Annotated in this window: 53 protein-coding genes (1 of these 53 cut by a window edge); 30 read left to right on the top strand and 23 right to left on the bottom strand. The window is 45.5% G+C overall.

The features are described from left to right. The 11 genes from flgE to PQQ36_RS15540 form a co-directional block, all read left to right on the top strand. On the top strand, nucleotides 1-89 hold the 3' portion of the coding sequence (flgE, locus tag PQQ36_RS15590) for a flagellar hook protein FlgE (RefSeq protein WP_011078338.1). It extends 1,216 nt beyond the left edge of the window; 89 of the gene's 1,305 nt are visible here — the last part of the coding sequence; its start codon lies off the left edge, out of view; its stop codon occupies nucleotides 87-89. A 241-nt stretch (nucleotides 90-330) separates the two neighbouring features. Next, complete coding sequence (flgF, locus tag PQQ36_RS15585) at nucleotides 331-1,080, top strand: flagellar basal-body rod protein FlgF (protein WP_011149747.1); 750 nt, start codon at nucleotides 331-333, stop codon at nucleotides 1,078-1,080. A gap of 21 nt (nucleotides 1,081-1,101) precedes the next feature. After that, nucleotides 1,102-1,890 carry a flagellar basal-body rod protein FlgG gene (flgG, locus tag PQQ36_RS15580; RefSeq protein WP_011078336.1) on the top strand — a complete coding sequence of 263 codons (789 nt, stop codon included), beginning with the start codon at nucleotides 1,102-1,104 and terminating at the stop codon, nucleotides 1,888-1,890. 37 nt (nucleotides 1,891-1,927) lie between these two features. Then, nucleotides 1,928-2,707 carry a flagellar basal body L-ring protein FlgH gene (gene flgH / locus PQQ36_RS15575; protein WP_011149748.1) on the top strand — a complete coding sequence of 260 codons (780 nt, stop codon included), beginning with the start codon at nucleotides 1,928-1,930 and terminating at the stop codon, nucleotides 2,705-2,707. 59 nt (nucleotides 2,708-2,766) lie between these two features. Continuing rightward, complete coding sequence (locus PQQ36_RS15570) at nucleotides 2,767-3,858, top strand: flagellar basal body P-ring protein FlgI (RefSeq protein ID WP_011078334.1); 1,092 nt, start codon at nucleotides 2,767-2,769, stop codon at nucleotides 3,856-3,858. A gap of 16 nt (nucleotides 3,859-3,874) precedes the next feature. Beyond that, nucleotides 3,875-4,795 carry a flagellar assembly peptidoglycan hydrolase FlgJ gene (gene flgJ / locus PQQ36_RS15565; RefSeq protein WP_011149749.1) on the top strand — a complete coding sequence of 307 codons (921 nt, stop codon included), beginning with the start codon at nucleotides 3,875-3,877 and terminating at the stop codon, nucleotides 4,793-4,795. A 156-nt stretch (nucleotides 4,796-4,951) separates the two neighbouring features. Beyond that, nucleotides 4,952-6,868 carry a flagellar hook-associated protein FlgK gene (gene flgK, locus PQQ36_RS15560; RefSeq protein ID WP_011149750.1) on the top strand — a complete coding sequence of 639 codons (1,917 nt, stop codon included), beginning with the start codon at nucleotides 4,952-4,954 and terminating at the stop codon, nucleotides 6,866-6,868. Between the two features lie 12 nt (nucleotides 6,869-6,880). Next, on the top strand, nucleotides 6,881-8,074 hold the full coding sequence (gene flgL, locus PQQ36_RS15555) for a flagellar hook-associated protein FlgL (RefSeq protein ID WP_011078331.1): 1,194 nt from the start codon (nucleotides 6,881-6,883) through the stop codon (nucleotides 8,072-8,074). A gap of 456 nt (nucleotides 8,075-8,530) precedes the next feature. Then, the gene (locus tag PQQ36_RS15550) at nucleotides 8,531-9,688 is read left to right on the top strand and encodes a flagellin (RefSeq protein ID WP_011078330.1); all 1,158 of its coding nucleotides are present in this window, start codon (nucleotides 8,531-8,533) and stop codon (nucleotides 9,686-9,688) included. A 588-nt stretch (nucleotides 9,689-10,276) separates the two neighbouring features. After that, nucleotides 10,277-11,410: a flagellin gene (locus PQQ36_RS15545; protein ID WP_011078329.1), complete on the top strand. Its 1,134-nt coding sequence runs from the start codon at nucleotides 10,277-10,279 to the stop codon at nucleotides 11,408-11,410. A gap of 160 nt (nucleotides 11,411-11,570) precedes the next feature. Beyond that, a complete protein-coding gene (locus tag PQQ36_RS15540) occupies nucleotides 11,571-12,698 on the top strand; it encodes a flagellin (RefSeq protein WP_013572256.1) in 1,128 nt (375 codons plus the stop codon). 76 nt (nucleotides 12,699-12,774) lie between these two features. Here PQQ36_RS15540 and crr read toward each other — a convergent pair whose 3' ends face one another. The 5 genes from crr to cysZ all read right to left on the bottom strand — a co-directional run bounded on the left by crr (nucleotide 12,775) and on the right by cysZ (nucleotide 17,681). Then, nucleotides 12,775-13,284 carry a PTS glucose transporter subunit IIA gene (gene crr, locus PQQ36_RS15535; RefSeq protein WP_011078327.1) on the bottom strand — a complete coding sequence of 170 codons (510 nt, stop codon included), beginning with the start codon at nucleotides 13,282-13,284 and terminating at the stop codon, nucleotides 12,775-12,777. A 120-nt stretch (nucleotides 13,285-13,404) separates the two neighbouring features. Further along, nucleotides 13,405-15,129, bottom strand: coding sequence for a phosphoenolpyruvate-protein phosphotransferase PtsI (ptsI, locus tag PQQ36_RS15530; protein ID WP_013572255.1), 1,725 nt, complete (start codon nucleotides 15,127-15,129; stop codon nucleotides 13,405-13,407). A gap of 136 nt (nucleotides 15,130-15,265) precedes the next feature. Beyond that, nucleotides 15,266-15,523 carry an HPr family phosphocarrier protein gene (locus tag PQQ36_RS15525; protein ID WP_011078325.1) on the bottom strand — a complete coding sequence of 86 codons (258 nt, stop codon included), beginning with the start codon at nucleotides 15,521-15,523 and terminating at the stop codon, nucleotides 15,266-15,268. 294 nt (nucleotides 15,524-15,817) lie between these two features. After that, complete coding sequence (gene cysK, locus PQQ36_RS15520; RefSeq protein ID WP_011149755.1) at nucleotides 15,818-16,786, bottom strand: cysteine synthase A; 969 nt, start codon at nucleotides 16,784-16,786, stop codon at nucleotides 15,818-15,820. 154 nt (nucleotides 16,787-16,940) lie between these two features. Continuing rightward, nucleotides 16,941-17,681, bottom strand: a complete 741-nt coding sequence (gene cysZ, locus PQQ36_RS15515) for a sulfate transporter CysZ (protein ID WP_011078323.1) — start codon at nucleotides 17,679-17,681, stop codon at nucleotides 16,941-16,943. Nucleotides 17,682-17,883: 202 nt separating this feature from the next. Between cysZ and zipA the strand changes: the two genes are divergently transcribed. The 4 genes from zipA to PQQ36_RS15495 all read left to right on the top strand — a co-directional run bounded on the left by zipA (nucleotide 17,884) and on the right by PQQ36_RS15495 (nucleotide 23,178). Further along, nucleotides 17,884-18,819: a cell division protein ZipA gene (gene zipA / locus PQQ36_RS15510; protein WP_013572253.1), complete on the top strand. Its 936-nt coding sequence runs from the start codon at nucleotides 17,884-17,886 to the stop codon at nucleotides 18,817-18,819. Between the two features lie 64 nt (nucleotides 18,820-18,883). Next, a complete protein-coding gene (ligA, locus tag PQQ36_RS15505; RefSeq protein ID WP_013572252.1) occupies nucleotides 18,884-20,893 on the top strand; it encodes an NAD-dependent DNA ligase LigA in 2,010 nt (669 codons plus the stop codon). A gap of 495 nt (nucleotides 20,894-21,388) precedes the next feature. Continuing rightward, nucleotides 21,389-22,738 carry a hypothetical protein gene (locus tag PQQ36_RS15500; RefSeq protein WP_011078320.1) on the top strand — a complete coding sequence of 450 codons (1,350 nt, stop codon included), beginning with the start codon at nucleotides 21,389-21,391 and terminating at the stop codon, nucleotides 22,736-22,738. A 71-nt stretch (nucleotides 22,739-22,809) separates the two neighbouring features. Further along, a complete protein-coding gene (locus PQQ36_RS15495) occupies nucleotides 22,810-23,178 on the top strand; it encodes a DUF2799 domain-containing protein (RefSeq protein WP_039553052.1) in 369 nt (122 codons plus the stop codon). 133 nt (nucleotides 23,179-23,311) lie between these two features. Here PQQ36_RS15495 and PQQ36_RS15490 read toward each other — a convergent pair whose 3' ends face one another. From PQQ36_RS15490 to PQQ36_RS15470, 5 genes are all read right to left on the bottom strand, one after another. Further along, nucleotides 23,312-23,764 carry an NfeD family protein gene (locus PQQ36_RS15490; protein ID WP_013572249.1) on the bottom strand — a complete coding sequence of 151 codons (453 nt, stop codon included), beginning with the start codon at nucleotides 23,762-23,764 and terminating at the stop codon, nucleotides 23,312-23,314. A gap of 9 nt (nucleotides 23,765-23,773) precedes the next feature. Next, on the bottom strand, nucleotides 23,774-24,697 hold the full coding sequence (locus PQQ36_RS15485) for an SPFH domain-containing protein (protein WP_013572248.1): 924 nt from the start codon (nucleotides 24,695-24,697) through the stop codon (nucleotides 23,774-23,776). A 163-nt stretch (nucleotides 24,698-24,860) separates the two neighbouring features. After that, the gene (locus PQQ36_RS15480; RefSeq protein ID WP_011078316.1) at nucleotides 24,861-25,715 is read right to left on the bottom strand and encodes a co-chaperone YbbN; all 855 of its coding nucleotides are present in this window, start codon (nucleotides 25,713-25,715) and stop codon (nucleotides 24,861-24,863) included. A 288-nt stretch (nucleotides 25,716-26,003) separates the two neighbouring features. Then, nucleotides 26,004-26,831 carry an SDR family oxidoreductase gene (locus PQQ36_RS15475; protein ID WP_039553055.1) on the bottom strand — a complete coding sequence of 276 codons (828 nt, stop codon included), beginning with the start codon at nucleotides 26,829-26,831 and terminating at the stop codon, nucleotides 26,004-26,006. A gap of 40 nt (nucleotides 26,832-26,871) precedes the next feature. Further along, the gene (locus PQQ36_RS15470; protein ID WP_172666058.1) at nucleotides 26,872-27,786 is read right to left on the bottom strand and encodes a TIGR01777 family oxidoreductase; all 915 of its coding nucleotides are present in this window, start codon (nucleotides 27,784-27,786) and stop codon (nucleotides 26,872-26,874) included. 213 nt (nucleotides 27,787-27,999) lie between these two features. Here PQQ36_RS15470 and PQQ36_RS15465 point away from each other — a divergent pair, with 213 nt between their 5' ends. From PQQ36_RS15465 to yfcE, 5 genes are read left to right on the top strand one after another with little or no spacing between them, the layout of a single operon-like run. Beyond that, nucleotides 28,000-28,734 (top strand): DUF1538 domain-containing protein, encoded by a 735-nt coding sequence (locus tag PQQ36_RS15465; protein WP_013572244.1) that lies wholly within the window; start codon nucleotides 28,000-28,002, stop codon nucleotides 28,732-28,734. Further along, nucleotides 28,731-29,525 (top strand): DUF1538 domain-containing protein, encoded by a 795-nt coding sequence (locus tag PQQ36_RS15460; RefSeq protein ID WP_011078312.1) that lies wholly within the window; start codon nucleotides 28,731-28,733, stop codon nucleotides 29,523-29,525. Before PQQ36_RS15465 ends, PQQ36_RS15460 begins: the two co-directional genes overlap by 4 nt. Continuing rightward, entirely contained in the window at nucleotides 29,515-29,865 is a 351-nt protein-coding gene (locus tag PQQ36_RS15455; RefSeq protein ID WP_013572243.1) for a P-II family nitrogen regulator, read from the top strand. The genes PQQ36_RS15460 and PQQ36_RS15455 overlap by 11 nt, the downstream gene beginning before the upstream one ends. After that, a complete protein-coding gene (locus PQQ36_RS15450) occupies nucleotides 29,862-30,269 on the top strand; it encodes a CBS domain-containing protein (RefSeq protein ID WP_011078310.1) in 408 nt (135 codons plus the stop codon). The genes PQQ36_RS15455 and PQQ36_RS15450 overlap by 4 nt, the downstream gene beginning before the upstream one ends. A gap of 46 nt (nucleotides 30,270-30,315) precedes the next feature. Then, the gene (gene yfcE, locus PQQ36_RS15445; RefSeq protein ID WP_013572242.1) at nucleotides 30,316-30,867 is read left to right on the top strand and encodes a phosphodiesterase; all 552 of its coding nucleotides are present in this window, start codon (nucleotides 30,316-30,318) and stop codon (nucleotides 30,865-30,867) included. 35 nt (nucleotides 30,868-30,902) lie between these two features. Here yfcE and PQQ36_RS15440 read toward each other — a convergent pair whose 3' ends face one another. From PQQ36_RS15440 to PQQ36_RS15425, 4 genes are read right to left on the bottom strand one after another with little or no spacing between them, the layout of a single operon-like run. Next, entirely contained in the window at nucleotides 30,903-31,181 is a 279-nt protein-coding gene (locus tag PQQ36_RS15440) for a SelT/SelW/SelH family protein (protein WP_011078308.1), read from the bottom strand. A gap of 9 nt (nucleotides 31,182-31,190) precedes the next feature. After that, nucleotides 31,191-31,946, bottom strand: a complete 756-nt coding sequence (locus PQQ36_RS15435) for a sulfite exporter TauE/SafE family protein (protein WP_013572241.1) — start codon at nucleotides 31,944-31,946, stop codon at nucleotides 31,191-31,193. Between the two features lie 51 nt (nucleotides 31,947-31,997). After that, nucleotides 31,998-32,528 carry a regulatory protein ToxS gene (locus PQQ36_RS15430; RefSeq protein WP_080557502.1) on the bottom strand — a complete coding sequence of 177 codons (531 nt, stop codon included), beginning with the start codon at nucleotides 32,526-32,528 and terminating at the stop codon, nucleotides 31,998-32,000. Further along, the gene (locus tag PQQ36_RS15425) at nucleotides 32,529-33,401 is read right to left on the bottom strand and encodes a winged helix-turn-helix domain-containing protein (protein WP_013572239.1); all 873 of its coding nucleotides are present in this window, start codon (nucleotides 33,399-33,401) and stop codon (nucleotides 32,529-32,531) included. A gap of 232 nt (nucleotides 33,402-33,633) precedes the next feature. Between PQQ36_RS15425 and htpG the strand changes: the two genes are divergently transcribed. The 4 genes from htpG to PQQ36_RS15405 all read left to right on the top strand — a co-directional run bounded on the left by htpG (nucleotide 33,634) and on the right by PQQ36_RS15405 (nucleotide 39,800). After that, a complete protein-coding gene (gene htpG / locus PQQ36_RS15420; RefSeq protein ID WP_013572238.1) occupies nucleotides 33,634-35,538 on the top strand; it encodes a molecular chaperone HtpG in 1,905 nt (634 codons plus the stop codon). Nucleotides 35,539-35,843: 305 nt separating this feature from the next. Further along, the gene (adk, locus tag PQQ36_RS15415) at nucleotides 35,844-36,488 is read left to right on the top strand and encodes an adenylate kinase (RefSeq protein ID WP_013572237.1); all 645 of its coding nucleotides are present in this window, start codon (nucleotides 35,844-35,846) and stop codon (nucleotides 36,486-36,488) included. A gap of 138 nt (nucleotides 36,489-36,626) precedes the next feature. Beyond that, nucleotides 36,627-37,637 carry a ferrochelatase gene (gene hemH / locus PQQ36_RS15410; protein ID WP_044023924.1) on the top strand — a complete coding sequence of 337 codons (1,011 nt, stop codon included), beginning with the start codon at nucleotides 36,627-36,629 and terminating at the stop codon, nucleotides 37,635-37,637. A gap of 204 nt (nucleotides 37,638-37,841) precedes the next feature. Then, nucleotides 37,842-39,800 carry a methyl-accepting chemotaxis protein gene (locus PQQ36_RS15405; RefSeq protein ID WP_013572235.1) on the top strand — a complete coding sequence of 653 codons (1,959 nt, stop codon included), beginning with the start codon at nucleotides 37,842-37,844 and terminating at the stop codon, nucleotides 39,798-39,800. 77 nt (nucleotides 39,801-39,877) lie between these two features. Here the strand turns inward: PQQ36_RS15405 and PQQ36_RS15400 are convergent, their stop codons facing one another. Then, complete coding sequence (locus PQQ36_RS15400) at nucleotides 39,878-41,266, bottom strand: peptide MFS transporter (protein ID WP_013572234.1); 1,389 nt, start codon at nucleotides 41,264-41,266, stop codon at nucleotides 39,878-39,880. 305 nt (nucleotides 41,267-41,571) lie between these two features. On the opposite strand from PQQ36_RS15400, the gene rfaH reads away from it, so the two are divergent. Next, complete coding sequence (gene rfaH, locus PQQ36_RS15395) at nucleotides 41,572-42,078, top strand: transcription/translation regulatory transformer protein RfaH (protein WP_013572233.1); 507 nt, start codon at nucleotides 41,572-41,574, stop codon at nucleotides 42,076-42,078. Nucleotides 42,079-42,160: 82 nt separating this feature from the next. Here the strand turns inward: rfaH and asnB are convergent, their stop codons facing one another. The 4 genes from asnB to nagA form a co-directional block, all read right to left on the bottom strand. Further along, on the bottom strand, nucleotides 42,161-43,825 hold the full coding sequence (asnB, locus tag PQQ36_RS15390; protein ID WP_011149781.1) for an asparagine synthase B: 1,665 nt from the start codon (nucleotides 43,823-43,825) through the stop codon (nucleotides 42,161-42,163). Nucleotides 43,826-44,041: 216 nt separating this feature from the next. Continuing rightward, entirely contained in the window at nucleotides 44,042-45,634 is a 1,593-nt protein-coding gene (locus PQQ36_RS15385; protein ID WP_011078297.1) for a cation:proton antiporter family protein, read from the bottom strand. Nucleotides 45,635-45,723: 89 nt separating this feature from the next. After that, nucleotides 45,724-46,938 carry a DNA-binding transcriptional regulator NagC gene (gene nagC, locus PQQ36_RS15380; protein ID WP_011149784.1) on the bottom strand — a complete coding sequence of 405 codons (1,215 nt, stop codon included), beginning with the start codon at nucleotides 46,936-46,938 and terminating at the stop codon, nucleotides 45,724-45,726. 2 nt (nucleotides 46,939-46,940) lie between these two features. Further along, the gene (gene nagA, locus PQQ36_RS15375; RefSeq protein ID WP_013572231.1) at nucleotides 46,941-48,077 is read right to left on the bottom strand and encodes an N-acetylglucosamine-6-phosphate deacetylase; all 1,137 of its coding nucleotides are present in this window, start codon (nucleotides 48,075-48,077) and stop codon (nucleotides 46,941-46,943) included. Between the two features lie 491 nt (nucleotides 48,078-48,568). Between nagA and nagE the strand changes: the two genes are divergently transcribed. Continuing rightward, nucleotides 48,569-50,140 (top strand): N-acetylglucosamine-specific PTS transporter subunit IIBC, encoded by a 1,572-nt coding sequence (gene nagE, locus PQQ36_RS15370; protein WP_011078294.1) that lies wholly within the window; start codon nucleotides 48,569-48,571, stop codon nucleotides 50,138-50,140. A 225-nt stretch (nucleotides 50,141-50,365) separates the two neighbouring features. Further along, complete coding sequence (gene glnS / locus PQQ36_RS15365; RefSeq protein ID WP_225472036.1) at nucleotides 50,366-52,036, top strand: glutamine--tRNA ligase; 1,671 nt, start codon at nucleotides 50,366-50,368, stop codon at nucleotides 52,034-52,036. 104 nt (nucleotides 52,037-52,140) lie between these two features. On the opposite strand, the gene fcrX is transcribed toward glnS, so the two are convergent. After that, complete coding sequence (gene fcrX, locus PQQ36_RS15360) at nucleotides 52,141-52,590, bottom strand: ferric iron uptake transcriptional regulator FcrX (protein ID WP_011078292.1); 450 nt, start codon at nucleotides 52,588-52,590, stop codon at nucleotides 52,141-52,143. A 195-nt stretch (nucleotides 52,591-52,785) separates the two neighbouring features. On the opposite strand from fcrX, the gene PQQ36_RS15355 reads away from it, so the two are divergent. After that, a complete protein-coding gene (locus tag PQQ36_RS15355) occupies nucleotides 52,786-53,283 on the top strand; it encodes a DUF4442 domain-containing protein (RefSeq protein WP_011078291.1) in 498 nt (165 codons plus the stop codon). A gap of 29 nt (nucleotides 53,284-53,312) precedes the next feature. Here the strand turns inward: PQQ36_RS15355 and fldA are convergent, their stop codons facing one another. The 3 genes from fldA to PQQ36_RS15340 all read right to left on the bottom strand — a co-directional run bounded on the left by fldA (nucleotide 53,313) and on the right by PQQ36_RS15340 (nucleotide 54,997). Next, nucleotides 53,313-53,846 carry a flavodoxin FldA gene (fldA, locus tag PQQ36_RS15350; protein ID WP_011149787.1) on the bottom strand — a complete coding sequence of 178 codons (534 nt, stop codon included), beginning with the start codon at nucleotides 53,844-53,846 and terminating at the stop codon, nucleotides 53,313-53,315. 48 nt (nucleotides 53,847-53,894) lie between these two features. After that, nucleotides 53,895-54,116 carry a DUF2788 domain-containing protein gene (locus tag PQQ36_RS15345; protein ID WP_011078289.1) on the bottom strand — a complete coding sequence of 74 codons (222 nt, stop codon included), beginning with the start codon at nucleotides 54,114-54,116 and terminating at the stop codon, nucleotides 53,895-53,897. Nucleotides 54,117-54,229: 113 nt separating this feature from the next. Continuing rightward, on the bottom strand, nucleotides 54,230-54,997 hold the full coding sequence (locus tag PQQ36_RS15340; protein WP_011078288.1) for an alpha/beta fold hydrolase: 768 nt from the start codon (nucleotides 54,995-54,997) through the stop codon (nucleotides 54,230-54,232). A gap of 92 nt (nucleotides 54,998-55,089) precedes the next feature. Here PQQ36_RS15340 and seqA point away from each other — a divergent pair, with 92 nt between their 5' ends. Then, nucleotides 55,090-55,623 (top strand): replication initiation negative regulator SeqA, encoded by a 534-nt coding sequence (seqA, locus tag PQQ36_RS15335; protein WP_011078287.1) that lies wholly within the window; start codon nucleotides 55,090-55,092, stop codon nucleotides 55,621-55,623. Nucleotides 55,624-55,713: 90 nt separating this feature from the next. Then, on the top strand, nucleotides 55,714-57,363 hold the full coding sequence (gene pgm / locus PQQ36_RS15330) for a phosphoglucomutase (alpha-D-glucose-1,6-bisphosphate-dependent) (RefSeq protein WP_011078286.1): 1,650 nt from the start codon (nucleotides 55,714-55,716) through the stop codon (nucleotides 57,361-57,363). Nucleotides 57,364-57,671: the final 308 nt, after the last annotated feature.

The following is a 57,671-nucleotide window of genomic DNA, read 5'->3' as shown; positions in this document are numbered from 1 at the left end:
TGATTTCTGCTCAGCGAAACTTCCAAGCAAACTCACGTGCGCTAGAAGTTCACAACCAGCTACAACAGAACATCCTGCAGATTCGTTAATCGTTTTTACATGACATTCATCTGGTGCTTAGCCTGAACGACCTCACTCAGGCTAAGCATTATTCACATCTATCATACTTTGCCTCTCTGATTGCCGATCGGCATCTTTTCTACCGATGGTTTGCCTCTCTCTGATTGCCTCTTTCGTAGTTATTCTTCTATATGTTTGAATTTATTGAGTAAAATTAATTGGCATGATGATTGCTTTTAAGGTCTTAGATTAAGATTTTTGGAGCGGATTATGGATCGTGCACTCTTTCTTGCTATGAGTGGTGCCAAGCAGAATATGCAGGCTCTGCAACTACGAGCGAACAACCTAGCCAACGTGAGCACAACAGGGTTTCGTGCAGATTTAGCACAAGCTCGTTCAATGCAAGCGTACGGTGAGGGGCTACCTACTCGAGTTTTCAGCATGACAGAGCGCCCAGGACATAATTTTGCTCAAGGCAGTGTGATCACCACAGGCCGTGACCTCGATATTACGATTGAGGGAAATGGTTGGATTGGGGTGATGGATAAACTAGGCAAAGAAGGGTTAACCCGTAACGGTAATCTGAAAGTCGATCAAAATGGACTACTGAGCAATGCCAGTGGACATTTGGTCCTTGGGGAAGGTGGTGCACCCATTACCATTCCTCTTCCTGTGAGCAAAATTGAAATCGGCCGCGATGGCACGATCTCGGTCTTACCTCAAGGAGCGCCAGCGGAAGAGATGGAAGAAATCGATCGTATTAAGCTGGTCAAGACCAATGACAGTGCCTTGTTTAAAGACACCAATGGCCTGTTCCGCCACAAGGAACCCAATCAGCCGTACGAAGCGGATCCAACCGTGCAAATCATGACAGGTGCCATTGAGGGCAGCAACGTGAATGCTGTTGGTGAAATGACGGCTCTGATTGACCTGCAACGTCAATTTGAGATGCAGGTAAAAATGATGAGCACAGCAGAAGAGATGGACAAGTCGTCTGATTCTCTGCTTCGTATGAGCTAACAGAATTAGAGGTCACAGATTATGCATCCGGCACTATGGGTAAGTAAAACGGGCTTAGACGCTCAACAAACCAATATCGCGACAATTTCAAACAACCTAGCGAACGCCTCAACCATCGGTTTTAAAAAGGGTCGTGCGGTATTTGAAGATCTGTTCTACCAAAATATTAACCAACCTGGCGGTCAATCTTCTCAGAATACGCAACTACCCAGTGGTTTGATGTTAGGTGCGGGCTCAAAAGTGGTCGCAACACAAAAAGTGCATACACATGGTAACGCCCAAACCACCACCAATGCGTTGGATCTGATGGTTGAAGGGGATGGCTTTTTCCAAATCACCATGCCCGACGGCAATATTGGTTACTCCCGCAATGGCCAGTTCACACTGAACGGTGAAGGTGTCGTGGTCACATCCGGTTCGGGTTATCCATTAGAACCTGAAATTGTGATCCCTGAAGACGCTATTTCCATTACTGTCGGTACGGACGGTGAAGTTTCTGTGCGTATTCGTGGCCAGCAGAATAACCAAGTGGTTGGGCAAATCACCATTACCGACTTTGTTAACCCAGGTGGTCTAGAGCCCATTGGTCAAAACCTCTACTTGCCGACAGGGGCGAGTGGTGACCCACAAGAAGGGGTACCTGGCCTTGATGGCTTGGGCGAAGTGCGCCAATCCATGCTAGAAACATCCAACGTGAACGTAACGGAAGAATTGGTCAACATGATCGAAGCGCAACGTGTTTACGAAATGAATTCAAAAGTCATCTCATCGGTCGATAAGATGATGAGTTTTGTTAACCAGCAGCTTTAAGCGCTGGTTAGCTAAACGAGTAGGAGAGAATATCGCCATGAAACGCATCAGTCTGATTGCTTTAGTCACCCTCATGAGTGGCTGTACCATGCTTGAGCCGATCGAAACCCCTGAAGTGGTCAATGCGACGACAGTGGTAGATGCGGTTGAAGGGGATAAGTCGAAGGACGAGAGCTCGGGTATCGTCGATACCTTGCGTGGACGTAGCGATCCCGTGGCAGGCGATCCTGCATGGGCTCCCATTCATCCGAAACAGCAGCCAGAGCACTACGCTGCGGAAACGGGCTCTCTATTTAGCGTGAATCATTTGTCGAATCTTTATGATGACTCGAAGCCTCGCGGCGTCGGTGACATCATTACCGTCACTCTGGATGAAAAAACCAATGCTTCCAAAAGTGCCAATGCGGACCTGTCGAAAAGCAACGATTCAAGCATGGATCCCCTTGAAGTGGGTGGGCAAGAGCTCAAAATCGACGGTAAGTATAATTTCTCTTACAACCTGACCAACTCAAACAACTTCACTGGCGATGCGTCGGCAAAACAGAGCAACAGCATCAGCGGTTACATCACCGTGGAAGTGATCGAAGTACTGGCCAATGGCAACCTCGTGATTCGTGGTGAGAAGTGGCTGACGCTGAATACGGGTGATGAGTACATTCGCCTCAGTGGCACAATTCGTCCTGATGATATTAGTTTTGACAACACTATTGCGTCAAATCGCGTTTCTAACGCAAGAATTCAATATTCTGGTACCGGGACACAACAAGATATGCAAGAGCCTGGATTCTTGGCACGATTCTTTAATGTCTCTCTATAAGCGGCAAAGCCGATGGCAATTTGACGGCTTGATCCTGCACTAGAGAAAGGTAAGTTAAGATGAAAAAGTTCACCCTACTGTTGTTATGTTTTGTATTGCCGATGACCTCGGCCTATGCGGCGCGTATTAAAGATGTTGCTCAGGTGGCAGGGGTAAGAAGCAACCAATTAGTAGGTTATGGTCTTGTCTCTGGTTTGCCTGGAACGGGTGAATCCACACCGTTTACCGAGCAGAGTTTTGCCGCAATGCTACAAAACTTCGGCATTCAGTTGCCTGCGGGAACCAAACCAAAAATCAAAAACGTTGCCGCTGTAATGGTAACGGCAGAACTTCCTCCTTTTTCTAAACCCGGTCAACAGATTGATGTGACGGTCTCCTCTATTGGTAGTGCCAAGAGCTTACGTGGCGGTACCTTGCTGCAAACCTTCTTGAAAGGTTTGGATGGGCAAGTTTATGCCGTGGCACAAGGCAACTTAGTGGTGAGCGGTTTTAGCGCAGAAGGGGCGGATGGCTCTAAAATCGTCGGCAATAACCCAACCGTCGGTATTATCTCTAGCGGTGCCATGGTTGAGCGTGAAGTGCCAACCCCATTTGGCCGTGGCGACTTCATTACATTCAACTTACTTGAATCTGATTTCACCACCGCACAACGCATGGCCGATGCCGTCAATAATTTCCTTGGTCCTCAAATGGCCTCTGCGGTCGATGCGACTTCGGTACGTGTGCGAGCACCCCGCGACATCAGTCAGCGTGTCGCCTTTCTTTCTGCCATTGAAAATCTCGAGTTTGATCCAGCAGACGGCGCAGCCAAAATCATTGTTAACTCACGTACGGGTACCATTGTGGTGGGTAAACATGTTCGATTAAAACCTGCGGCCGTGACTCACGGTGGTATGACGGTTGCGATTAAAGAAAACTTGAGTGTGAGTCAGCCGAATGGTTTCTCGGGTGGCGAAACCGTTGTTGTTCCCAATTCAGATATTTCAGTGACCGAAGAACAAGGTAAGATGTTCAAATTTGAGCCGGGCTTAACCTTGGATGATCTTGTTCGCGCGGTTAACCAAGTCGGTGCTGCACCGTCAGATTTGATGGCCATTCTACAAGCGCTTAAACAAGCGGGTGCTATCGAGGGACAACTGATCATCATCTGATCGGTTTGGAGGCAATATGATTAACAATCCAAACGACATCGGCTTTATTCACGACATTAGCAATCTTGATAAGCTACGTCAGCAAGCCGTGAACGATAAAGATGGCGGTGAACAAAAAGCACTAGAAGCGGCGGCAAAACAGTTTGAATCGATTTTTACTTCCATGTTGTTTAAATCGATGCGCGAAGCCAATAGTGGTTTTGAATCGGATTTGATGAACAGCCAAAACCAGCTGTTCTATCGCCAAATGTTGGATGAACAGATGGCCAGTGAGCTCAGCTCTTCCGGTTCGCTTGGCTTAGCGGACATGATTGTGGCGCAGTTAAGCAGTGGAAAAGGCATCGACAAAAATGAGTTGGCAATGCGTGAAGCGGGACAAGAAGCGCCACAACGTATGCCAATCAATCGCTCGAAAGCACGAGAAACCGAGCAGCGCCTGATTGAGTCAGGCCAGCTTGCTCGCAGTGATAAGGCAAGGTTTGATTCACCAGAGTCGTTCATTACTTCGATGAGACCTTACGCGGAAAGGGCGGCAAAATCCTTAGGGGTTGAACCCTCTCTATTGCTCGCACAAGCGGCCTTGGAAACAGGCTGGGGGCAGAAAGTGGTGAAAAATGCTCGTGGCAGCAGCAATAACCTCTTCAACATCAAAGCGGATCGCAGTTGGGCGGGTGATAAAGTCACCACGCAAACTTTAGAGTTCCACGACAATACGCCAGTGAAGGAAACGGCAGCGTTTCGTTCATACGATTCGTTTGCCGATAGCTTTAATGATTACGTAGCGTTTTTAAATAACAATCCGCGTTATCAGACCGCACTTCAGCACAATGGCGATTCTGAAAGCTTTATTCGCGGTATTCATCGTGCAGGTTATGCGACGGATCCTGAGTACGCCGACAAAGTGCTCAAAGTGCAGCAACGTATCGACAACATGTAATCTCCCAACGGCCTACTAAAAGTAGGCCGTTTTTTTACCCTTCCTTAACCCTTAAATCCTTTCTATATCAGTCATGTGTTTTTGTTGGCATATCTTTTGCATTTTTACCGTCAGGTGATCAGTTTTTACTGATTTGATTGAGTTTTTGGGGGCATTATGGCGTCGGATCTTCTGAATGTAGGTACTCAGAGCGTACTGACAGCTCAGAGACAATTAAATACTACCGGTCATAACATTTCTAACGTAAATACAGAAGGTTATAGCCGTCAGTCGGTCATTCAAGCGACCAATGATCCCCGTCAGTTTGGTGGTTCTACCTACGGTATGGGCGTGCATGTGGAAAATGTTCGCCGCTCTTGGGACCAATTTGCCGTTAATGAGCTTAATCTTTCCACCACCAACTTTGCCAACAAAGGGGATGTCGAAGCGAACTTAGAAATGCTTTCAAGCATGCTTTCTTCTGTTGCGTCGAAAAAAATTCCTGAAAATCTTAATGAATGGTTCGATGCGCTAAAAACCTTGGCGGACAGCCCAAACGATATTGGCGCGCGAAAAGTTCTACTGGAAAAAGCGCGAATCATCAGTGAAACCGTTAATGGCTTTCATGAAACCATTCGTCAGCAATACGATGTCACCAATAAAAAACTCGATATGGGTATCGAGCGTATCAACCAGATTGCGGTTGAAATCCGTGATATTCACCGCTTGATGATGCGCACGCCTGGTCCTCATAACGATTTGATGGACCAACACGAAAAGCTGGTCAAAGAGCTTTCTGAATACACTAAAGTGACCGTGACTCCGCGGAAAAACGCGGAAGGTTTTAACGTGCATATCGGCAATGGCCATACGCTCGTCTCAGGCACGGAAGCAAGCCAACTTAAGATGATTGATGGCTACCCAGACGTTCATCAACGTCGCCTAGCGATCTACGAAGGAAAGTCATTAAAACCGATTAAAAGCGTTGGTCTAGACGGCAAACTCGGCGCCATGCTTGACATGCGTGACAAGCAAATCCCCTATGTGATGGATGAACTTGGCCGCATGGCAGCCGGATTTTCTGATGAAGTGAACAAGCTGCAAAAACAAGGTCTGGATTTACGCGGCAATATTGGTGGTGTGATTTTTACCGATGTAAATGCCGAGGTGATCGCCAAATCAAGAGCCGTGACGGCGCCAGATTCGCAAGCCGAAGTGGCCGTTTTTATTAACGATTTAGCGTCGCTCAAAGGTGGTGAATATGCGCTTCGTTATGACGGCAGTAACTATACAGTGACCAAGCCATCGGGCGAAACGGTCTCCGTCTCTTTAGATTCAGCTAAGTCTGCGTTTTACATGGATGGTATGCGTGTTGAAGTGAGAAATGAGCCCAAAGCGGGCGAAAAAATCTTATTACGCCCAACGCGTAACTCGGCCGCGCAAATGCAAGTCGCAACGAATGATGCGAGTATGATTGCCGCACAAAGCTATGAAGCCTCCACCAGTTTTGCTCAAGGAACCGCTCAATTTAACATTTTGGCCGCGGGTGATTTGCGCGAGTTTGAAGTGATTGTGTCACCCCAAGGCGATCAGTTTGCGGTGATTGATACTAAAGGCAATGTGGTACGAAGCCCGGAGCCTTATCCACCCAAAGGTCCGGTTTCAGTGACCTTGCCATCATCGCATCCCAGTTATAAAGAGGGTAAAGAGACCGTCTTTGAATTGACCGCTGGCGCGTGGGCAAACGACAAGTTTACCGCCAACCTTGTTCCGTCTGAAGGTGATAACGGTAACTTGCGTAAAATGCAGCAAATTCAATTGGATAAAAAGATGGATGGTAATCAATCCACCATCATAGATGTTTATCATAACTTGAATACCAATGTGGGATTGCGCAATTCCACCGCAACGCGATTGGCCAATATTGCTCAGCATGAGAATGAAGCTGCACAAGAACGCATCGCGTCGATTTCAGGTGTTAACCTCGATGAAGAGGCGGCAAACATGATGCGTTTCCAGCAAGCTTATATGGCTTCGTCACGCATTATGCAGGCGGCCAATGACACCTTTAACACCATTTTGCAATTAAGATAGGGGAGCAGGTAAATGATTAGCCGTATCGCCAGTTTCCACAACTATCAGTCGGTGCAAAACGATTTGCGCCGCATGGAAAACAAAATCCATCACAACCAAGCGCAGTTGGCGTCTGGCAAGAAGTTGTTATCACCGAGTGATGACCCCCTTGCAACACACTACATTCAAAATATTGGTCAGCAATCTGAGCAGTTAAAACAGTATCTTGATGCGATCGTCCTAGTACGCAACCGTCTTGAGCAGCATGAAGTGAATGTGGCTAACCAAGAGCAGTTTGCAGACGAGGCGAAACGTACCGTGATGGAAATGATTAACGGTGCCTTATCGCCGGAAGATCGCCGCGCGAAACGACGTGAAATTGAGGAACTGGCCACCAATTTCCTCTACCTTGCCAATGCACAAGATGAATCCGGCAACTATACCTTCGCTGGCACCAAGCCAAAATCGCAGCCGTTTTTCCGTGACTATGATGGCACGGTGACTTATGCAGGGGATGACTACCAACGCAAAATGCGAGTGTCGGCCAATCTTGAAATGGCGATGAATGATCCTGGCAGTAAGTTGTTTATGGATATTCCGAATCCCTTTGGCGATTACGAACCAGAATATCAGTTGCAAAATGCTTCTGAGTTGTTGCTCGAAAAAGCAGTCAACGAAGACTATTTCGATAAAGCGACTTATCGCGTCACTATGGTTGATATGAGTAATGGTCGCTGGGGATACCAATTAGAAAAAGATGGCAGTGTGGTTGCCGCTGATGAGTTCAACCCATCAACAGGCATCCAGTATGAAGATCTTACGATTCAGCTCAAAGGTCAGATCCAGAAAGGTGACGTGATTGAGCTAAAGCCAAGAGAAACATTTTCTATTTTCGATAGCTTCAAAAATGCAGAGAAATACTCTGAAGCGTCGGTGTCTGATGCCAATGCCACGGCGAAGTTGCACCAAGTAACGGAAGAATTTCATGCTGCCTTTATCCATCTCAACAAAGCGCGCACCGACATTGGTGCTCGCCTAAGTACACTGGATATCCAAGAGCAGCAACATGAAGATTTCAATCTCTCTTTAGCGAAAGCGAAGAGTAATTTTGAAGACTTGGATTACTCCAAGGCAATTATTGAATTCAATGAGAATTCACGCGCGTTGCAAGCTTCGCAGCTCGCGTTTGGTAAAACGAAAGATCTCACATTATTTAATTACTTGTAGTGAGCAAGAACGAACCGTCTCTGAATGAGATGACGGTATCGTGAGTGTGAACAACAGACTTTAGGAAACCTCTTGTTGGTTTTTCAACATTGATGCCTTATGAGCCATGCCTTAAGTGCGGATAAGCAGAAAAACCTTGCCACCTTCCGGCAGATGTCTCTAAAAGCGGCAAAGCGGCAAAGTGGCAATGCCAGTAGATAGAGAGCAAAACAAAGAGGTTGAAGAAGTTGAAGAAAAAATATCACTTTGTAAGTGTATGTTTTCTTAGAGATAAGGCGGATAACAATCTTGTTTTGAAAAGTTGGCACACAAATTGAATCTACTAAATCAGAAATGATTTACCGGTTCTAAAAACTGCCACCGGCGGTTTTAGCAAGTAATTACGGTCAGTGCTTTTCCATAAGAGAGTAAAGCTGGCCGCTTCGCACAAGCTTGCGAACTCGAAAGGAGAGCAAAATGGCTGTAACAGTAAGCACTAACGTATCCGCGATGACTGCGCAACGTTATCTAAACAAAGCGACAGATGAGTTAAACACCTCAATGGAACGTTTGTCATCTGGTCATAAAATTAATAGCGCCAAAGATGATGCGGCCGGTTTGCAAATCTCTAACCGCTTAACCGCTCAGTCTCGTGGCTTAGATGTGGCGATGCGTAATGCCAACGATGGTATCTCTATCGCTCAAACCGCCGAAGGGGCGATGAATGAAGCGACGGCAGTCTTGCAGCGTATGCGTGACTTGTCGATTCAATCCGCGAACGGTACTAACTCAACGTCTGAGCGCCAAGCGATTCATGAAGAAGCGAGTGCTCTACAAGACGAAATTAACCGTATTGCTGAAACCACATCGTTTGGTGGACGCCGTCTACTGAATGGCACCTTTGGTGATGCAGCATTCCAGATTGGTTCTAACTCTGGTGAAGCGATGATTATGGGCTTAACCAGCATCCGTGCCGATGATTTCCGTATGGGTGGCACGACCTTCCAGTCTGAAAATGGCAAAAACAAAGATTGGGAAGTGAGCGCGGATAACGCAGAGCTGAACATCGTATTGCCAGAGATGGGTGAAGATGAAGATGGCAATGTTATCGATTTGGAAATCAACATCATGGCGAAAAGCGGTGATGATATTGAAGAATTGGCAACGTACATCAATGGTCAATCGGACTACATCAACGCATCGGTAAGTGAAGATGGCAAGCTGCAAATCTTTGTTGCTCAACCAAATGTGAAAGGCGATATCTCGATTTCGGGTAGCCTTGCCTCTGAACTGGGTTTGAGTGACGAACCGATTGCGACAACAGTACAAGATTTGGATCTGCGTACCGTGCAAGGTTCTCAGAACGCAATTAGCGTTATTGACGCGGCATTGAAGTACGTTGATTCACAACGTGCGGACTTAGGTGCAAAACAGAACCGTTTAAGCCACAGTATTAATAACTTGGCGAACGTTCAAGAAAACGTTGATGCATCGAACAGCCGTATTAAAGATACTGATTTTGCGAAGGAAACGACGCAAATGACGAAAGCACAGATTTTGCAACAGGCAGGTACTTCGATTCTTGCTCAAGCAAAACAATTGCCAAACTCTGCAATGTCACTATTGCAGGGCTAATAGTAATCCTGTGTCTGCTGTGGTTCAGACGTGAGCTTATAGATGCAGGATAACTTGGCAAGCAGCTTTACCGTGAATGAAGGGCTCTCTCATCTCTCACCTGCCTGACATTATTCGTGTAAAGTTGCTCGGTGCCGGAAATGTGTTCATTTCTCTTGATCTCCACATTGGCTCTGGCTACCAACCTAGCCCCGGTTCTCTCAAAGGAATAGGGGCTTTTTCTTTTTCTGCACAAACGCGTTTTTATACCGATGTGCACCTTCCACGATTCCATCTCGCTTTTTGATCGCTTTGTCGATGACCTTTTTCTATTGTGGCAATCTCATGCCCCTCATCTGGATGAGATGGTTTCTACCTTCTGCTCCTATGGCAAAGACGCGCAAAACTTTAGCGTTATTTTCGCTTTTTTCCTCTTTTTCCTGCTTTGGTCACGAATTTCTCACCAAATGAACTTTTCTCAAAAAAATCGTCTTTTTCCTCTAAAGGATTTTCAAGCTGAGCCGTTAATAGAAGTAACTTTGAGAGAACTACTTGGTTTTCCGAGACGTCGGAAACCGTAATATCGGAAAATCAATTGGAGAATTCATCATGGCAGTGAATGTAAATACAAACGTAGCAGCAATGACAGCACAGCGTTACCTGAATAACGCAAACAGCGCACAACAAACTTCGATGGAGCGTCTGTCTTCAGGTTTCAAAATCAACAGTGCAAAAGATGACGCAGCCGGTCTGCAAATCTCTAACCGCTTGAACGTGCAAAGTCGCGGTCTAGACGTTGCGGTACGTAACGCCAACGACGGTATCTCAATCGCACAAACCGCAGAAGGTGCGATGAACGAGACCACCAATATCCTGCAACGTATGCGTGACCTATCTCTACAATCAGCGAACGGCTCAAACTCAAAATCTGAGCGCGTGGCGATTCAAGAAGAGATCACCGCATTGAACGACGAGCTAAACCGTATCGCAGAGACCACGTCTTTTGGTGGTAACAAGCTGCTAAACGGCACTTACGGCACGAAAGCAATGCAAATTGGTGCGGATAACGGTGAAGCGGTCATGCTGTCACTGAAAGACATGCGCTCTGACAACGTGATGATGGGTGGCGTGAGCTACCAAGCTGAAGAAGGCAAAGACAAGAACTGGAATGTGGCCGCAGGCGACAACGACTTGACGATTGCACTGACAGACAGCTTTGGTAACGAGCAAGAGATCGAAATCAACGCGAAAGCGGGTGATGACATCGAAGAGCTAGCGACGTACATCAACGGTCAAACTGACCTTGTAAAAGCGTCAGTGGGTGAAGGCGGCAAGCTACAGATCTTTGCTGGTAACAACAAAGTTCAAGGTGAAATTGCTTTCTCAGGTAGCCTAGCTGGTGAACTTGGCCTAGGCGAAGGCAAAAACGTCACGGTAGACACGATTGACGTGACAACCGTACAAGGTGCGCAAGAGTCGGTAGCGATTGTGGATGCGGCACTGAAATACGTAGACAGCCACCGTGCAGAGCTGGGTGCATTCCAGAACCGTTTCAACCATGCAATCAGCAACTTGGACAACATCAACGAGAACGTGAACGCGTCGAAGAGCCGAATCAAAGATACCGACTTCGCGAAAGAAACGACTCAGTTGACCAAGACACAAATTCTATCGCAAGCATCAAGTTCCATTCTTGCGCAAGCGAAACAAGCGCCAAACTCAGCGCTAAGCCTACTAGGCTAATCTCTGAGCAGCAGCGGTTAATTTCGGTAAGCAGGAGCCAGGTAGTCTTACCTGGCTCTTTGTTTAATATCCTCGACGCAAGATGTTCGCGGCATAGGTTGACGGTTTTCTCGTTATTGCCGAATGAACGGAATTGAAACAGGAGAGGGATATCGATTAAATGGTTTCACTCAATACCAACGTGTCTGCGATGGTCGCTCAGAGGCATCTGAGCACAGCGGCAAGTCAGGTAGCTGAAACCCAAAAAAATCTAAGTTCCGGATTCCGAATTAATAGTGCCAGCGATGATGCCGCTGGAATGCAGATAGCGAATACGCTTCATGTCCAAACTCGTGGTTTGGATGTGGCATTAACTAACGCTCATAGTGCTTATGCCGTTGCAGAAACAGCGGAAGGGGCGTTGGAAGAGGGCAGTGAAATACTGCAGAGATTGCGATCTCTTTCTCTTCAAGCCGCAAACGGGTCGAACTCCGATGATGATCGGCAAAGTTTGCAGTTGGAAGTGGTGGTATTGAAAGATGAAGTGGAAAGAATAGCCAGGACAACCACATTTGCGGGTAAAAATCTGTTTGATGGAAGTTATGGTTCAAAAAGTTTTCATCTTGGGGCAAATTCTAATTCCATTTCTTTGCAACTCAAAAACATGCGGACTCACATTCCTGAGATGGGCGGGTATCATTACCTTGCCTCGGAGCCAGCGGATGATGATTGGCAAGTTGACAAGGAATCAAGGCAACTTAGCTTTACTTTTCGAGATAGCGAAGGGGATGATCAATCCATTAAGATCTCGCTTAAGCCTGGAGACAGTCTCGAAGAAGTCGCTACGTATATCAATTCACAGCAAAATGTTGTGGAGTCCTCGGTGACGGATGATCGGCGATTGCAGTTTTATGTCGCTAATCGTCACGCTCCTGATGGTTTAAATATCTCAGGAAGCTTGGAGGGAGAGCTAGACTTTGAGTCGCAAGGCCAGGTTACGCTCGATGATCTCGATATCAGTAGTGTGGGTGGTGCTCAATTGGCGATTGCTGTTGTTGATACTGCAATTCAATATCTGGATTCTCACCGAAGTGAAATCGGCAGTTTTCAAAATCGGGTAGAGGGGACGATGGACAATTTGCAAAGTATCAATCGCAATGTCACTGAATCAAAAGGGCGAATATGGGATACCGATTTTGCGAAAGCATCAACCGCTTTAGTGAAGTCTCAGGTATTGCAACAGGCTACCTCTGCCTTGTTGGCTCAAGCCAAGCAAGCCCCAGGCAGTGCAATTGGATTGCTATCTTAGGTTGCTCACAAAAACAAAAAACGCTGCCAATGGCAGCGTTTTTCTGTTAACTGTTTTTCTGCTAACTAAGTAGTAATTACTTAGTTACGCGTAGAACTGGTGTTTCACCAACAACAACAGAACCAGAAAGCTTATTCAGCTCTTTGATTTCGTCCATGTTAGAGATAACAACTGGAGTTAGTGTTGACTTCGCTTTCTCTTCAAGAAGAGCAAGATCGAATTCAATTACAGTGTCGCCAGCTTTAACAGTTTGACCTTCTTCAGCGATACGAGTGAAGCCTTCGCCTTTTAGTTCAACTGTGTCGATACCGAAGTGAACAAACAGTTCAACACCATCGTCAGACTCGATAGAGAATGCGTGGTTAGTTTCAAAGATCTTACCGATAGTACCGTTTACAGGAGCTACCATTTTGTTGCCTGTTGGTTTGATAGCAATACCGTCACCAACGATCTTCTCAGCAAAAACAACATCTGGCACATCTTCGATGTTCACGATCTCACCAGACAAAGGTGCGATAATTTCGATTGCACCGGCGCTAGCGCTGTCATCAGATACAAGCTTCTTAAGTTTGTCAAACAGACCCATTGTGTCATGCTCCTAAGGTTTAGTTTTATTCTGTCGAATTATAGTATACCAATCCGAGCAGTTAGACGACTTTTTTTAGCCGCCTAACATATTATATAGGCTCGAAAATTGGTCAGCAGATTACTTAGAGTGCTCTGCGATGAACTTTTCTACACAAGCTTCGATTTCAGCTGCTGTTGGCAATGATAGCGCTTCTTCTGCCATTGCTTTCACTGCTGCAAAGTTTGCATTGCGGATCACTTTCTTCACTTTAGGAATAGAAATACCGCTCATAGAGAATTCATCTAGACCCATACCCAATAGTAGAAGGGTAGCACGCTCATCACCTGCTAGCTCACCACACATACCAGTCCATTTACCTTCTGCGTGAGAAGCATCAATCACTTGCTTGATAACCGTTAGTACAGCTGGTGACAGTGGGTTGTAAAGGTGAGAAATCATCTCGTTACCACGGTCTACGGCGAGTGTGTACTGAGTTAAGTCGTTAGTACCGATAGAGAAGAAAGAAACTTCCTTCGCTAAATGGTGAGCGATTGCTGCTGCAGCTGGAGTTTCAACCATCACACCGATTTCGATGTTTTCGTCGAATGCAAGACCTTCTGCGCGAAGTTCTGCTTTGTACTCTTCGATCGCTTCTTTCAGCGCGCGAATTTCTTCAACAGAGATGATCATTGGGAACATGATACGTAGTTTACCGTGTGCTGAAGCACGTAGGATTCCACGTAGCTGGTCACGAAGAATTTCGCGACGATCTAAGCTGATGCGAACTGCACGCCAGCCTAGGAATGGGTTCATCTCTTTTGGAAGATCCATGTATGGTAGATCTTTATCACCACCGATATCCATTGTACGGATAATGACAGCTTGACCTTCCATTGCTTCTGCAACTTCTTTATATGCTTGGTACTGTTCTTCTTCTGTTGGTAGCGCGTCGCGATCCATGAAGAGGAATTCAGTACGGTAGAGACCAACACCTTCACCACCATTACGGATGATGCCATCACAGTCTTTTACTGTACCGATGTTGCCGCATACTTCTACGCGGTGACCATCTAGTGTTTCTGCGTGTAGGTCTTTCAGCTTCGCCAACTCTTCTTTCTCTGCTAGGAACGAAGCTTTCACAGCTTTCGCTTCTTCAATTTGAGCTTCAGAAGGGTTAACGATAATTTTGTTGTTCATTGCGTCAAGAATCAGCATATCGCCATTCTTAACTTTCTTTGTGATGTCGTTTGTACCAACAATCGCAGGAAGCTCAAGTGAGCGAGCCATGATTGAAGTATGAGATGTACGACCACCGATGTCACAAGCGAAACCAAGAACGTAATCTAGGTTGATTTGCGCAGTTTCAGATGGAGTGAGGTCGTAAGCCACCAAGATAACTTGTTCGTTGATATCACTTAGTGAAACAATGTTGATACCAAGAGCATTTTTGACAAAACGAGAACCGATATCACGGATATCCGTTGCGCGTTCCTTCAGGTATTCATCATCAAGAGATTCTAGAGCGGTTGCTTGCTCTTCGATAACAGTGTAAATCGCGTTGTCTGCAGTCATCTTCTCTTTTTTGATGAGTGCTAGGATTTCTTCCTCTAGCTCTTCATCTTCAAGAAGCATGATGTGACCTTCGAAGATCGCTTCCTTCTCTTCACCGAAAGTTTCTAGCGCTTTCTGCTTGATTGTTTCTAGCTGTGCAGAAGATTTGCTGCGCGCGTCGTAGAAACGCTGAACTTCAGCTTCTACTTGAGCTTCGGTGATAGTGTTAGTGTTTAGGACAATTTCATCTTCTTGAAGTAGTAGTGCTTTACCAATTGCAATACCAGGAGATGCCAGGATGCCTGAAATCATAGCCTTACCTTAAGTTGGTCAAACGTAAACGGGAATGTGTGACTAAATCGCTAACGAAAAATTGTAGCTGACTAATCGGTTGTACTTTGAACAAAGCCATTTAGTGTGAGCTAAATGGCTTTGAGGAATACATTGATTAGTGTAGTTGATCCATTAGAGCAACTAGGTGATCAACTGCTTGCTGTGCTTGTGGGCCTTCAGCAGAGATTGTAACTACAGTGCCTTTTACAAGACCTAGAGTTTGTAGTTTGAACAGACTCTTAGCGCTTGCGCTTTTGCCGTTAGAAGTCACAGTGATATCCGCGTCAAAAGCTTTAGCTTCTTTTACGAATTGAGCAGCTGGGCGAGTGTGAAGGCCGTTTTCTGCTGTGATTTCTACTTGCTTCTCGTACATGTGATATACCCCAATTGAATGTATTTTTGTTAGTCAAGACTCGTTTTAGCTTAACCGCTTTACTTGAACCGCGCCAGAGCACGAGGGGAGCAAGCGTGTTGAAGCAGATACGAGTCAAAAGTTTATGTAATACGCTTTATGCTTTGTTGCATAAATGTCAAAAAACTTTCTTTATCGCTTCTTTATTTTGAAGCTAAAAATAAAACACCCTGATATTACCAAAGGTGAGGCAAGGATCAACAAAAAAGCCCCTGAATGGGGCTTTTTTGAACGAAAAATTGATTTGAACCCGTATTACTGCTGGTTCTCTTTCTCAGTAAAGATGCCAGCAAATAGGGCCGTACTTAGGTAACGTTCACCAGAGCTAGGTAGTACGGTAACAATGGTTTTTCCTTCGAATTCAGGGAGTTCAGCAAGGCGGTTTGCCGCCACCACGGCAGCACCTGATGAAATACCCGCCAAGATACCTTCTTCTTCCATTAGGCGACGAGCCATTTCAATGGCTTCTTCCGATGTCACTTTCTCAACACGGTCAATCAGTGACAAATCGAGGTTACCAGGAATGAAACCTGCGCCGATACCTTGGATTTTGTGTGGTGCTGGCTTGATTTCTTCACCTGCCAGCGCTTGAGAAATTACAGGAGATTCTGTTGGCTCAACAGCAACGGAAAGAATTTGTTTCCCTTTCTCACCTTTGATGTAACGGCTGGTACCAGTAATGGTACCACCAGTACCTACACCAGCAACAAAGACATCGATAGCGCCATCTGTGGCTTCCCAGATTTCTGGACCAGTGGTCTTTTCGTGGATTTCTGGGTTTGCTGGGTTATTGAATTGTTGAAGAAGTAGGTACTTTTCAGGGTTGCTAGCAACAATTTCTTCTGCTTTAGCGATCGCACCTTTCATGCCTTTCGCCGCTTCAGTAAGCTCTAGATTTGCACCAAGTGCTTTCAATAGTTTACGACGTTCTAGACTCATGGACTCAGGCATCGTCAGTGTCAGCTTGTAACCACGAGCAGCTGCAACAAATGCCAGCGCAATACCAGTATTACCACTGGTTGGCTCTACCAATTCAACACCTGGTTTCAGTTTGCCTTCTTTTTCTGCTTCCCAAATCATGTTTGCACCGATACGGCACTTAACACTGAAGCTAGGGTTGCGTGCTTCGATTTTCGCGAGCACTTTACCGTTACTCACTTTGTTCAAACGAACCAGTGGAGTATTGCCAATAGTCAGAGAGTTGTCTTCGTAGATTTTGCTCATGGTGATGTTCCTTCATTACACGTTTAGTGAATACGAATAGAAGGATATGACTGATAATTCAAAGGGAAAAGGATTAAATAGTTATATCTTATGAGAGTGATGTTTCTACTCGGAAAAAACTTGCCACCCATCATTAAGGTGGCAAGTGCTTAAACTATCCTCGCTTAAACTCATTGACCCACATGGCCGTCGCGCCACAAACGGCAACAGGCATCACGATCAAGTTAAGAATAGGGATGGAAGTACACAGGGATACCATAGCGCCGAAGGTATAGGCTTTAGATTGGTTTTGTTTCAAAGTGTTTCTCATCTCATGAAAGGACACTTTGTGGTTGTCGAATGGGTAGTCACAATACTGAATTGCTAGCATCCAAGCGGTAAAAATAAACCACAGAAGAGGCGCGACGGTTTGGCCTAAAGCGGGGATAAGTAGCAGTAAGAATAAACCTATTGCTTTAGGGAGTACGTAAAGCAGTTTTCGCCATTCGCGAGCCAAGACGCGAGGTACATCTTTAATGACATCAGAAAAGCCATCGTTGTTACTTTTTTGCCCCGTCAGTTTTTCTTCCACTTTGTCCGCAAGGAGGCCATTAAATGGCGCTGCAATGAAATTGGCCAAGGTACTGAAGAAATATGAGAAGGTCGCGATGATCGTCAGTGCCAATAGCGGCCATAACAGGTAACTCAGCCAAGAAAGAAAATCGGGTAATTGACCTATCCACCCCTCAATCCAGAGATTAAGGTTAGAGAATAAATAATAGAGTGCTCCTCCAACTAGGAGGATGTTTGCAAGCAGTGGCATGAGTATGAATCGTTTCACGCCGGGTGATAACGCCAGTTCCAATCCATAGAAAAAATAACCAAATCCGCTACGCTTTGTGTACGTTGTGTTCATCTTATTGTTCTGCTTAAGAAATGAATGAACTCATTGTACCCAACTGAGGAAAGAAAAAAAGCGTGCAAGAAATCACACCAATCTTTGAACTTCTAACATTAATTTGTTCTAACTCTTTCGATAACTTTGGTAAAGTAACCAGATATTTTAGGTTGATAGATTCACAGACCCTTGTGTGTCTCTGGGATTATGAGAGTAAATAATGCAGGAATTGCGATTCGTACTCATTGTGGTTGGCGCATTAGCCATCATGGCGCTGCTGTTTCACGGACTTTGGACGAGTAAAAAAGAAGGGAAGGCAAAATTTGGTGATAAACCATTAAGCAAGCTTGATTTGGGAGAAAGCGAACCTAAAGAGAGCGAGATGTATGTTGCCCCTGAAGATGATTACGAAATTATTCGAAAAGAGCGTAAAGAACCCGCGTTTGAAGACGAGAAGCCCTTTTCTACGAGTGGTGTTATTGGCGATCCATTGATTGATGATCTTCATAGCGGACAAGATAAAGAGAATAAGTTCTCACAACCTAAATTTGATGATGATATTACGGTCGCAGAGGCAGAAGCAGCCGCTTCGATTGAGCAGGATGCGCCTGCTTGGGTTGAGCAACCTCAGGAAATAGATGAACCTCTTACTCATCATCCTGACGAGATTGACGCGTTTTCAGGTGAAGAGACCATCGTAGAGCTCGATGAGCCGACGTCACAAACGGTAGAGCCAGAACTGCAAGTTATTGTTCTTAATGTACATTGTGCTGGTGATTCTCCCTTTGTTGGCACCAAGCTGTTTGATAGCATGCAACAAAATGGCCTAGTGTATGGCGAAATGGATATTTTCCATCGACATCTTGATATGTCGGGTACTGGTAAAGTGCTGTTTAGTGTTGCAAATATGATGCATCCAGGCACGCTAAAACATGATGATCCAGCGGAATTCTCGACTAAAGGTATCTCTTTCTTTATGACCTTGCCTTGTTATGGTGAGGCTGACCAGAACTTTAACTTGATGCTAAAAACCGCGCAGAAAATCGCGGATGATCTCGGTGGTAATGTGCTTGATGATAAGCGCAATCTTATGACTCCAGATCGCCTTGCGGGTTACAGAAGGCAAATAGTTGAGTTCAAAGCGGCAAACGCTTAAGCTTCCAATATCCCAACAGGGCTCCCAGCGGAGCCCTTTTTTATCGTGATTTAAGGGCTGGAAAATGTCTGAATCCAAGCAGCAATATTTAGAAGAATTAAAACAGCAACTGCACTATCACGCAGTTCGTTACTACGTTGAAGATAATCCTGAAATTCCGGATGCCGAGTATGACCGTATGATGCGTGAGTTAATGGCCATTGAAGCGGAGCATCCGGAGTGGATTAGTGTTGACTCTCCCAGTCAGCGAGTGGGAGGTGTCGCTCTTGATAGTTTCCGCCAAGTAACGCATGAGATCCCGATGCTTTCTTTGGACAACGCCTTTAGCGATGAAGAGCTTGAGAGTTTCCTTAAACGCGCACAAGATCGTATGCCAAGTGCTCATATTGATGCATTTTGTTGCGAGCCTAAGCTCGATGGTTTAGCTGTCAGCCTTCTCTATGAAAATGGCGTTTTGGTTCAGGCCGCGACGCGAGGCGATGGCACCACAGGCGAAAATATTACCGAAAACGTGCGTACCATTGCTTCTGTGCCACTGAAATTGCAGGGAGAAGGTTGGCCATCACGCATCGAAGTTCGTGGTGAAGTCTTCATGCCAAAAGCAGGCTTTGAAAAACTCAACGACATCGCTCGCAAGAAAGGCGAAAAAGTATTCGTTAATCCGCGCAATGCAGCGGCGGGAAGCTTACGCCAGCTTGATTCGAAGATCACCGCAACTCGTCCGTTGGCCTTTTATGCGTATAGCGTGGGCGTCGTAGAGGGCATCTCACTGTCATCAAGCCATTACCAGCGTTTCTTGCAGTTAAAGCAATGGGGCTTGCCTATGTGCCCTGAGACGAAGTTGGTTAATGGGTTGGAAAGCGTTAAGGCATTCTACGCAGACATCTTAAATCGACGCGATGCATTGCCATATGAAATCGATGGTGTCGTGATTAAGATTGACGACATTGTGATTCAAGAGAAATTAGGTTTTGTGGCACGCGCACCGCGTTGGGCTATCGCGTATAAGTTTCCTGCGCAAGAAGAACTCACCATGTTGAATGACGTTGAGTTTCAAGTTGGCAGAACGGGGGCTATTACCCCAGTCGCAAAATTAGAGCCTGTATTTGTGGGTGGTGTTACCGTCAGTAATGCAACGCTTCATAACGCTGATGAAATCGAACGCCTTGGTGTGATGGTTGGTGATACCGTCGTGATTCGACGCGCCGGGGATGTGATTCCACAAATTGTTTCTGTGGTGAAAGATCGTCGTAAAGGAGATGAAAAAAACATCATTTTCCCGACCGCTTGCCCTGTTTGTCACTCACATGTTGAACGGATTGAGGGAGAGGCGGTGACTCGCTGCTCTGGCGGTTTGGTGTGTCAAGCGCAGCGAAAAGAGGCGCTGAAACATTTTGTGTCTAGGAAGGCGCTCGATGTCGATGGGTTGGGTGACAAGGTCATAGAGCAGCTTGTAGATAAAGAAATGGTAGAGACTCCAGCGGACTTGTTTACGTTATCTGCAGGCGTTTTAACGGTACTTGAACGAATGGGACCAAAGTCAGCGCAGAACATCGTCAACGCACTGAACGTTGCGAAAGAGACTACGTTGGCTCGTTTTCTTTATTCTCTGGGGATCCGAGAAGTGGGCGAGGCAACCGCGGCAAATTTGGCTCGCCATTTTAAAACACTAGAAGCAATACAAACTGCAACGCATGAGCAGTTAATCGAAGTTCCCGATATCGGTGAAGTCGTCGCTCGTCATATCACGGCATTTTTTGCTGAAGAGAAAAATCAAAGAGTGGTGCAAGCACTTATTGAACAGGGAATTGTGTGGCCCGCTGTCGAGGAGCTTGGTAGTGAGATACCTCAGCCATTAGCAGGCAAAGTTGTGGTACTAACCGGGACCTTGACGCAACTCAGCCGTGGCGATGCAAAAGCGGCTTTGGAACGATTGGGGGCTAAAGTCACGGGCAGTGTATCCAAGAAAACAGATATCGTTTTTGCTGGTGAAGCGGCGGGGTCAAAATTAACTAAAGCGCAAGAACTTGGTGTGGAAATTCAGACAGAGCAAGATTTACTCGCACTTCTGTAATCTAAAAAAGATTAAATAAAAACTAAAACCCTCTAAATTGACGTTTAGAGGGTTATTTTTTTATGTGAAATAAATGCTGGTTAACGAATGAAAATATCGATAGAAATTATTCCGTGAGCCAGATCGTGTGCTGACTAAATGCTTTACGCAGAAACATATAATGCGATGAGGTTCAAATTGATATGCTTAATTTGTTGTTTTTAAATGATTTATTTGTCTCTTCTGATTTGGGTGGAAAATAAGATCTAGATCATGTTGATTTGAGGAAATTTGGGCTTGCTCATATTTTTTTAGAAAAAAAATAAGTTCCTATTGGATGTTTTACGCTGCGAAGTTAGTCTATGAGCCATGGATACACACGGTGTATGCAGGAAATAAAAAAACCAAAATTAGGATTAATTAGGTTTTTTTTCGTAGGAAATGATTTCTCCCTTCGGCGGCCAACTAAAGGTGAGAATGAAAAATACAGCTATATCCATTTTTAGGAGTTTTTCCATGGACAAATTTTTTAAAGTATCTGCCATAACTGCAGCAATGGTAGGCGCAATCGCAGCAGCTCCAGCTTCAGCTGCGGACCAAGTAGGTCCACAGTATGCTGGTGAGGTTTCGGAGTTTTTTGCTGAATCAACTATCAGCGGTAACTTTAACATGTGGATGCGTGCTCGTGATCGCGGCAACGTTGATGCAAACGGTAACGATACTAAGAAAGAGACAAACCTGAACCACGGCAGCTTGTTTATCAACCTAGGTTTTAATTCGGGTTACGTTAATGATGTCGTTGGTGCGGATTTCGTTATCTATAGCACTTGGGACATGTGGAATGATTCAGTTGGTGCTGGTCATGAAATGAACTTCCTTGACTGTGATGGTCCTGCGTCTGCTGGTTGTTGGAACAACCTAGAAAAAGGTGGCGTTTCTTTTGCAACAGCAGCGGCTAAGTTTAAGTTTGGTGATAATGTACGCGCTAAACTAGGCTACTTCCAGCCATCAGTTGCAAGCGGTTTAGGTGTAAACTGGTCGTTTGCTCCTGGTACTTACCGTGGTGGTGAAATTGGTGGTACATTCGGCAAGCTTGATTTAGGTTTCGTGGTTGCTGATGAATACAAAGCGCCTTGGTACAAAGAAACTGACGCTTTCAAAGGTGTTGACGGCGATGATGAGATTTTGTTCTCTCTAGGTGCTCGTTATACTTTAGATAACGGCATTAGCTTAGACGGTGCTCTTTCTAAGTTGGATGAGCGTACAACGGCTCACTTTAAAGTGAAAGGCACAACTGATGGTGGCTTCTACTGGTCTCCACAACTTTATATCGTTCAAGATGAAAACCAATATACAAATGATGATCTAGGCTACCAGTTGGCGTTTTTGTCTAGCTTCTCTGCTGGTGCTTATTCTTTCCGTGCTGAAGCAACCTATACTTCTGCTGACGAAGATGGAAACTGGTTTGCATACCGTCCTACAGCAGGTTACGGTGGCTCAAATGGTGCGTATGAAATTTGGTGGAACAACCGTTCAGATTTTAACCATCATGAAGAGCTAGCTGTTTTCGGTTCCGTATCTCGTGATTTTTCTGATATTGGCGGTACAGGGTTTAGTGCTGGTGTGAGTGCCGCTCTTGGTACTGGTGCTTCAGTTGCAGGCTACGATGATCTAACAGAATACGCGTACAGTATGTTTGCTAACTACGCAATTCAAGCTGGTGCATTGAAAGATGCGACTGTAGCATTCCACTACACTCAATACTTCAATGATTCTGACGCTCCAAACTGGACTGGTTATGCAAACGCGTTCCAAGATGAGACTGATTTCAAGTTGATTCTAGCGATTCCTTTCAACGTAAAATAAGTTGAACCGAGTATAACTGCCTAATAAGCTGAGCACTAAGTGCTCGGCTTTTTTCTTTTATAGGAGGCAACATGAAAAATTATAGTTTGGCAGCACTGTGTTTCGCATCTCTTACTGGTTGTACATCCTCTACGCCAATGACTTCGGAAGAGTTTTGGTTTAATCAAGGATATCGATTTGGCGTTCATGGTTATCAACAAGAGTCAGAGTCACTAAGTGCAATTAAGGAAAAAGTTCCCTTTGAGCAGAATGCATACATTCAGGGGTATGAAAAAGGGAAGAAAGAATACTGTGATCCTTTTCATGCTTTTGAAAAAGGTATTAGAGGGATTCGCTACACGGGACAATGTAGTGAGTATGCGAATGAGGCGATGATTAAAGCGGAATGGCAAAGAGGATGGGATGCCTTCTTGGGTGCAGATTTCTATCGTTTTCGTTAGATAAAGGTACAGAGCTTTGACGTGGCGATCGTTCAGTAACAAATTGTGTTTGTTATTTGTTAGCAATACTACTTGAGTACAGAAAGAGGCTCTCTGGGAAAATAAGGCCCCAAACTGTCCACGCCATTAACAGCTAAGCGCTCACTTCTACCTTCAACACAATTCCATCTAAGGCGATAATTTTAATTTTACTGCCTGCTGGAATATCACTATCGGAATGTGCTGACCAAGTCGTGTCTGCCACTTGAATTCGATTCATGCCGGCATGGATATCCTCTTTTAGAATAATTTCTTGGCCAACCAGTTGTTTTTGCTTCTGATTAAGATCGCGTGATGAATCATCTTGCTGATCTTTTGCAAGCTGTCTGCGCCACCAAAGCCAAGTCGTTACGAGTGAGAACACTGCAAATGCGCTCCACTGCAGTTGCCAACTCATAGGGATAAGAGACAATAACAGACCAACCAGTAAAGCCGACAAACCAAGCCAAAGAAAGTAACCTGCGGTGCCCAACAGTTCCACTGCCAATAAGGCTAGCCCGAGAGCTAGCCAATGCCAGTGATTGATGCCATCTAATAACTCAATCACAGCGCCTCCTTATTTTTGTGAATCGCCGCTTTGCTTGAACATCTCAGCAATACCAGCAATTGAACCCATTAGACCTGAAGCCTCAAGTGGGAGCATGATGATTTTCCCATTTTCGGCTTGGCCAATGGTCTTCAATGCTTCAGTATAGCCTTGCGCAATGAAGTAATTTACCGCTTGCATGTCACCTTTGGCGATTGCGTCAGAAACCATTGCTGTCGCTTTTGCTTCTGCTTCAGCCGCACGTTCACGAGCTTCTGCTTGCAAAATGGCAGCTTGTTTTTCCCCTTCTGCTTTGAGGATTTCAGATTGCTTTTGACCTTCTGCGCGTAGAATCTGTGCTTGGCGAATCCCTTCGGCTTCGAGAACTTCGGCACGTTTGTTACGCTCGGCTTTCATTTGCGCGTTCATTGCCGCCGTGAGATCCGCTGGTGGCTGAACGTCTTTAATTTCGATACGTGTGACTTTAACGCCCCAAGGGTTGGTGGCTTGGTCAACAATTGACAGCAGTTTGGTGTTGATCATATCGCGCTGGCTTAACATTTCATCCAGCTCCATAGAACCTAATACCGTACGCATATTGGTGAGGGTGAGGTTGCGGATGGCATGTTGTAGCTCACTGACTTCATAAGCGGCTTTGGCTGCATCAATGACCTGGACAAAACAGACAGCATCGATCACCACGTTAGCGTTATCCTTAGAAATAACTTCTTGAGCAGGGATATCGAGAACCTGTTCCATCATATTGATTTTGTGGCCGATACGATCGATGAAAGGGACGATCAGGTTAAGGCCTGGTTTGAGTGTTTGAGTGTAGCGACCAAAGCGTTCCACCGTCCAGTTGTGTCCTTGTGGTACGGTTTTTACTGCTGAGGCAATAAAGGTAATCGCAACAAAAACGAGTACCGCGATAGTGACTAACGAGTCAATTGGCATAATTCCATCCTTCTGAATAAATAAGATATGCAATTGGTTTATTTTTGCGCAGAATGATAAGTAAAACAATGTAATAAATGCGAATTGACGCCAGTTTCTGACAGAATAAAGGCCGGATTAAACCAGCCTTAAGTAATTGATTTGATAGTAAGTTGAAGCTAATTTAGTAAAGGATAGAGTAGAGTTGTCGACGGTAGCGACTGGCTACAGCATTTCCTTGTCCTAATGCGGAAAGAATATCCATGAAGGTTTTACGTACTTCACCATCGCCAATGCTTAAATTAACTTTCAATTGTGACCAGAGTAGCGCCAGCGCTTCCTCTTCTCTACCGACTTGCTGATACTGGATCGCTAGCTCACAGGTGATAGTGTGATCTTCTGGATTCGCTTGGTGTTGCTGCTCCAGTTTTTGGATCTCCGGGCTGTTGGAGGCCTGTTTTTGTAGGTCGAGTTTCGCGATCAAGCCTTTATAGTAATTGTCCTGATATTCTAAGGGGATGCTTGACAGTAGTTGCTCTGCTAAGTCGAGTTGATGAAGCTCTAATAAGCAATTGGCGTGAGCCAACTTGACATCACCTCGTTGTGCGATGGCCTCAGACAACAACGCGATTTTCTCCAACGCCTCAGTATGGCGAGATTGCTGGATAAACTCGTTGATCTCTTTCAACAGCAACTCATCTTGTGATGGTAAGTGTTTGTCAAGCATGGCCTGAATTTTTTCCAACGGATGAGGACCACCTAAACCATCGACTGCTTGCCCATTGATGAACAATGCAGTGGTTGGCAACACTTGTACGCCAAACTGTGCGGCGATGGGGCCTTGTTGTTCACAATCGAGTAGCGCTAAGACAAACGCGCCTTGATATTGCTGGGCGAGTTGGCGGAGAGCAGGGAGATGTTCGGTGCTCTCAGGATAAGCATTTGCCCAAAAATGTACCACTATTGGTGTTTGTGTTGAGCGTTCGATGATTTCACGAAAATTTTGCTCATTGATATCAACAATGTATGGAGATTGCATTTTGGGATCCTTATCAAGACAGTCTTATCTCAACAAGATATTGGGTAGAGAGCCTGGTTTTTCAAGCACAAAAAACGCTGCATAGTGCAGCGTTTTGTCGAGTGGCAAGCGAAAGTGCCTAAATAAGTATAAATATTGTCAGCACCACACCCACACTTAGCCAGTTTAATTGATTTAATGACATGAACTAGGTGCTCGTTTTGTTAGCAGTGAAAATGACCGAGATTTTGTGGTGATGAGTAAATTATCATCCATTTGTGACGAATTGATTACATTATCAGCAATAAATTACGCCGCTCTTTTTAATATTTCATCCAGCCAGCGCGTTGGTAGAATCCGTTTGAATACAGCAAACAGCTTAGTTGGTGTGGTCACTCGGTAACGTATTTTCGGTTTCTGACTGGTTAGCGCGTGCAACACTGGCTCAATACAAGACTCGGCAGGTAAGACGAAACTGCTCTTCGAGTTGGTATTCTCTAGGCGATCTTTTTGCGCCAGATAGCTCTCTCTGTGAGGGCTGTTTTCAATATCAATCCATTGCAAAAAGGCTTGCAGCGCGTTGTAACGAAAACGGGTTTCGATCGGACCCGGTTCGAGGATGGCAATGTGAATATTCGTGCCATCGAGCTCAAGCCTAAGGGTGTCGCTCCAACCTTCAATCGCGAATTTAGAGGCGTTATAGGCACCGCGATATTTCATCGCAGCAAATCCTAACACGGAGCTATTTTGCACAATGCGCCCCTGCTTGTTCTTTCTCATGATCGGTAATATTTCACGTACCAATTGATGCCAACCAAAAAAATTGCTTTCAAACTGGGCTCTCAATGCGTCGGTGGGGAGATCCTCCAGTGCACCGGGTTGTCCATAGGCACCATTGTTAAAAAGCCCATAGAGTTGCCCGTCGCTGATCTCTAGGGCTTGTTGAACGGCAAGAGAAATACTGTTGCTATCGGCTAAATCGAGTTGAATGCACGTGAGTCCTTCGCTTTGCAAGCGCTCAACATCACGGAGATGTCGACAAGAAGCAATGACTTCAAAGCCGCTTTTTTGCAGTGCGTGCGCACAGACGTACCCAATACCACTCGAGCAGCCTGTGATTAAGACCCATTTGGTCATGATTAGTCCTTAAATAAATTCGATGTTAAATGCTTGAGAGTCAGTGTTTGGCTTTCAATAAGTGATTTAAAGCGGGTTCAATTCGAGAAAAGTGGAACGTAAAGCCAAGTTCGGTCAAGCGTTTTGGCTTGGCACGAATGCTATCAAATAGCAGGCAAGACGATTCTCCCATCATGAGTTTCATCACCCATTTGGGCGTCCAGAGAACATGAGGACGATGAAGGGATTTGGCCAAGGCGCGGCTAAACTCTTTATTGCTTACCGGATGCGGTGCACAGACGTTGTATTCACCTTGAGCGTGAGGTGTTTCGAGAAGAAAAACAATCGCTCTCACCATATCTTGCAGGTGTATCCAAGGTAGGTATTGCTTGCCACTGCCAATAGGGCCGCCTAAGCCAAATTGGTAGGGCATTAACATTCTTTTGAGTGCACCCCCGTGAGGAGCCAGAACCACGCCAGTGCGCAATAAGCAAACACGCGTCAGGTCTGATTGCGCCCGCTTCGCAATTTGCTCCCAATGAGCGCAAACCGTATGAGTAAATCCGGCGCTGTGAACGTGCAAACACTCATCAAATGGATGTGCTTGTTGATCGCCATAGTAACCTACCGCAGATCCGCTGATAAAAACGGCTGGGGGTTTAGCACTGGCATGAATCAGCTCGACCAAAGCTTCGGTCATTTGCCATCGACTGTCGCAGATGGCTTTTTTCTGCGCTGCACTCCAGCGTTTGTCGGCGATAGGTTCGCCTGCCAAATTAATCACGGCATCGATATCGTTCAAATCTTGCAGAGAAGAGAGGTCATCAAGATATTGAATGTTGCCTAAGTCTGCAAAACTCAGATTATTCTTTGCCGCTTCGATGTTACGAGTGAGCAGTAGGATCTGATGAGAAGACAAAGTTTTCAGCAGTTCCGAACCGATAAAACCTGTTCCACCAGTCAATAGTATTTTCATGCACGCCTCCATACCTGCATTTAGTATATGGCACAGATAAGTACGCAGCCAACCCTATGATAGTTCAATGGTTCATCTTGCCCTTGTTTCTGAGTAAGGTCACATTCCTGTCAAAATGTAACCAATTATTACTGTGCTTTTCACACGAATCACATCGCAACGAAAAAAACTCTGCAATGATTACAACAAGGACAATCACACTAAGGACAGCGGATGAATGCAATCATAGCGTTACTTAAAGCGTTTGCGGCAAGTGCGAGAGATTTGTTGCCCATTGTTGTGGTGATTGTTTTCTTTCAAATCGTTGTACTCAAAGAGCCATTACCCAATATTTTGTCCATCGGCTTTGGTCTTGTTCTTGTGATCCTCGGTTTGACCTTTTTTATCTTTGGGTTAGAAATGGGGCTCTTTCCCATTGGCGAATCGATGGCGCAAGCTTTTGCGAGAAAAGGCAGTGTGTTTTGGTTGATGGTTTTTGCGTTTTGTCTTGGTTTTGGTACGACGATCGCAGAGCCCGCCTTGACCGCGGTCGCCAATGAAGCGGCAGAAGTGGCGGCGGAAGGCGGCATGATCGCCCATACAGAAGACTCTATGGATGAGTATGCCAACGGCTTGCGTTTAACCGTAGCGTTGTCAGTTGGGGCTGCGATAGTACTTGGCGTACTGCGCATCTTAAAAGGTTGGCCAATTCACTATTTGATTATTGGTGGCTACATTGGCGTGGTAGTGCTGACGGGGTTTGCTCCGGAAACCATTATCGGCATCGCATACGATTCGGGAGGCGTCACGACGTCAACCATCACGGTTCCCCTTGTGACGGCGTTGGGGGTGGGGCTCGCTTCATCCATTAAGGGGCGAAACCCGATGATTGATGGTTTTGGCTTAATTGCGTTTGCCTCCTTATTGCCCATGATGTTCGTCATGATCTACGGTATGGTGGTGGCATGATTGAGTTCGAACGCTTTACCGACACTTTAACCACCACCGTATTGGATGTTGTCCCCATAGCGGTGATCATTTTTGGCTTTCAATTTGCCATTTTACGCAAGCCAATTACCAATCCATTGAAAGTGTTGCTTGGCTTTGGTTACGTGATCATTGGTTTAGCTTTATTTTTGATTGGCTTGGATCTCGCTCTTTTTCCATTGGGTGAGACGATGGCGATACAACTGACGGAGCCCGCGTTTCTGCAAGCCGTGCGAATCAGTTTAGGTCAGCAGTTGCAATGGGTGGATTACTACTGGGTGTATCTGTTTGCGTTTTTTATCGGCTTTAGCACTACCATTGCAGAGCCTTCTCTTATTGCTGTCGCCATCAAAGCTAACCAAGTTTCAGGCGGCAGTATCGGCGTAACGGGGCTGCGCGTGGCTGTTGCCATTGGGGTGGCCGTGGGAATCGCCCTTGGCAGCTACCGAATTGTCGTCGGTGATCCGATTCATTATTACATCATTGCTGGCTATATCATTGTGGTCATTCAAACCTACTTTGCCCCAAGAATGATTATTCCCCTAGCTTATGATTCCGGTGGCGTGACGACATCCACCGTGACAGTGCCGTTGGTTGCCGCACTAGGGCTGGGGCTTGCTTCAACCGTACCTGGCAGAAGCCCATTAATTGATGGGTTTGGCTTAATTGCTTTTGCCAGCCTTTTTCCGATGATATCTGTGATGGGCTACGCGCAAATAACGCAGTGGTTCAATCGCCGCTATTCGTCACAGGAGGATGATGATGCGATTTAAATTGATTCTAGCATTCGTGGAAGACAGTAAAACGGATGTGGTGTTGGATGCTGCGCGAGAAGCGGGGGCTACTGGAGCGACCGTGATTAACAACGCGCGCGGTCAAGGTTTGAATCAAAAACGCACTTTTTTTGGCCTCACGCTGGAAGTGCAGAAAGATGTCGTACTGTTCGTGGTTGAGGAGCACTTATCGCGACATATATTGGAAACCATCAGTGAAGTAGGGGAGTTTGATACCGAATCTGGGCAAGGAATCGCCATTCAAATCGACATAGAAGATGCCGTAGGTGTGGCGCATCAAGTCGCCAAGTTGACCAAAGTGGTTGAGGATGAAATATGAATAGCCATGATAAAATTCGAGTGAGAGACGTAATGGCCAACACCTTTGTCGTGGTGGATGGCCTTACGACGGTGCACCAAGGGATCACACTGGCACGCGCACATCAGGTGAAAGCGCTGGTGGTGAATAAGCGTCACGAGGATGATGAATTCGGTATCGTTTTGATGAACGATATCGCCAAAAAAGTTCTGGCAAAAAATCGCTCGCCCAATCGCACCAATATTTATGAAATCATGACCAAGCCTGCGTTGTGTGTTTCGCCGGATATGAACGTAAAATACTGCGCACGTTTGTTTGAGCGTTTTGGCATTAGCCGAGCACCAGTGATTGAGAATGGTGAAGTGATTGGTATGGTCAGCTACAACAATATTGTGATCAATGCCATGGCTCGGGATGACGAGTAGTCTTTGCAGCGTTAGAATACCCTAGTATTTTTAGGGGGAAGTGCTTGTGAAATTATTTTTTGCTTCGGATTTGCATGGCAGCCTAGAGGCGACAGAGCAAACATTGGCGTTATTTGAACAATCAGGAGCGGATCACCTCATTTTACTGGGGGACATACTCAATCATGGACCAAGGAACCCTGTTCCTTCGTCTTATAATCCACCTCAAGTGGCTGAGAAATTAAATCAGTACGCCAACCAAATTATCGCGGTCAGAGGCAATTGCGATAGTGAAGTGGATCAGATGTTGCTCTCTTTTCCAATGATGATGGATTACAGTTGGGTATTGCTTGAATCAGGCGCTCGACTCTTTCTCACTCATGGTCATCTGTACAATGCCAAACAACAACCTGCGTTGAAAGCCGGGGATATTTTGGCGCATGGGCATAGCCATGTAGCGCTAGCGGAGCCGCAAGGGGAGATCGTCGTTTTTAATCCGGGTTCTGTGACTTTTCCTCGGGAAAATCAACCGGCTAGCTATGGCCTCTTTGAAAATGGCACCTTGTCCGTCATTTCATTACAAGGTGAGCTGTTACACTCCTGCCAAATTGGTGGCTAAAATCCAGCACGTCAAATAAGGCAGTCACCACTGCCTTATTTTTTGTCAACGTGACCAAGATCCCTTTCGGGGGCGATGATATCGCGGACTCTTTGTTTGAGCTCTTTTGCTTCAGGAAAACCACCATCTCGCTTTCTCTCCCAAATCAGCTCATCGTTGCAGTGGATCTCAAAACGCCCACCAGTATCGGGATAGAGGGTAATAGAGGCAATCTCCTCACTGAATGTATGCAATAACTCTTGGCTCAACCAAGTCGAGCGAAGCATCCAGTTACACTGGCGGCAGTAATAGATCTCAATTTTCGCTTTGAGCATCGTCAATCCTTAAAATAACAATTTGAGCCCAACGGCAAAAGTCAGCAATTCAAAGGCAATTTTTACCGTTCGATTACTGTAGCGATTCGTCATCCATGCGCCAAGTGCGCCACCCAAAAAAGAGCTTGCGAGAAGAATGGGTAGCCAAGGCCAATGAACAGGTGCGCCAGCTTGCACTACTGCAATACCACCAATACCGTTCCAAAAGAAACCGACGCATATTAGCGTAAGAGCAACGGCTTGCTTGTAATCGTAACCAAACCAACGGACCAAAAACAAGGTCACTAATAAGCCAGAGCCCGCAGTGAGAGAACCGTTAATGATACCGATCAATAGTAGCCCAACACCACCCAGCAACCAGCCAGAAAGATCCCTGTTTCGAGGTTTTTCTTCTTGGCCGAGTTGTTTTTTGAATCGTGAGTAAACGCCAAGCAGTAATATCATTATCCCGAGCATAAATTCCGCGATGTCACTTGGGATCATCAAAACGATATTTGCCCCAATAATCACGCCAATACTGCCAGTCAGAATAAGATAGAAAGCGGTGGTAAGTTTGATTTTTCCCGATTTTAAATGCGTGTATGCGGCACCAAGACCGAGAGCCACACTGGCCAGTTTGTGAGTTGCCAGTGCCACACCAAAAGGCAAGCCAAGAAAAATGAGCAGGGGAAATTGCAGCAACCCTGCACCTCCGCCAGCAAGAGAGGCGAGTGTGTTGGCAATTAGAGAGCCGAAGAAGAGAAACAGTGTTGAAATCCAATCCATATATACACCAAAGGGAGCATCCCGCTCCCTTATTTGATGACTAAACGAGCATCAGTTAGAAAACAGTACTGATGAGCCGTGGTTCAGGCTGGTCAGCAATAGTGTTTGGTCATTGACGATGTCGATGCGACGGCTTTGTTGTGCATCCATTTTGAACACTTTCGTGATGAGTTTGAGTTGGGCATCACTGAAATCTTTTGATTGCGAAGAAGAGATGTCTTTAAACTCTTTTGCCGTCACCAGCAGATAATTGTCGCTGACGTCCCAAGTGCCTGATTCAGAAATGTTGATCACCACCTCTTGAGAAGACTCATTTGAGTAGAGCTTCAACACCGAAACGCGCACGTAATTGCTATTGGGCAGATACTTAACGTTCGACGTTAAGGTGACTTTGCGCAGTGGTCCGACGGAACCTTCATTTTGCAGATCATCCGTGATGACTGTCACCATATAGGACTGCCACTCTTTGGAAGTCAAAACCTGCTCAACTTTGAGGTCGCTACCCCAATAAAGCCACCCACTAAACACAGCCGATGCAGCCAAAACAACAGAAGCAATTCGAAGTTTCATTGTGCACCTCATTTATTTACAGATAGAGCCAAGATCGTTTTGCTCTGAGAAAATTCTCAGCGTCACGTTCTCGTTTGAATGTGGAAGTGTGTGGATGTAATTGAGGATCAACTGATTACCCTGACCACCTGTCGCGATCACTTTTACTGGAGCAGAATCGCCAGTATGCGTTTCTGCATACTTATTAACACACTGCCTAATAGAAGGCATCCAAGCTTGTAATGGTGGATGATTCAGTGGAGTGAGCGCTTCCACACCATTGACATTTTCCAGTAAACGGAACTTAGACTCCGACGGATTGGTGAGCAAGACAACGCAAAGTGGCAGCAGTGCGGCTAACAAGAATAGCCCTTTAATTAGCCAATTTTTTTGTGACGCGGCCATCTTTGTTGACGTGCCAGCATTATGCGCGACATCTCTACCAATTTCTGACGAGGATGTTTGAACCGCGTCAGTACTGATTTCGTTTTCTAATTCTTCTTGATCTAAGGCTTCAGAAGCTGCGTCATTCACGTTGTTGGTTGAATCTGACAGGAGCGGGTTAATGCGCTCAACCGAACAGATCAACTGATAACCACGTTTTGGCACCGTTTTCACAAACTCAGGGGATTTTGTGGAATCTTTGAGCATTTTGCGTAAGGTAGAAATCGCTTGAGTTAGACTGGAATCATCGACTTCGAAACCTTGTTCACGCCAAACAAACTCATGCAGTTCGTTACGAGTTAACACCTCGTTAGGTTTTTCTGATAACAGAAGTAAAATTCGACTTTCATTGCTACCTAATCGAGTCACTTCATTGTTGACTGCCTGATCAAGTAATGTGTTGCTGTTAGGATCGAAAATAAATCGCTGTGCGATTACAAACTTAGTGCCGATATTACTCATGAGGTTCTTCTTTATATCGATGATTCAGCGTTTTTTGGTGCTTATTCGCGCAATATGCGCTTAGACCAACATCTCTTATGCTTCTTTAGATGTATTTAGCTCAATAGGATAATTAAATTTATCTAAAAAAACAGCGTTTTTACCACAATTGACCTTGAATTTACATTTGTCAGCCATATGTTACGTAACAAGCGATTGATTTCCCACCCAATTAGAGAACTTTGGAGTGAAAATGAACGAGACCGTAGCAAATAATAAAGAAACTCGTGGCTTTCAGTCAGAGGTAAAACAACTTCTCCATCTGATGATCCACTCACTGTATTCCAATAAAGAAATCTTCCTACGCGAGTTGATCTCCAACGCGTCTGACGCAGCCGATAAACTGCGTTTCCAAGCGTTGTCCAATCCTGCACTTTATGAAAATGATGCAGAATTGGGCGTGAAGCTTTCTTTTAACGAAGAACATAACACGCTGACGATTTCCGATAACGGGATTGGTATGAGCCGCGAAGAGGTGATTTCGCATCTGGGCACCATTGCCAAATCTGGTACGGCGGAGTTTTTCTCTAAACTATCTCAAGAGCAATCAAAAGATTCTCAGTTGATTGGTCAGTTTGGTGTTGGTTTCTATTCGGCCTTCATTGTGGCCGACGCAGTGACGGTACGTACGCGAGCGGCGGGCCTGAATGCAGACCAAGCGGTACTTTGGCATTCTGCAGGTGAAGGTGAGTACACCGTTGAAGACATTACCAAAGAATCACGTGGTACCGATATTATTCTGCACATGCGTGAAGACGGCAAAGAGTTCCTCAACGAATGGCGTTTACGTGATGTGATTGGTAAGTATTCCGATCACATTGGCATTCCTGTTTCTATTCAAACCCGTGTTCGCGATGAAGAAGGCAAAGAAACAGAAGAAGTGAAGTGGGAGCAAATCAATAAAGCCCAAGCACTTTGGACGCGCAATAAATCCGATATCTCAGACGAAGAGTATCAAGAGTTTTACAAGCATGTCTCTCACGATTTTGCTGACCCATTACTTTGGAGTCACAACCGAGTAGAAGGCAAAAACGACTATACCAGCCTCCTTTATATTCCATCGAAAGCGCCTTGGGATATGATGAACCGTGACCATAAATCTGGTCTTAAACTCTATGTTCAGCGCGTTTTCATCATGGATGATGCTGAGCAATTTATGCCATCTTACTTGCGTTTTGTCCGCGGTTTGATTGACTCCAACGATCTGCCGCTCAACGTCTCTCGCGAGATCTTGCAAGACAACAAGGTGACTCAATCGCTACGCGGTGCGTGCACTAAACGTGTTTTAACCATGCTCGAGCGCTTGGCGAAAAATGACACAGAAAAATACCAAACCTTTTGGAAAGAATTTGGTTTGGTGATGAAGGAAGGCCCCGCTGAAGATTACGCCAACCGCGAGAAAGTGGCGGCGTTGTTACGCTTTGCCTCAACAGAAGTGGACTCTGCAGAGCAGACCGTTTCTCTTGAGTCTTATGTTGAGCGCATGAAAGAAGGCCAAGACAAGATCTACTACCTTACAGCAGACAGCTATGCAGCAGCGAAAAACAGCCCTCACTTAGAGCAGTTTAAAGCCAAAGGTCTTGAAGTTATCTTAATGTTTGACCGTATTGACGAATGGTTGATGAACTACCTAACAGAGTTTGATGGTAAGCAGTTCCAGTCAATCACGAAAGCGGGCCTTGATCTTAGCCAATTTGAAGATGAGCAAGAGAAAGAGAAGCAGAAAGAAACGGAACAAGAGTTCCAGTCCGTGGTTGAGCGCACCAAGAGCTACTTGGGTGATCGTGTGAAAGAGGTGCGTACCACCTTTAAGCTAGCGAATACCCCAGCGGTGGTGGTGACCGATGATTTCGAAATGGGCACACAGATGGCGAAGCTACTGGCGGCTGCGGGGCAGGCTGTTCCTGAAGTGAAGTACATTTTTGAGATCAACCCAAATCATACGCTTGTTAAGCAAATGGCGGATGAGACGGATGAAGAAGCGTTTGGCCGCTGGGTAGAGGTATTGCTGGGTCAAGCAATGCTTGCAGAGCGTGGCTCAATGGAAGATCCTAGCCAGTTCTTAACGGCCATTAACTCGCTTTTGACTAAGGGCTAATAAGACTAAAATCACCAAAAAGCTCGCATTTGCGGGCTTTTTGTATGTATCGGCATTCAACATGCAAAAAAATGATGGTTTCCAAAGCGATTTGTGAGAGCTTGAACATTCTTTAGTCTTAACTGACTCTAGAACGAGAAATAGTGTGTTAGAATGCCGACTTGAAACAAAATCATCGGGCGTGTAATGTGCACGCCTGTTTTATTGTCAATTTGAAGAACACTTATACCGAAACTTACCGTGGGGCATAGCCCAGTAGGCAGTGAGCTTCGGTATAAATCATCATAATCGAAAGAGGATTCAACATGCGCATCATTCTTCTAGGTGCTCCAGGTGCAGGTAAAGGCACACAGGCTCAATTCATCATGGAGAAGTATGGTATTCCACAAATCTCTACTGGTGACATGCTACGTGCTGCTATCAAAGCAGGTACTGAGCTTGGTAAACAAGCAAAAGCTGTTATCGACGCTGGTCAGCTAGTTTCTGATGAAATCATTCTTGGTCTAATCAAAGAGCGTATTGCTCAAGAAGATTGTGCGAAAGGTTTCCTATTGGATGGTTTCCCACGTACGATCCCACAAGCTGACGGTCTTAAAGAGATGGGTGTGGCAGTTGATTACGTTATCGAGTTTGACGTTGCTGACGATGTGATCGTTGAGCGTATGGCTGGCCGTCGTGCGCACCTGCCTTCAGGTCGTACTTACCATGTTGTTTACAACCCACCTAAAGTGGAAGGTAAAGACGACGTAACAGGTGAAGATCTTGTTGTTCGTGACGACGACAAAGAAGAAACCGTACGCGCTCGTCTAGGTGTTTACCACTCACAAACAGCACCACTTATCGAGTACTACGGTAAAGAAGCGGCAGAAGGCAACACGAAGTACCTAAAATTTGATGGTACTAAGCAAGTTGCAGAAGTGAGTGCTGATATCGAGAAGGCATTAGCATAATAGGTAATACCTATTATCAACCGTTTTCAGAATTTTGTTATAGTGAAGCGACCTTAAGGTCGCTTTTTTATTATAACCATCAGCAGTTTAGTTTTGTCATTATTCGCAATGACTCAAATGACGTTGCACAACTGATCGATGTCGTCACCTTTTCGTAAAACCACCTTCAGCCACTATCGTAGAGAAAGTATGAACAACACAAAAAAACGCGGAGTGCTTTTAGTCAATCTCGGAACTCCCGAAGAAGCAACGGCCCCAGCCGTAAAACGATTTTTAAGCCAGTTTTTGCATGATCAGCGTGTAGTGGATATGACGCGTTGGCTATGGTGCCCTATTTTACATGGCATCATTTTACCTATTCGTTCGCCTAAGGTTGCCAAGCTTTATCAAACCGTTTGGATGAAAGAAGGCTCACCGTTAATGGTGTACAGCAAGCGACAGCAAGTTGAGTTGCAGGCAAAACTCAATTGCCCTGTGGAAATTGGTATGACCTATGGCACACCCAGCGTACTTGATGGCGTGAACAAGCTTCAAGCTCAAGGTGTGGATGAGATTTGCGTTTTACCTCTGTACCCCCAGTATTCAGGCACCACAACGGGAGCGGCGTACGATGCACTGGCGCACGCGTTGCGTAAGGTTGCTGTCGTACCCAGTATTCAGTTTATTCGTGACTATCATGATCACCCTTTGTATATCAAAGCATTGGCTGAATCGGTACGTCAATCATGGCAGGCGCAAGGCAAAGGGGATTACCTTCTTTGTTCCTATCACGGTATTCCACAACGCTACGCCGATAATGGCGATATCTATCCTCTGCATTGCGAAATGACAACCGAGTTACTGCGTCTCGAATTAGGGTTGGACAAATCCCAAATTGGCACCACCTATCAATCTCGCTTTGGTCGAGAAGAGTGGCTGCAACCCTATACGGATAAAACGTTGGAGTCGTTGCCCGCGAAGGGCATCAAGTCTCTCGATGTGATAACCCCTGCGTTTTCGGTTGATTGTTTAGAGACGTTAGAAGAAATCTCAGAGCAAGGCCAAGAAAGCTTTCTGCATGCGGGTGGTGAGCAGTATCGTTTTATTCCTTGTTTAAACGACGCCCCAAGTCACATTGAAATGATGGCAAGGCTCGTTACAGAGCGGTAATGCGTTCTCATTGCAAGATTCTTATCCTCAACGCCGTTAATCTCACGGCGTTTTTTATGCCGACTATCGGTGTTTCTCCAAGCCAAATAGCGTAAAGCTTCTGACTTTATTGTTATTATTTTTGCTGGCTTTTGTGACTTTTTTCGCTTCTCTGCTAATTTTTAAGAGTGCCATTTGTGGTTATTAACCAAAAGGGAGTCAACAATGGGACTCGATAATATTTCAATTAGCAAGAAGCTCTATTTTTCACCGCTGATTCTTATTCTAATTTTATTGGTGATAGTGCTGGTCAGTGCCAACTTGCTGAATTCACTGACGAAAGATATGAACAGGATCGCCTTCGATCTTGCGCCGGACACCGAACTGGCAGCAGAAATGACCGATAGCGTTTATGGACTAAGATTAACGGTCAAAAACTTTATTAAAACTGGGGACCAACAATTTGTTTCTCGTTTCCAAGAGAATGCGTCTCGCTGGACGCAGTTTATGGATCGCGCCTACAACGAAATACAAAATCCTCAACGTGTACAGATTCTGAAAGAGATTGATGGCTTAAAGGCACAGTATCTCACCACGTTTACTCAAGTGGTGGTGAACAATATGAATATGCGAAATGAGCAGGTTAATGGTGTGCTCAATGTCGACGGTCCGCAAATAGAGAAAAGACTCACCAGCGTCATGGAAAGCGCGAAAACCGATGGTGATGTTGTTGCCGCCTATCATGCCGGACGAGCACTCAGATCGCTTTTGCTCGCGCGACTTTATGTCGCCAAGTTCTTGGTTGAAAACCAGCAGGCACAAGTAGAACGATTTAATCAGGAATTTAAAGCGGTACACAGTGAGATTGGCAGCTTACTTGCAACGTTGGAAAATGCGCAACGTCGCCAATTGACCAACGAAGCAGAATCGCTGTTTACGCAGTATGAAAAAGCGGCCAATGCAGTAACCAGTATGATTTTTGCTCGCAACGAAGGGATAAAAACGCTGGATACGATCGGGCCGCAAGTCGCGCAACGAATCGCATCGCTTCGTGAGTCGATAGCTAGCTCAATGGAGCAGGCGGCAGAACAAGCTAATGAGAATGCAGAACAGTCGATCACCTTTCTTTATGGTATCGCGGCGATTGCTATTGTCATTGGTTTGTTGTTCTCCTTTGTCATCACGCGCTCGTTAATTGTTAAAGTACAAAGAACGACCAATGTGCTACAAGATATTGCTCAGGGAGAAGGAGACCTTACCATACGCGTGCCCACCAGTGGTAATGATGAACTTGATGTGTTAGCCGGGCATTACAACACCTTCGCTGGCAAACTTCAGCACACCATTCGTCAAATGAGCGAAGCGGCCGAACAGATGTTGCAAGCGGCCGAGATTTTGGCATTAAAAGCGCGAGACACACAAAGTGAGGTGCGAGAGCAGCAATCTCAGGCACAGGTTGCTGCGTCAGCGATGACGGAAATGTCAGCCAGTGCACAAGAGGTGAGTGCCAGTGCTCAACAGGCGGCGGATCTTTCTCAATCGACGGCCGATTCTGCGACGCAAGGTTCAAAAGTGGTGATGGAAGCTACACAGTCGATGCAGAAACTTAATGAGCAAATTGCCAGTGCTGGCGATACAGTCGAACAACTTCGAGCAGACAGTGAGCAAATTGGCACGGTGCTGGATGTTATTCGCAGTATTGCTGAACAAACCAACTTGCTCGCGCTGAATGCGGCGATTGAAGCGGCAAGGGCAGGGGAGCAGGGAAGAGGATTTGCTGTTGTTGCTGATGAAGTCCGTTCTCTAGCATCGCGCACTCAAGAGTCGACCGAAGAAATCCAAACCATCATCGGTAGTTTGCAACAGCGAGCCGAGTTGGCTAACAAGGCGATGCACCAGAGCCGTCAAAGTGCTGAGCAAACTGCAGAGCAGGTGCACTCGGCAGAATCAGCGTTGACCTCAATCACAGGCTTTATCACCCAGATCAACGATTCCATCGGGCAAATATCCACAGCGGCGAATCAGCAGGCAATTGCGTCGGATGAGGTCAGTGTCAATGTGAACAATATGTCCGATATCTCGGAGAAGACACTCGTACAATCGTCTGAAACCACAGAATCCGCTCAGGCGATGAAGCGATTAGGTGAACAAGTAAACCAGCTACTGAAACAGTTCAAAGTGTAAACGACCCCAGTCCATTCAACATAAAAAAGCGCGCCAATTGTCGGCGCGCTTTTATGCTTTTGCACTTTAGACACAAATTAAGAAACTAAGGCTTGTTGTTCTTCAATTTGTTCTGCGGTTGAACTTCCACTTTCTGCTCCGTGCATCCAATGAACAAGCTGGTTTGAGAACAGCAGCAGAATCACACCCGATACGGTTGCGGTGACGGCGATACCGCTAAAGATGGCGAATGCACCTAACTCGCCTACGTGAGAGCCAACGTATCCCGCCACGTAGTTTGCGATTGCATTACAACCGAACCAAGCGCCCATCATCAAAGATGCGAGACGCAAAGGCGCCAATTTGGTGACAAGAGATAAGCCAATTGGCGATAGACATAGTTCACCCAGAGTATGGAAGAAAAAGGCACCAACAAGCCATAGCATGGATGTTTTTACCGATGTATCACCGCTTTGTTCAACAACGGCACCAACCATACATAAGAAACCAAGTGCGAGGAAAAACATCGCTAAAGCAAATTTAACGGGTGAATTCGGCTCACGTTTACCCAGTTTTACCCACAATACAGCAAGTACTGGCGCAAGAGTGATGATGAAAAATGGGTTCAATGATTGAAACCATGCCGCAGGAATCTCAAAACTGCCGATCATGCGGTCAGTATACTGTTGGGTGTAGATGTTCATTAGGCCGCCCGCTTGTTCGAAACCAGCCCAGAATACGATGGTGAACAAGCTCATCACGAGGATCACTTTAATGCGATCCACTTCTTCTTTGGTTAAGGCTTGTTTTTGGGCTGACTTCTTAATAGCGAGATCGCGCTTTGCTGCTGGCTCACGGCCAATATCTCCTAGCCATGATTGTGCGAGGGCCATTTGCATCACTAAGCTAATAAGCATGCCGATACCGGCAGCAACAAACCCTGCTTTCCAGCCGAATTCCGTGGTCACAGAACCTGACACGACACCCGCGATCAACGCACCGAGGTTGATACCCATGTAGAAAATCGTGAACGCACCATCTCGGCGGTTATCACCTTCTTGGTATAAATCTCCCACCATGGTTGAGATATTTGGTTTAAACAGACCGTTACCCGCAATCAATAAAGCAAGGCCTAGATAGAAGGTGTGAAGTGAACCTAAACCAAGCGCATCCGCAGGCAGGGCAAGAGTAAATTGACCAATGGCCATTAGAGCGCCACCAATCAGGATCGAACGACGCTGACCTAAGTAGTTGTCAGCAAGGTAGCCACCAATAAGGGGGGTAATGTACACCAAACCTGTGTAGGTGCCATAGAGGTCGAGGGCATCTTTGGTAGACCAGCCCAAACCGCCATTGATGGTGGTGTCGGTGAGGTATAAGACTAAAATTGCACGCATTGCGTAATAGGAAAAACGTTCCCAAAGTTCAGTACCGAACAAAAGGAAAAGGCCACGAGGATGACCAAAATATTGATGTTGGTTTGGCATAAGTTTGACTAATTCTAGTTATGAAATTTTTTATAGGCGAATACGTATACTCCTCGTTGTTTAAATACTCAAACATTTTTAAATGGCAGTGGATTGTTCGGTTTGTATTTAACCTTTTGTTATAAAAGGTTTTCCAATGTTTTGCTTGGGTGCTTTCTACGTGTTAGAAACTAATATTCCATTTTTGGTTCTGCGAATTAACGTTTAGCAAACAAAGTGTATTGGTTTGTATGATTGCAACTCACGCGATTTCCTATAGTCTGGCGAAATGCTAGGATAAACAAAAAATAGATGGCTAGTGATAAATGAAAAAATGGTATTTGCTGTATTGTAAGCGCGGAGAGCAGATCCGAGCGAAGCAACATTTAGAAAACCAAGGTGTTGAGTGTTTCTATCCCACCATAGAAGTTGAAAAAATTCTGCGTGGGAAACGGCAAACAAAGAGTGAGCCCTTATTTCCTTCCTACATTTTTGTTCGCTTCGATTTTGAAATAGGCCCGACGTTTACCACTGTTCGTTCAACCAGAGGTGTGGTGGATTTTGTGAAGTTTGGCGCGCAGCCCAAAGAGCTTCAAGGGGATTTGATTTATGAACTCAAGCTTCTTGAACAAGAGGGGCATCAAAGTGCGTTGCAGGGGAGTAATTTGCCGAAACCGGGTGATTCGATCAAAGTGAAAAGCGGGCAGTTCGCGGGTATCGAGGCCATTTTCCAAGAGCAAGATGGCGAAACACGTTCAATCATGCTGGTTAAAATGATTTCCCAGACCGTGCCAGTGAGCATTGAAAATAGCGACCTAGAACTGAAAGGATGAAGTGAGCGGTCAACAAACCTTAGTAAAGAAGGCACCTTGTGGGTGCCTTCTTTCGTTGTTGTTATCGTGAACGACGTATGGATTAATACGCTTCGTTATGTACCGCTTTCACTGCTCGACCTGATGGGTCAATACAGTTTTTAAAGGATTCGTCCCATTCAATCGCTTTAGCGGACGAACAAGCCACTGATGGACCGCCAGGGACACATTCTGCAGCCGATGGCAGTGGGAACAACTCTTCGAAAATTTCGCGGTATACATAGCCTTCTTTTGTTGTTGGCGTGTTGTATGGGAAGCGGAATTTTGCGGCTTCCATCTGTTGATCGGTTACTTTCTCTTCTGCCACTGCTTTGAGTGTGTCGATCCAGCCATAACCCACGCCATCAGAGAACTGCTCTTTTTGACGCCAAGCAATAGAGTCTGGTAGGTAGTGCTCAAAGCACTCACGAAGAATGTGTTTCTCCATTTTGCCGTTGCCACACATTTTGTCCGCAGGGTTCAAGCGCATTGCAACATCGATAAACTCTTTATCCAAGAATGGCACTCGGCCTTCAACCCCCCAAGCCGCCAGCGATTTGTTTGCGCGAGCACAGTCAAACATGTTGAGCGCAAGCAGTTTACGTACTGTCTCTTCGTGGAACTCTTGTGCGTTAGGTGCTTTGTGGAAGTAGAGGTAGCCACCAAAAATCTCGTCAGCCCCTTCACCAGAAAGTACCATCTTGATGCCCATGGCTTTGATCTTACGTCCCATCAAGTACATTGGTGTTGACGCGCGGATGGTCGTGACATCGTATGTTTCGATGTGGTAAATCACATCACGAATTGCGTCCAAGCCTTCTTGAATGGTGTACGTCATTTCATGGTGCACTGTGCCAATTTTCGCCGCCACTTCACGGGCTGCTTTCAGATCAGGAGCGCCGTCAAGACCAATAGCAAATGAGTGAAGCTGTGGCCACCAGGCTTCAGTTTGTTCGTCGTCTTCAATACGCATTGCGGCATAACGTTTAGCAACCGCAGAGGTAATAGAAGAATCAAGTCCACCCGACAGTAATACACCGTAAGGCACATCTGTCATCAACTGACGTTTCACCGCCGCTTCAAGCGCTGCTGTTAGTTCCTCTTTGCTGCTGGTGTTGCCCTGTACCGCTGCGTATTCATTCCAGTCGCGAATGTAGTAACGTTGAGGACCTGCATCGGTTGAGCTGTAGTAGCTACCTGGAGGAAATTCACTGATGGTTTTGCAAACGGGAACCAACGCTTTCATTTCTGAAGCGACATAGTAGTTGCCGTGCTCATCATAACCTTGGTAAAGCGGGATGATACCAATGTGGTCACGTCCAACTAGGTACTGATCTTTCTCTTCATCGTAAAGAACAAAAGCGAAGATACCGTTTAATTCTTCTAGGAGATCGGCACCCATTTCTTGGTAGAGAGCGAGAATAACTTCACAATCAGAATCTGTTTGGAAATCATATTTGCCTTCGTAACGAGCACGAATTTCTTTGTGGTTGTAGATTTCACCGTTAACGGCAAGGATGAGTTTTTTATCTGGGCTGTAAAGAGGCTGTGCGCCGCTGTTAAGACCTACGATCGCAAGACGCTCATGAGCAAGAATTGCTCGATCTGATGCGTAGATCCCGGACCAGTCTGGGCCACGGTGACGAAGTTTTTTCGACATCTCTAAAGCGATAGGGCGAAGCGCCGCTGCGTCGCTTTTAATGTCTAAAATGCCAAATACTGAACACATACAACATCCTTTTTAATTAAATCATTTCTAAACGGTATGGCTTCAATTTGCCAGTCTGAACAAAAAAAGCAACACTCTTCGATAAAAAAAGTAAACAAAGGAGCTAATGATTAAAAATTATTTAATATAAACCCTCAATTGGTAAATGCAAGTAAGGTTTTGGTGAAAAAGAAAGCAAAAAGGCCCAATTTTGTGAGCCTTTAATGGGGATAGTGCTTAGTTTGAGGGGGGAGCAAACTGAGGTTGAAGTTGTTCGCACACATGGCGCGCAAAGCCACTTCCCGCTTCGTTATAAATATTAAAGGCAGCGTGTACACCACTGTTAGTGAGCATCTCTAATTGGTCAGTGTATTCGGCAATCGCGGCAATTTGTCCTTGGTAGTTGCGACGTTTGAGCTGCTCAAGCGCGGTTTGATTACCTTGGTGATGAGGCATGGCTAGTAAAACCAGCTTCACATTCGCTGTATCAAGAATGCGCTCCCAAAAGTCAGGGTCAGTGGCATCTCCTGCAATAACGTTTCTACCTTCTTCTCGATGATGTTGCGCGGCTTCTTCTCTCACTTCTACGCCTAAGCTGATTTTGCCGTAACGAGCGCGAAGTTCATCATAAGCCCCCGTTCCGATACGGCCCATGCCAAGGATCAAGACTTGCGCGTTGCCTGGGTTGATCAACTGATCACGCTGATTGAGCTTTTCTGCGGCGGTTTCTTGTAGCCACTTTCCTGAATGTTGATAGATTTGGTGGCCCATTTTGCTCAATGGCGCCGCAAGAATAAAAGAAAGCGAGACCGCAACCGCAAGGGCAACCAAAATATCACTCGGCATCCATCCCATTTTATAAGCTAAGCCACCAACAATGAGGCCAAACTCACTGTAGTTAAAAAGGGTCAATGACGCGAGCAAGGACGTGCGCACACGAAACTTAAAGTGATTGATGGTTAGGAAGTAAAGAAGACCTTTCAGTGGCAGTAAGAGCAGAATGAGCAGTGCCAAAGAGACGCCAGTTAAACTGAGCGAGGCCGATAAACCGATATTGAGGAAGAAGCAGACGAGGAAAAGCTCCTTCATGTTAAATAGGGATTTGGCGAGTTCCGATGACTTGCGGTGACCAGCTAATAACATACCCAGCACGAGTGCACCAAGGTCTGGTTTCATACCAACAAGTTCAAACAACCCTGCTCCCGCGACAAGTGCGAAGAAAATACCGAACAGTACCAGCATTTCCCCGTGGCCAACCCAGTCAAGAATCTTGTAGAAAAGAGGGCGTAACAAGGGCAAGGCGAACAGAGCAATAGCGTACCAATGGGGCAATTTCCCAGTTGAGGCGGTGAGGAATACCACGGCGAAGATATCTTGCATGATCAAAATACCAATCGCCAACGTGCCGTAAGTGGCGTTCATTTCGCCTTTTTCTTGTAATGATTTCACGGCAAAAACGGTACTGGAGAAGGAGAGTGCGAAGGCAAGCAAGACTAGATGGCCAGTTTCCATCTCTGCCAGAGAAGAAATTCCGAGAAATTTTAGTCCAATAAACGCCGCGGTAAACAGCAATGTCGACAGAAGGTTATGAGCGGTCGCACCTGCCCATATCTCTTTAGAGAGTAAGGTTTTGATTTCCAGTTTTAAACCAATGGTAAAGAGCAGTAGTGTTACCCCAAGATCGGCGAGTGTGGTGATCGTCAGGTTACTTTCAAAACCAAAAGCATGCAGTGCAAAACCCGCAAGCAGAAAACCGACAAGTGGGGGTAAGTTGCACTTTAGTGCTAAAAAGCCCGCCACAAAAGCGGTGGTTATCAAAATTATTTCCATGGTGCGCGCGTGACTTCCTTCAGATGTAAAAAGGGCTGTGTAAACACAGCCCAATTGTAACCTATGTAACTGGTTGATTGACAGGTGCTTTATTCACCCAACAACTTTTGTAACAAAACGCCATTAAGCATAGCGCGTTTAATCATGGCAAACGCGCCCATCGTTGGTTGTTTATCGATCTGCGATGCGACAATAGGCAGTTGATTATGGAAGGTTTTTAGTGATTGGTTTTCGACATTACGTTGAATCGCAGGGAAAACAATGTCTTTCGCGGCAGTAATATCACCAGCGATGACAATTTTTTGTGGGTTAAACAAGTTAATGGTGATCGCAATCGCTTTGCCTAACTGATTGCCCACTCGAACTAAGCTTTGTTGCGCCAGTTCATCGCCTTCTAGAGCGTGGTTACAGACGTCCTGAATGGTAATGTGGTCCAGTTTTGCTAGTGATGACTCATAACCTTGCGCGATCAGTTTTTTCACACGCTGAATAATTGCTGGGTTTGCTGCAACGGTCTCAAGGCAGCCGAAGTTACCACATTGGCATTGTTCACCAAGAGGGTCGATTTGAATATGGCCAATCTCACCAACGTTGCGGTTGAAGCCAAGGAAAACTTGTCCGTTAACGATGATACCAGCACCGGTACCGCGGTGAACACTGACGAGAATCGAGTCTTGGCAGTCCTGACTGGCTCCAAAATAGTGTTCAGCTAATGCCATGCCACGCACGTCGTTGCCAACGAAGCATTCAATGCCAAATTTTTCACGAATGATTTCGCCTAAAGCGAGTTTATCGATATCCGTGTTAGGCATGTACTCAACTACACCGGTTGTCGGGTTAACGAGACCTGGGAGCGTAATGCCGATAGCGATAAGTTGATCAATTTTATCTTGGCTACGGCTAATAAAGTCTTTCAGCAAAGCAGTAAGACCTTGCTGCAGATCGGATTGATTGGTGTAACGAAAATCGTGCTGATCTTGTGCTAGTGCCGTGCCACCTAAATCGTAGAGGCAAAATTGCACGTAGTCGCGACCAAGACGCACAGCAACAGAGTGGAAGGGTTTGACCTCTGTTGTTAATGAGATTGCACGTCGACCGCCTGTGGAGGCTTGTTGTGCAACCTCTTTGATCAATCCCCGCTCAAGGAGTTGGCGAGTGATTTTTGTGACACTGGCAGGTGCCAGTTGACTGACATCTGCCACTTGTATGCGGGAGATAGGTCCTTGTTGATCAATCAATCTGTAGACAGCTGCGCTGTTCAGTTGTTTTACTAAGTCTACGTTACCTATCTGTCCGCCATTCATTCTTAATTTTGCTCGTATTGTCCGTTAACAACCGTCGCTTTAACATTGAAGTCTCGATCGAATATCGTCAGGTTTGCAATGTAACCTTTCTTAATTCGGCCTAGCTGCGCGTCTACACCAATTGCTTTTGCTGGGTAGAGAGTCGCCATTCGTAGAGCTTCATCTAAAGCGATTCCGACATGTTCAACCGTATTCTGGACCGCTTCGATCATCGTCAACGCTGAACCGCCTAATGTGCCATTTTCATCAACACATTTGCCATCTCGGTAATATACTTTCTTACCAACAAAAATAAAGTAATCCATGTTAGCGCCTGCAGGAGCTGTGGCATCGGTCACTAATACAAGCTTCTCGCCTTTGATCTTGTGCGCAATTCTGATGTTTGCATAGTCAACGTGGAAACCGTCTGCAATGATGCCAGCATACACATCAGGTGTATCGTAAATGGCACCAACCACGCCGGGCTCACGGCCAACCATCGGTGTCATGGCATTGAACAAGTGCGTGGCGAAGGTGATGCCAGCTTCAAAGCCTTTACGCGCCTCTGCGTAAGTGGCGTTAGTGTGGCCGATAGAAACAACGATGCCCGCGTTGCGCAGTTTTTCAATGTGTTCAGGATCGTTTAGCTCAGGAGCAAGAGTCACTTTGGCTACGACATCCGCGTTTTCGCAAATAAAGTCCACCATGCTGGTGTCAGAAGGACGAATGTAATCCACGCTGTGAATGCCTTTTTTCATCACATTAAGGTAAGGACCTTCAAGGTGTAAACCAAGTGATTGGTTTTGATATTGGGCATGGTAATCACGTGCGGCAGAAATGGCAGAGCGCATGTCTTCATCTGATGAAGTGATTAGCGTTGGCAGAAAGCTGGTACAGCCGGACTTTAAGTTCGCCTTGTGCATGATTTGCATCGTTTCTGCTGTGATTTCGTCATTCAGCATCACACCGCCGCAGCCATTCAACTGTAGATCGATGAAACCTGGACTAACGTTAGCGCCTGCGAGGTCTTTGACTTCAATTCCAGAGGGTAGATCCGCTGCTGGTACGATCGATTGGATCAAATCATTTTCGATGATGAGAGCGTGTTCAGAGAGAACATCACTTCCTGTATAGATTTTACAGTTAGTTAGCGCGTACATATTCAGCTAATCCTTATCAAATGAGATTTAAATTCGTTTCATTTACGGTTCCTTAGACAGCGATTCATCCAATATATTGGACACTTAGTTTGTGTCGCTGAATTAGGCCGTAAAGGCGGTACAGCAAGCATTGGCAAGATAAACTCTAAGCAACGTAAGATGCTGAAAATTCGTTATTTTGATAGTATTTTAAGCGATTCTTTATGCCAGTCTATGGTTTTATTCCATTGTGGCTAGGCAAAAAACGAGATTCGTTTATCACTAAAAGTCTGAGAATTTTATCGCCAATTCACCATTTTTTTGAATGATAAAATAAGTTTTATGATCTCGCTAGCAAAAACCTTTGGGAAGGGCAAAATCTGGTGATTATGATCACAAACAAAGAGGTTTTAATTTGCGGAGCAAAATTAATGTCATAAACTGGAAAAGACTAAATTGGACGACTAAAAAAAGTCTTCCAAAAAATGAAAATCCTATAGGGGGAACTTAAGGTGAATATTCTTGGATACGCGCAAAAGTTAGGTAAAGCTCTTATGCTACCTATCGCAACGCTACCAGTTGCGGCGCTCTTACTACGTTTGGGTCAAGGCGACCTGTTAGATATCCCATTCATGGCGCAAGCTGGTGGTGCTATCTTTGGTCAACTTCCTCTTCTATTCGGTCTTGGTATCGCGATTGGTCTTTCTAAAGACGGTCAAGGTGCTGCAGGTCTAGCAGGTGCAGTGGCGTACTTTGTACTAACTGCAACAGCAACAACAATCGATGCTTCTATCAACATGTCGTTCTTTGGCGGTATCATTGGTGGTATCATCGCTGGTCACTCATACAACGCTTTCCATGCTACACGTCTTCCTGAGTGGTTGGCATTCTTCTCTGGCAAACGTCTAGTGCCTATTATGGCAGGTCTATTCTCACTGGTTGCTGGTGCAGTTGCTGGTGTGGTTTGGCCTTCAATCCAAGGCGGTCTTGATGCTCTAGCACACGCGGTATCGACTTCTGGTGCTGTAGGTCAATTCGTTTACGGTACTCTAAACCGTGCACTAATTCCTGTTGGTCTTCACCACGTTCTTAACTCATACTTCTGGTTCGGTATGGGTACGTGTCAAGAGATCCTAGTAACAGGTGCTCAAGCAGCTGGTCAAGCTCTACCTGCTCTACAACAGCTTTGTGTAGACCCAGCACTAGCGAAAACTCTTGTTGCTGGCCAAACTCACACATTTGAGTTTGCTAACGCTGTAACTCCTGAAATCACTGCAACAGTGAAAGAAGTAACTGAAACAGTGAAATCTGGTGACCTACACCGCTTCTTCGGTGGTGACAAAGGCGCTGGCGTATTCATGAACGGCTTCTTCCCTGTGATGATGTTTGGTCTACCAGGTGCTGCGCTAGCGATGTACCTAGCAGCTCCAGCAGAAAAACGTAGCCAAGTTGGTGGTGCACTGTTCTCTGTAGCGTTCTGTTCATTCCTAACCGGTATCACAGAGCCACTAGAATTCATGTTCGTGTTCCTAGCTCCAGCACTATACGCTCTACACGCTGTGTTCACTGGTCTAGCGCTAGTTGTAGCAAACATGTTCGGCACGCTACATGGCTTTGGTTTCTCAGCAGGTCTAATCGACTTCCTATTGAACTGGGGTCTAGCAACTAAGCCATTCGTACTGCTACTAATCGGTCTAGCTTTCGGTGCTCTATACTTCTTCACTTTCTTCTTCGCAATCCGCGCATTCAATCTGAAATCGCCAGGTCGTGAAGATGATGATTCTGAAACAAGTGCGGCTTCTGGTGATGCAAAGAGTGGTGACCTAGCTCGTCAATACCTAAAAGCACTAGGTGGTCACGAGAACCTTACATCAATCGATGCATGTATCACTCGTCTACGTCTAACGCTTAAAGACCGCTCTGTCGCTGACGAAGCAGTACTTAAGAAACTGGGTGCTAAAGGTGTGGTTAAGCTTGGCGAAAACAACCTACAAGTTATCCTTGGTCCTCTAGCTGAAATCGTTGCGGGTGAAATGAAAGCAATCGGTGTCAACGAAGACCTATCAGAAGTGAAACTGCCTTAATAGCAATCACTCTGAATGATATGAAAAGCCTCCTTCGGGAGGCTTTTTCTGTTTTGGCACTCTATCTTGGTCTTTTCAGACAAATAATCCCATTTAAACGCGAGATCTTATTGTCTAATGGCACAGAATTGTGGATCATTAACGGCAGTTTGCTCTGAAGTTGCGTTGACGCTTCAGAGCTAAGTTTTCTCTGAACAATACTAAAACAAACTTGAGGTGCTTTAGATGAGTGAAGCTGATGCTCGTCCATCAAACTTTATTCGTCAGATCATTGATAAAGATCTGGCGGATGGCAAACACACGAGTGTGCATACACGATTCCCACCGGAGCCAAATGGCTACCTACACATCGGCCATGCAAAATCGATCTGTTTGAACTTTGGTATTGCTCAGGACTATCAGGGTAAGTGTAATCTTCGTTTCGACGATACCAACCCTGAGAAAGAAGACATCGAATACGTTGAGTCGATCAAAAATGATGTGAGCTGGTTAGGCTTTGAATGGGATGATGAGATCTGTTACTCATCGAACTATTTCGACAAGCTTTACGAGTATGCAGTGGAACTGATTAACAAAGGCTTAGCGTACGTTGATGAGCTAAGTCCAGAGCAGATCCGTGAATACCGTGGTACGTTGACTGCGCCAGGTAAGCCTAGCCCTTATCGCGATCGTTCTGTGGAAGAAAACCTTGCGCTGTTTGAAAAAATGCGCGATGGCGGTTTTGAAGAAGGTAAAGCGTGTCTTCGTGCGAAGATTGACATGGCATCGTCGTTCATGGTTATGCGCGATCCTGTTCTTTACCGCGTGCGTTTTGCGTCTCACCACCAGACAGGTGACAAATGGTGCATTTACCCAATGTACGACTTTACGCACTGTATTTCAGATGCGTTAGAAGGCATTACGCACTCAATTTGTACTCTTGAGTTTATGGACAACCGTCGTTTGTACGACTGGGTTCTCGACAACATCACCATTGATTGCCGTCCTCATCAGTACGAGTTCAGCCGTCTGAACCTTGAATACACAGTAATGTCTAAGCGTAAGCTCAACCAGTTGGTGACTGAGAAGTTGGTTAATGGCTGGGATGACCCACGTATGCCGACGATCTCTGGTTTACGCCGTCGCGGTTTCACACCTGCGTCAATTCGCGAGTTTTGTAAGCGTATTGGTGTGACGAAGCAAGAAAACATGATCGAGTTTAGTTCATTGGAATCTTGCATCCGTGATGATTTGAATGAAAATGCCCCTCGTGCAATGGCGGTGTTGGATCCTGTTAAGCTAGTGATTGAAAACTTCCCTGCAGGCGAAGTAGAAAATCTGACGGTTGCTAACCATCCAAATAAGCCAGAAATGGGTGAGCGTGAAGTTCCGTTTAGCCGTGAAATTTGGATCGAGCGTGAAGATTTCCGCGAAGAAGCAAACAAGAAGTACAAACGTTTGGTTCTTGGCAGTGAAGTACGTCTGCGTGGCGCGTACGTGATTAAAGCTGAGCGTGTTGAGAAAGACGACGAAGGTAATATCACGACTATCTTCTGTACTTACGATTCAGAGACTTTGGGTGTTAACCCTGCGGATGGCCGTAAAGTACGTGGTGTAATTCACTGGGTATCGGCGGATAAAGGTGTTCCTGCTGAAATTCGTCTATACGATCGTCTATTCACGGTACCAAATCCAGCAGCCGCAGATGACTTTGCTTCAACCATCAATCCGGAATCTTTAACGGTGATGAATGGCTTTGTTGAGCCAAGCTTAGTGGAAGCAGAAGCTGAAAAAGGCTATCAGTTTGAGCGTATGGGTTACTTCTGTGCGGATTCTAAAGACTCCTCTAAAGAGCATTTAGTTTTCAACCGTACTGTAGGTCTACGTGATACTTGGGCGAAGATTGAAGCGAAATAAGCGCTATTAAGCTAAGAAAAACCCAACTCATTGAGTTGGGTTTTTTGTAGGCGCAACAAAAAGCCAGCAATATGCTGGCTTTTAAGATCTATCGAGCGTCGATATTAGTTCTTACGTTTATGTGCGTCTGGATTACCCTTGCATGAGCCATCGCCACACTTGCCGTAAAGGTAGAGGCTGTGGTTTGTCAGTTGAACATTATAAGCGGCGGCGATTTCTTTTTGGCGCTCTTCAATAATGTCATCTGAGAACTCAATAACTTCACCGCAGTCGAGACAAACTAGGTGATCATGGTGATGTTGAGTCGAAAGTTCAAATACCGATTTACCGCCTTCAAAGTGGTGGCGAGTAACAATACCGGCATCATCAAACTGGTTCAACACTCGATATACTGTCGCAAGGCCAATCTCTTCGCCAAGATCAATCAGCTTCTTATAAAGGTCTTCAGCACTGATGTGTTGGCAATCCGGTTGCTGTAGTACTTCTAAAATTTTCAGCCTTGGAAGGGTAACTTTAAGACCAGCATCCTTTAGCGCTTGGTTATTGTCTGACATATACTTTCCCGTTGATGATCTGCCGCGATTAACAGAATTCAATATTCTGAACATTATAGGTTAACCAGAGATAACAATAAACCACGAACTTCAAAGGGTTACTATATTCTTTTTGTAAATTCGCGTTAGGTCGCTTATATTGCTCATCTGACCAGTTACAATTTAATAACAATTTGCAAAGAGAGCAAGGAAGGCATGAACAAGCAACTCGCGAAGATCTACAAACCGGGAATGGTTAAGTTTGCTTTAAACATTTGGCCGCCATTTTGGGGGGCAGGAATTCGCATTTTACGCATAAGTGATGATTTCCGTACGGTTGAAATGAGACTGAAATTGCGCTGGTGGAACAAAAACGCCAATCGTACCCAGTATGGCGGCAGTATTTTCTCTTTAACGGATCCAGTTTACTCATTAATGCTGATGGGGATCTTGGGGGAGGAGTACTATGTCTGGGACAAGGAAGCGAGCATTAACTTTATTCAACCTGGGAAAAGTGATCTCTTTGCTAAGTTTGAGATCTGCCAATCGGTGTTAGATGAGATTTACTCCGTGACCAAGAGAGGGGAGAAGTGCTTTCCTGAATTTGTCATCCATGTCAAAGATGCACAAGGGAACGTAGTTTCGGAAGTTCAGCGTAAGTTGTATGTACGCAAAAAGCCGCAATATCGAGAAGAAGTCATCGTGACAAACTAAAAAAACCTCCCGAAGGAGGTTTTTCATCATTAGTCTTCAAGCTCTGCGAGGCACATTTCTTCGTAGATCTGTTCAACCCAGTTTTTCACACGTTCTTCGGTGAGTTCTGGTTGGCGATCTTCATCAATGCATAAACCGACGAATAGGCTGTCATCACCAGCAACTAAGGCTTTTGACGCTTCGAACTCATAGCTCTCAGTTGAAGTGTGGCCTAGGATAGTGCCGCCTTTTGCTTCTACGATATCGCGAACGGTGCCCATTGCGTCACAGAAATATTCTGCGTAGTCCTCTTGGTCGCCACAACCAAAAATGGCCACTAGTTTCGTCGAGAAATCGATTTTCTCTAACTCTGGGAAAAAGTCATCCCAATCACACTGAGCTTCACCGTAGTACCAAGTTGGGATGCCTAAAAGCAGTAGGTCGAAGTTGTCGATATCTTCTTTACTACTTTTTGCGATGTCTTGTACGTGAACGAGTTTTTTACCTAGTTGCTTTTGAATCATCTTAGCAACGGCTTCGGTGTTGCCTGTGTCGCTGCCGAAGAAGATACCTACACTTGCCATAGAGTTTATACCTTTAATAATGTCTGTTGTTGGCACGGATGCTGTGATTTAACCCAGCCCTGTGCCTTCCCAGCTAAGCTGAATAATACCTTTTGCGATAAAACCGGCACAGCCAAGGAAGAGCACTAGCCACACAATACGACGACCAAATACCGGAACATTTCCCTGGTTTAATACGTCTTTTATCGCCATACCAATAAGAAAGAAGATAGACGCAAAAAGAAGATCGAGTCCAATCGATTCCAGCATGTTCATGTAGTCGTAGAGCATAGTGTTCCTTTAATGCCAATTTAGCTTGCGCGCACTATATCACTCTTACGCCATAAAGTTAATGCACACAAAGTGGGGATATCCCAATAAAACTTGGCGATTTTTCGTATTTGTTAACTAGAAATAAATTTTCTGATCGCACGAAGGACTTCTGCTGGTTTTTCCGCGTGCAGCCAATGCCCAGTACCAGCGATAACGTGCGCTTTTGCTCGACTAAACTGCTGCTGAACCAAGCTTTGATGCTCTGTCGTCAAATAGTCAGAATCGCCTCCTTTGACAAATAAGGTGGGAATGTTGGTTTGCTCTATCGGTGTCCAACCTAATATTGAATCGTAGTTAGCGATAAGGGCGTCGACATTGAAGCGCCATGCCAAATGATTGCCTTCTTTGTACAATGACTTGGCAAGAAACTGTCGAACGCCATCGAGTTCAATGTGTTGCGCGAGTAATTGCAACGCCTCATGGCGTGATGTTGGCTTCTGTTCCATGACCGCGTGCAGTCCGTTAAAAACATTATCATGACGCCTTTGTTGGTACGCGACGGGGGCCATGTCTAACACGATCAACTGAGTGACGAGATTGGGCGCGAGATTGGCCATTTCCATCGCGACTTTGCCACCCATTGAATGGCCGATAACAATCGCTTTATCGATACCTATTGCGCTTAGCGTGTCGATAACATCTTGAGCCATGAGCGTGTAATCGTGTTGTTGAGACTTAAAAGATAAGCCATGGTTACGTAGGTCTAAGCTGATGACACGATGATCTTGTGAGAGATCTCGCGCGAGTAGACCTAAGTTACTTAAACTGCCGAACAAGCCGTGTAGCAAAACAATGGCTTGACCGTCACCTTCGAGTTTGTAATTGAGCAATGCTGACATTTTATCTTGTTCGTGATGGGTTTAACGTGGAGTATCCGCGAGGATCTCGTTATAATCCCCCAGAGTTTAAACATTGAGATTGTGAAAAGCGAATGAAAACAATTGAGGTTGATGAGGATCTATACCGTTACATTGCGAGTCAAACCCAACATATTGGCGAAAGTGCATCGGATATTTTGCGCCGCTTATTGAATGTGGATGGACGTCAGACTGTTGCCCCTATTACGATAGAACCGAAAGGCATCGTAGTAAGCAAAGATGCAGGCAAAGACACTCAACTTGATGGCGTAAAAGAGATGCGCTCACTATTAATTTCGGATGAGTTTGCCTCATTAAAGAAAGCCATCGATCGATTTATGCTTGTGCTGAGCACGCTACATCGAATCAACCCTGAGTCGTTTGCTCAAGCGACAAAAGTGAAAGGTCGTAAGCGTGTTTATTTCGCCGACAATGAGGCGACATTGCTAGAAAATGGCAATACGACGAAACCAAAATCCATTCCAGGCACGGGTTTTTGGGTCATCACCAATAACAACACCAGCCGTAAGAGACAAATGGTGGAGCAAGTGATGGTGCATATGGAATTCCAGCCTGATTTAATTGAAAAAGTAACAGGTTCAATTTAAGAAACCTGATAGAAGCCTCATAATGCGCAAGATTATGCCGATATTATGAGGCTTTTTTGTTTGAGTATATTTTAAGAAAGGATGTCATTAATGGCTATGCACCCTCGTGCAGGGCAGAAAGCTCTGCAAGAAGATCTTCACAATATCCCAGCACTCGTTGCTAATTATTTCCTCCTTCAACCCGATCCAACAAACCCAGCACACAAAGTCGAGTTTGGTACGTCAGGGCATCGTGGTTGTGCGGATAAATCCACTTTTAACGAACATCATATTTTAGCGATTGCTCAAGCGGTGGCTGAAGTACGTGCAGAGCAAGGGACAACGGGTCCTCTTTTTGTGGGTAAAGATACGCATGCGTTGTCTGAGCCAGCGTTTTCTACCGTTGTTGAAGTGCTGATTGCCAATGGCGTGACCGTGATTGTACAAGAACAAAATGGCTATACCCCAACTCCGGGTATTTCTCATGCGATCCTGACATACAACTTACAACACGAAGAAAAAGCAGACGGTATTGTGATCACTCCGTCTCATAACCCACCACAAGATGGCGGTATCAAATACAATCCGACTCATGGTGGCCCCGCTGAAGGCGAGCTAACACAGCGAATTGAGAATCGTGCAAACGTACTCATCGCAGAGGGGTTGCAAGGTGTTAAGCGTATGCCTTTGGCGCAAGCAAAAGCGTCATCGCTGTTTGTAGAGCAAGATCTGGTCAAACCTTATGTCGATGACTTGGTGAATGTGATCGATATGGCTGCCATCCAAAAAGCAGGCCTGAAACTGGGTGTCGATCCTCTTGGCGGCAGTGGCATTGATTATTGGCGTCAGATTGGTAAAGCATACAATTTAGATCTTACTTTAGTGAGTGAAGCCATTGACCCTTCTTTCCAGTTTATGTCATTGGATAAAGATGGTGTGGTGCGTATGGACTGCTCTTCTCCCTACGCAATGGCTGGATTGCTGGCGCTAAAAGATCAGTATGATCTCGCGTTTGGTAATGACCCAGATTACGATCGCCATGGTATTGTCACGCCAACAAAAGGCTTGATGAATCCGAACCACTTCTTAGCTGTTTGTATTGATTATCTATACCGTCATCGTCAAGGTTGGGCTGCGGATGTGGCAGTGGGTAAAACCCTAGTTTCTAGCGCCATGATTGACCGAGTGGTGGCCGATCTTGGCCGTGAGCTATGTGAAGTACCGGTTGGCTTTAAATGGTTTGTGGATGGGTTGTACAACGGTAAGTTTGGCTTTGGTGGCGAAGAGAGTGCGGGAGCCTCATTCTTGCGCCAAGATGGTACACCATGGTCGACAGACAAAGATGGCATCATTCTTTGTTTACTGGCTGCGGAAATCACCGCAGTGACTGGTAAAAACCCGCAGCAATATTATGACGAGCTGGCGGCTAAACACGGTGAGTCTCAGTACAGCCGAATCCAAGCCGTTGCCAATGGTCCTCAGAAAGAGGTACTGAAGAAGCTCTCTGCTGAAATGGTGAAGGCGGAAACTTTAGCTGGTGATGAGATTACCGCGAGACTGACCCATGCACCTGGTAATGGCGCAGCGATTGGTGGTCTAAAAGTGACAACTGCGAACGGTTGGTTTGCTGCGCGTCCATCGGGTACTGAAGATATCTATAAGATCTATTGTGAGAGCTTCAAAGGCGCAGAGCACCTCAAACAAATTGAGTTGGAAGCGCAAGAGATTGTCAATCAAGTCTTTGCCGAAGCAGGTCTATAATTCTTTACGGCTGATAATGGCTTTCCGATGATAATAAAAATCCCAAACACAGTGTTTGGGATTTTTATTGTCGGAATAAAATTAAATTCATATGTCGAATGTATCTGTTTGATTCATTCTTGCTGTTTATTTTAATGATTTTTTTCGAAATTGAGTTAGATCATTAAATAATGAAACTCTGCTCTGTTTCGATTAAAATTTTTAAACCATGATTAAGTTTAAAAAATTAAACAACTATTGGTTTGAATTGGTGATTTTGCTCGAAAATAACTCACGTTAATTCAGGTTAAATTTGATTCAGATCGCTT

This window comes from Vibrio sp. CCUG 15886 (assembly GCF_028570825.1).
Taxonomy (GTDB): Bacteria; Pseudomonadota; Gammaproteobacteria; order Enterobacterales; family Vibrionaceae; genus Vibrio; species Vibrio vulnificus_B.
This window is presented reverse-complemented; position numbering and strand designations above follow the sequence as displayed.

Bases quoted from the DNA above. Each gene is read 5' to 3' on its own strand.
- flgF (WP_011149747.1), top strand. From the start codon at position 331: ATGGATCGTGCACTCTTTCTTGCTATGAGTGGTGCCAAGCAGAATATG.
- flgG (WP_011078336.1), top strand. From the start codon at position 1,102: ATGCATCCGGCACTATGGGTAAGTAAAACGGGCTTAGACGCTCAACAA.
- flgH (WP_011149748.1), top strand. From the start codon at position 1,928: ATGAAACGCATCAGTCTGATTGCTTTAGTCACCCTCATGAGTGGCTGT.
- PQQ36_RS15570 (WP_011078334.1), top strand. From the start codon at position 2,767: ATGAAAAAGTTCACCCTACTGTTGTTATGTTTTGTATTGCCGATGACC.
- flgJ (WP_011149749.1), top strand. From the start codon at position 3,875: ATGATTAACAATCCAAACGACATCGGCTTTATTCACGACATTAGCAAT.
- flgK (WP_011149750.1), top strand. From the start codon at position 4,952: ATGGCGTCGGATCTTCTGAATGTAGGTACTCAGAGCGTACTGACAGCT.
- flgL (WP_011078331.1), top strand. From the start codon at position 6,881: ATGATTAGCCGTATCGCCAGTTTCCACAACTATCAGTCGGTGCAAAAC.
- PQQ36_RS15550 (WP_011078330.1), top strand. From the start codon at position 8,531: ATGGCTGTAACAGTAAGCACTAACGTATCCGCGATGACTGCGCAACGT.
- PQQ36_RS15545 (WP_011078329.1), top strand. From the start codon at position 10,277: ATGGCAGTGAATGTAAATACAAACGTAGCAGCAATGACAGCACAGCGT.
- PQQ36_RS15540 (WP_013572256.1), top strand. From the start codon at position 11,571: ATGGTTTCACTCAATACCAACGTGTCTGCGATGGTCGCTCAGAGGCAT.
- crr (WP_011078327.1), bottom strand. From the start codon at position 13,284: ATGGGTCTGTTTGACAAACTTAAGAAGCTTGTATCTGATGACAGCGCT.
- ptsI (WP_013572255.1), bottom strand. From the start codon at position 15,129: ATGATTTCAGGCATCCTGGCATCTCCTGGTATTGCAATTGGTAAAGCA.
- PQQ36_RS15525 (WP_011078325.1), bottom strand. From the start codon at position 15,523: ATGTACGAGAAGCAAGTAGAAATCACAGCAGAAAACGGCCTTCACACT.
- cysK (WP_011149755.1), bottom strand. From the start codon at position 16,786: ATGAGCAAAATCTACGAAGACAACTCTCTGACTATTGGCAATACTCCA.
- cysZ (WP_011078323.1), bottom strand. From the start codon at position 17,681: ATGAACACAACGTACACAAAGCGTAGCGGATTTGGTTATTTTTTCTAT.
- zipA (WP_013572253.1), top strand. From the start codon at position 17,884: ATGCAGGAATTGCGATTCGTACTCATTGTGGTTGGCGCATTAGCCATC.
- ligA (WP_013572252.1), top strand. From the start codon at position 18,884: ATGTCTGAATCCAAGCAGCAATATTTAGAAGAATTAAAACAGCAACTG.
- PQQ36_RS15500 (WP_011078320.1), top strand. From the start codon at position 21,389: ATGGACAAATTTTTTAAAGTATCTGCCATAACTGCAGCAATGGTAGGC.
- PQQ36_RS15495 (WP_039553052.1), top strand. From the start codon at position 22,810: ATGAAAAATTATAGTTTGGCAGCACTGTGTTTCGCATCTCTTACTGGT.
- PQQ36_RS15485 (WP_013572248.1), bottom strand. From the start codon at position 24,697: ATGCCAATTGACTCGTTAGTCACTATCGCGGTACTCGTTTTTGTTGCG.
- PQQ36_RS15480 (WP_011078316.1), bottom strand. From the start codon at position 25,715: ATGCAATCTCCATACATTGTTGATATCAATGAGCAAAATTTTCGTGAA.
- PQQ36_RS15475 (WP_039553055.1), bottom strand. From the start codon at position 26,831: ATGACCAAATGGGTCTTAATCACAGGCTGCTCGAGTGGTATTGGGTAC.
- PQQ36_RS15470 (WP_172666058.1), bottom strand. From the start codon at position 27,786: ATGAAAATACTATTGACTGGTGGAACAGGTTTTATCGGTTCGGAACTG.
- PQQ36_RS15465 (WP_013572244.1), top strand. From the start codon at position 28,000: ATGAATGCAATCATAGCGTTACTTAAAGCGTTTGCGGCAAGTGCGAGA.
- PQQ36_RS15460 (WP_011078312.1), top strand. From the start codon at position 28,731: ATGATTGAGTTCGAACGCTTTACCGACACTTTAACCACCACCGTATTG.
- PQQ36_RS15455 (WP_013572243.1), top strand. From the start codon at position 29,515: ATGCGATTTAAATTGATTCTAGCATTCGTGGAAGACAGTAAAACGGAT.
- PQQ36_RS15450 (WP_011078310.1), top strand. From the start codon at position 29,862: ATGAATAGCCATGATAAAATTCGAGTGAGAGACGTAATGGCCAACACC.
- PQQ36_RS15440 (WP_011078308.1), bottom strand. From the start codon at position 31,181: ATGCTCAAAGCGAAAATTGAGATCTATTACTGCCGCCAGTGTAACTGG.
- PQQ36_RS15435 (WP_013572241.1), bottom strand. From the start codon at position 31,946: ATGGATTGGATTTCAACACTGTTTCTCTTCTTCGGCTCTCTAATTGCC.
- PQQ36_RS15430 (WP_080557502.1), bottom strand. From the start codon at position 32,528: ATGAGGTGCACAATGAAACTTCGAATTGCTTCTGTTGTTTTGGCTGCA.
- PQQ36_RS15425 (WP_013572239.1), bottom strand. From the start codon at position 33,401: ATGAGTAATATCGGCACTAAGTTTGTAATCGCACAGCGATTTATTTTC.
- htpG (WP_013572238.1), top strand. From the start codon at position 33,634: ATGAACGAGACCGTAGCAAATAATAAAGAAACTCGTGGCTTTCAGTCA.
- adk (WP_013572237.1), top strand. From the start codon at position 35,844: ATGCGCATCATTCTTCTAGGTGCTCCAGGTGCAGGTAAAGGCACACAG.
- hemH (WP_044023924.1), top strand. From the start codon at position 36,627: ATGTCGTCACCTTTTCGTAAAACCACCTTCAGCCACTATCGTAGAGAA.
- PQQ36_RS15405 (WP_013572235.1), top strand. From the start codon at position 37,842: ATGGGACTCGATAATATTTCAATTAGCAAGAAGCTCTATTTTTCACCG.
- PQQ36_RS15400 (WP_013572234.1), bottom strand. From the start codon at position 41,266: ATGCCAAACCAACATCAATATTTTGGTCATCCTCGTGGCCTTTTCCTT.
- rfaH (WP_013572233.1), top strand. From the start codon at position 41,572: ATGAAAAAATGGTATTTGCTGTATTGTAAGCGCGGAGAGCAGATCCGA.
- asnB (WP_011149781.1), bottom strand. From the start codon at position 43,825: ATGTGTTCAGTATTTGGCATTTTAGACATTAAAAGCGACGCAGCGGCG.
- PQQ36_RS15385 (WP_011078297.1), bottom strand. From the start codon at position 45,634: ATGGAAATAATTTTGATAACCACCGCTTTTGTGGCGGGCTTTTTAGCA.
- nagC (WP_011149784.1), bottom strand. From the start codon at position 46,938: ATGAATGGCGGACAGATAGGTAACGTAGACTTAGTAAAACAACTGAAC.
- nagA (WP_013572231.1), bottom strand. From the start codon at position 48,077: ATGTACGCGCTAACTAACTGTAAAATCTATACAGGAAGTGATGTTCTC.
- glnS (WP_225472036.1), top strand. From the start codon at position 50,366: ATGAGTGAAGCTGATGCTCGTCCATCAAACTTTATTCGTCAGATCATT.
- fcrX (WP_011078292.1), bottom strand. From the start codon at position 52,590: ATGTCAGACAATAACCAAGCGCTAAAGGATGCTGGTCTTAAAGTTACC.
- PQQ36_RS15355 (WP_011078291.1), top strand. From the start codon at position 52,786: ATGAACAAGCAACTCGCGAAGATCTACAAACCGGGAATGGTTAAGTTT.
- fldA (WP_011149787.1), bottom strand. From the start codon at position 53,846: ATGGCAAGTGTAGGTATCTTCTTCGGCAGCGACACAGGCAACACCGAA.
- PQQ36_RS15345 (WP_011078289.1), bottom strand. From the start codon at position 54,116: ATGCTCTACGACTACATGAACATGCTGGAATCGATTGGACTCGATCTT.
- PQQ36_RS15340 (WP_011078288.1), bottom strand. From the start codon at position 54,997: ATGTCAGCATTGCTCAATTACAAACTCGAAGGTGACGGTCAAGCCATT.
- seqA (WP_011078287.1), top strand. From the start codon at position 55,090: ATGAAAACAATTGAGGTTGATGAGGATCTATACCGTTACATTGCGAGT.
- pgm (WP_011078286.1), top strand. From the start codon at position 55,714: ATGGCTATGCACCCTCGTGCAGGGCAGAAAGCTCTGCAAGAAGATCTT.